Below are 56883 nucleotides of genomic sequence, written 5' to 3'. Positions count from 1 at the left end.
CCCAACCGTTGATATGGCCCTTGAGACGAATGTCTGCGACGAGCGCGGAGTACACTACGCCGCTGTTCAGAGATGTGAGCGCTTCCTCACCGGACGCGGCCGTCAGAAGGTCGAACCCGCCTTTTCGGGGCCTCGCGAAGGATTTCCTGGAGCGGTTCGTCGTCTTCCACTACCAGAACGAACGGTAAATCCGACACGAGCCGCGCTTCAAAATCGGGGAATACCCCATGTTCCCGCGCCTTAACGCAATGGCTGAGGAATTGTTCAAAATGCCATAGCTGTCCCGCTGAGCCCTACCGAGGGTGGCCACCACACGCTCGCGATCAAGCTCGATAACTGATTCGACAACACGACAACGGACTTCCCCTCTTGCTTGAGGCCGCCGGCCGTTGTCCTCCGGAAGATGTCGGCGGTGCGCCAGGCTATACCGAATACCTCGACGTCATCCGCAACCCCAACCGCGCCACGCGCTCAAAATAGACGTCAAGCGCCAATCAAATGGGCCTCAGGGCTACGCTCACCCTTGACCGGCGCGCCCGCCGCGTAGACCGACAGGAACGAGAGATCACCGGTATAGCGGATTTCGGGCGCATCGGCGTTGAGCGCTTCCAGGATCGGCGCCGCCGCGGGGAATTCCGACCACTCGATCTTGTAGGGCAGGTCTTTCGCGTAGCCGGAGATTTCGAGCAGCGACCGGTTGCCGCTCTTCTGGTCGCCGATGCGCAGCACGACGGTATCAGCCGCGAACGATGCGGCATCCGTCGAGAAGATAACAGCGGCCGCAAGCAGCGGGTCAGCGATACGGCGGGTGATGGAACGATGATGCGAGTGGATGCGCATGTTGCCTCGCTTGTTGCTTTGCTCACGACGCGCGAGCGAACAATACAGCGAGACGATGAAGTCTATGAGCGCGCGATACGCAGTCAATGAAATGGCCAACCGTATTGCGTGCGCGACCGGCAAGGACGTTTCAATGAAACGAGGCTTTCGAGAATGCACGGCTTGCGCAGCAGAAGATGCACACGGATGGAGCAAACGACGGAGTCGCGGCGCGCTCTGCATGACGACGCAGCAGCGAAAATCCTTTCTTCGTTCCCGCACTCGCCGATGGAGAGAATGACTTCGCCTCGTGTCACATTCGAAATTCCATTTCATTGACGATGTGGCGGACGCGCCGCATGATTTGCCCATCGCATCAACGCGGCGCGAGAAGCGCCGACGGGAAAACTTTCTCTCAACGCAGCTCCGCACGGAACATGCGCAACGTCAGCCGTTGCGCAAATGGCGGAGCCATGCCAGCGCAGGAGCCAGGGGCCGATGAACAACGACAACAAGCGCAGCGGATCGAAAATCGACCGGCGCCGTTTGCTTCAGGCGGGGCTTGCCGCCGCCTTCGCCGCGCCGCTCGGCGCCTTTGGTGCAGCACAGGCCTTTGCACCGCAGGCGATCGCGCCCGGTGTCGATTTCTCGGAGTTTCCGCTATGCCGCACGGCCTCCGATGCGCCTGCGCTCACCGGCGCGCCGCGCAAGCTGAAACTGTCGTGGAATGCCGGCGCGGTCTGCCTCGCGCCGGTGCCGGTCGCGATCGAGCACGGCTTCTTCCGGAAGCACAATCTCGACGTCGAGCTCGTCAACTATTCCGGTTCGACCGACCAGTTGCTCGAGGCGATCGCGACGGGCAAGAGCGACGCGGGCCTCGGCATGGCGCTGCGCTGGCTGAAGCCACTGGAGCAGGGCTTTGACGTCAAGATCGCCGCCGGGACCCATGGCGGCTGCATGCGCGTGCTGTCGCGCACCGACTCCAGCGTCAGCAAGCTTGCCGATCTCAAGGGCAAGATCGTCGCAGTCGGCGATCTCGCCGGTCCCGACAAGAACTTCTTCTCGATCCAGCTCGCCAAGCTCGGCATCGATCCGGTCAAGGACGTCGACTGGCGCGCCTATCCCGGCAATCTGCTCAACGTTGCCGTGGAGAAAGGTGAGGTGCAGGCGTTCCTGTCCTCCGATCCGCTCGCCTATCTCTGGCTCAAGGACACCCAGTACAAGGAAGTCGCGTCCAATCTCGATGGCGAATACCGCGAGAAGAGCTGCTGCATTCTAGGCCTGCGCGGCAGCCTGGTGCGCGAGGAGCCGCAGGTCGCGCGTGCGATCACGCAGGCGTTGCTCGATGCCGCGATGTTCAGCTCGCAGAATGCGGCACTCGCCGCAAGATCGTTCCAGCCTTACGCGCCGAAGGCGGCGACGCTCGCCGACATCGAGGGCATGGTGCGCTACCACACCCACCATCATCATCCCGTCGGCGAGATCTTGAAGCGCGAGCTCAAGGCCTATGCCGACGATCTCAAGAGCGTGCAGGTGTTCAAGCAGAGCACCGACACGGCGAAATTTGCGGAGCGCATCTATGTCGACGTATTCGCTGTCTGACGGCCTCGCCTCCGGCGCGCCGCGTCTCTCCCGCGCGCCGCTGCTCGCGACCTGGATCCGGGAATCCGGCGTCGGCGTTCTCGCCAGCATCGCCTGGATCGCATTCGGCCTGTCCTGCCTGTGGTGGGACGATGTCGGCGACTGGTCGCGCACGCACTCGCTCGGCATCGCCGCCCTCGTCATCGCGGCCGTGGCGCTGTTCGGAACCGTCGGCGCTGATTATCTCGGCTCGGCCGGAAAGGCGTTGCACAAGCGGGCGCCATGGCTCGTCGCGCTCGGTGCTTTCCTGATGCTGTGGGAAGTCGCGACCGCAAAGTTCGCCTGGCTGCCGCTGCCGTTCTTTCCTCCGCCGCAGGCGATCATCGAGGTCTACACGGACGATCTGCCAAAGCTTCTCGATAGCGTCTTTGCATCGATCAAGCTGCAGCTTGGCGGTTATCTGATCGGCGCCACGGTCGGCTTTTTGACCGGCGTCTCGATTGGCTGGTCGCGCGCGGTCGGCTATTGGGTGCATCCGGTGCTGCGCTTCATCGGCCCGCTGCCGGCGACCGCCTGGCTGCCGATCGCCTTCTTCACCTTCCCGTCGAGCTGGAGCGCCTCGACCTTCCTGATCGCGCTGGCGACGGGCTTTCCCGTCACCGTGCTGAGCTGGTCGGGCGTTGCGAGCGTCAGCAACGCCTATTACGACGTCGCGCGCACGCTCGGTGCCAAGCCTTCTTTCCTGGTGTTGAAGGTCGCAATCCCCGCGGCATTGCCGCACGTCTTCGTCGGCCTGTTCATGGGGCTCGGCTCGTCCTTCGCCGTGCTCGTCGTCGCCGAGATGATCGGGGTCAAGGCCGGGCTCGGCTGGTACCTGCAATGGGCGCAGGGCTGGGCGGCCTACGCCAATATGTATGCGGCTCTGATCGTGATGTCGCTGCTCTGCTCCGGCGCGATCACGCTCCTGTTTTCGATCCGCGATCGCCTCTTGGTCTGGCAGAAGGGGACCGTCAAATGGTAGCCGCAGCTCTCGCCGAAGCGATCACGCATCCGGCCGCCGGTGCCGCGCTCGACATTGAGCAAGTCAGCCACGCCTTCGACATCGACGGCGCCGAACTGCCTGTTCTCAGCGACGTCAGCATCTCTGTCGAGCCCGGCGAATTCGTCGCGCTGCTCGGTCCGTCCGGCTGCGGCAAGTCGACCTTGCTGCGGCTCGTTGCCGGCCTCGACAAGCCCAAGGCAGGAACGCTGCGGGAGGACGAGGAGCGCATCCGAAGGCCGCATCCTTCGCGCGTGGTCGTGTTCCAGGATCCGACCCTGTTTCCCTGGCGGTCGGTCTGGGACAACGTCGCCCTGGGCCTGGAGGCCCAGGGCATTCTTAGGAGCCAGCGGCAGCGGGTCGATGACGCGCTCGATCTCGTTGGCCTTGCCTCCTTCCGCAATGCCTATCCGCATCAGCTCTCCGGCGGCATGGCGCAGCGCGTCGCGCTGGCGCGGGCGCTGGTCAACGATCCCAAGATCCTGATCCTGGACGAGCCGCTGGGAAAACTGGACTCGCTGACTCGCATCACCATGCAGGCCGAGCTCGTCTCGTTGTGGCAACGCAAGGGGTTTACCACGCTGCTGGTGACACATGATGCGGAGGAAGCCCTGGTGCTCGCCAACCGCGTCATCGTGTTCAGCGAGCGTCCCGCGCGGGTGAAGGCCGACATTCGTGTCGATCGTCCGTATCCGCGCCATCGCGGCGATCCGTATCTGGCTGACCTGCGTCGTCAGATCCTCGGCCTGTTGGGGCTGGACGCCACATGGTAACGTCTGTGGCCAAGAGCCGTACGACCCATAGCGAACCCGGCTACATCGCCCTTGCCGAGACGCTTGCGGCAGACTTTGCTGCGCGCGCGGCCGAGCACGACCGCACCGGCAGCTTTCCGTTCGAGAATTTCCGCGAGCTGTTCGAGGCGGGCCTGCTGTCGCTGACGGTGCCGGCGGCCCACGGCGGCGGCGGAGCGGGCGCGCGATACGCCGCGCGCGTCCTCGGCATCATCGGCAAGGCCGATCCGTCGACCGCGCTGGTGCTATCGATGCACTACATCAATCATCTCGTCATGGCGCGCAGTCAGACCTGGCCGGCGCGGCTGTCGCGCAAGCTCGCGCGCGAAAGCGTCGAAGGCCTTGCGCTCGTCAACGCGCTGCGCGTCGAGTCCGAGCTCGGCTCACCGGCGCGCGGCGGCCTGCCGGCGACGATCGCGCGGCGCACCGAAACCGGCTGGCGGCTCTCCGGCCACAAAATCTATTCGACGGGCTCGCCGATCCTGAAATGGTACCTGGTCTGGGCGCGAACCGACGAGGCCGAGCCGCGCGTCGGCCAGTTCCTGGTGCCGGCAGGCCTGCCGGGCACCCGCATCGTCGAGACCTGGGACCATCACGGCCTGCGCGCCAGCGGCAGCCACGACGTCATCTTCGACGACGTCGTGATCCCACTCGATGCCGAAGTCGACCTGCGCAAGCCGGCGGACTGGCGTGCGCCCGAGGTCACGCAGGCGACCATCCACACGGTGTTCGTCGCCGCGATCTATGACGGCGTTGCCCGCGCGGCGCGCGACTGGCTGGTCACGTTCCTGAAGCAGCGCGTGCCCGCAAGCCTCGGTGCGCCGCTCGCGACTTTGGCTCGCGCGCAGGAGATCCTCGGCGCCATCGAGGCGCGGCTCGCGGTCAATGCGCGGTTGATTGAGACGTTCGCCCGCGACTTCGATGATGGGGTCCAGCTGTCGGCCGGCGAATCCAACGTGATCAAACTGACCGTGACCAACAATGCCGCCGCCGTGGTCGAGGACGCGCTGTCACTGACCGGCAATCACGGCCTGTCACGTACCAATCCGCTGGAGCGGCACTATCGCGACGTCCTGTGCGGGCGCGTGCACACGCCGCAGGACGATTCTACGCGCCTCGCGCTTGGCCGCGCCGCACTCGGCCTCTAGAGATCAACAGGGAGACGATCATGTCGATCGAGTTCATCGGCTTCATCAGCAACAACAATTCGTCCGAGAGCATCGTCCGCGAGGGGCCGGTGCTCAATCCCACCCACATCGAGACGGTGGCGAAAGCGCATGAGAATGCCGGCTTCGATCGTGCGCTTCTGGCGTTCCATTCGACGTCGCCTGATGCGCTCCAGGTCGCGCAGCACGTGCTCAACCACACTGAGAGGCTCAACGTGCTGATCGCGCAGCGGCCCGGCTTCACCGCGCCGACATTGCTGGCGCGGCAGTTCGCAGTGCTCGACCAGTTGTCCCGCGGCCGCGTCGCGCTTCATGTCATCACCGGCGGCAATGCCACCGAGCTCCGGCAGGACGGCAACACGCTCGATGACAAGGACGAGCGCTATGCCCGCACCTCCGAGTTTCTCGATGTGCTCAAGCTGGAATGGACCAGCGACAAGCCGTTCTCCTACAAGGGCAAATACTACCAGGTCGAGAACGCCTTCTCGCAGGTGAAGCCGTATCGTCCCGAAGGCATTCGCGTCTATTTCGGCGGCGCCTCCGACGCGGCGATCGACGTCGCCGGCAAGCACGCCGACACCTTTGCACTGTGGGGCGAGTCCTATGCGCAGGTGCGCGATGTTACCTCGCGCGTCCACAATGCAGCGGTGAGGCAGGACCGGCCGACGCCGCGCTTCAGCCTGTCGGTGCGGCCGATCATTGCCCCGACCGAAAAGCAGGCTTGGGAAAAGGCGGAGGAAATTCTGGCGCGCGCCACCGCGCTTCAGGACAAGACCGGCTATCGCAAGCCGGCCGACGGCCATGCCACCGCTGGCGCGCGGCGTCTGCTCGCGCTCGCCGACCAGGGCAGCCGGATCGACAAGCGGCTCTGGACCGAGATCGCAAAGCTCACCGGCGCCAACAGCAACACGACGGCGCTGGTCGGAACGCCCGAGCAGGTGGCGGAGGTCTTCGGCGATTACTACGACCTCGGCATCAGCCATTTCCTGATCCGTGGCTTCGATCCGCTGATTGACACCATCGAGTACGGCCGCGAGCTGATCCCGCTGACACGCAAGCTGATCGCCGAACGTCGGGCCGTTCGTGGCGAGGCCGCGGAATGATCCGCCTCATGTTGGCCGGCGCGCTGCTGTTCGGCTCGTTCGAGCTGGCGACGGCGCAAACCACCTTGCGTGTCGGCGACCAGAAGGGCAATGCGCAGGCCGTGATGGAAGCGGCTGGCGTGCTCAAGGATGTCCCGTACAAGATCGAGTGGAAGGAGTTTCCCGCGGCCGCGCCGCTGCTGGAAGCGCTCAGCGCCGGTGCGATCGAGACCGGTCTGGTCGGGGATGCGCCCTTCACCTTCGCCGCAGCCTCCGGCGCGCCGGTGAAGGCGATTGCCGCCATCCGCCAGACGCGCGAGGGGCTTGCGATCCTGGTGCCGGAGGCTTCGCCGATCAAGAGCTTTGCCGATCTTCGGGCTAAGAAGATCGCAACCGGCCGCGGCTCGATCGGCCATCAATTGATCCTTGCCGCGCTCGAGAAGTACGGCTGGAGTGCGAGCGACGTGCAGATCGCGTTCCTTGCGCCTTCAGATGCCAAGATCGCCTACACGCAAGGCTCGGTCGATGCGTGGTCGACCTGGGAGCCTTATGTGAGCCAGGAGGAGGTGTTGTTCAAGTCGCGCCGTATCATCACCGCGGAAGGCCTGACACCGGGGCTGAGCTTCCAGGTGGCGCGGCCCGATGCGATCCGCAACAAGCGCGCGGAGCTGACCGACTTCATCCGGCGCCTCGCCGCGGCGCGCGTGTGGTCGCTGAACAACATCGACAGCTATGCCGCGACCTGGGGCAGGTTGATGAACATCCCGACCGACGTGCCGCAGAACTGGCTGTCGCGGGCAAAGATCCGGATCGCGCCGATCGACGACGGCGTGGTGGCGGATGAGCAGAGCACGATCGACCTCTATTTCCGCTGGGGTCTGATCAAGCAGAAGCTTGATGCAGCCGAGATCGTCGATCGATCGTTTGCGGACGCGATCCTGAAAGCGGGGCTGTGATGCTTCTGCAGAAGATGAGAGAGGACGTAGCACTATTGGCCGCTCGCCTAGATATGAAGCTGCCGCGATTATAGCGCCCGAAGGGGCTGCTGTTCCGAAGCGCGGCCGACCCAGTATTTTGCGATCGGCCAACTAATCGCCGCCAGCGATCCTCGCGATTCTTCCAGTGAGGACAAATGCGAGACACTGGGCTCACCTGTGGCACTGGCGCTCATTACCCGGCACCAGCAGACATCGACGACTCACCTGCTGCATGCATTGGCTGTTGGGCAAACCCTGACTTTTTCTCAATCATTGCTCCGCGAGTAAAGAGTTCAGGACAGCACGTAGCCCCCTCAATGCGCGTACGGAAAAATTAAACCTCGCTTCCTTCGCCGACTGAAACAGAAATCATGCGAGCCGCCGCCATCGTAGTGCTCGCATCGCTATTTTTCCGGCCGTCTCGACAGTTTTCGCAACGCGCCCCATCATCCCGAAGGCGAATGGATCGCCGCCACGCGCGGTCGGGAGTGTTGAATGCAGCGTCGGGACTTTCTGAAGCTTTCGGTTGGAACTGCGGCCGCAGCGGCGTTCGCGTCCCGCGCCAACGCGCAAGGCGCGGTGAAGGAAATTCGTATCGGCTATCAGAAGACCGGCGTACTGGTCATCACGCGTCAGCAGGCTGCCTTGGAAAAGCATTTCGCTCCCTTAGGCATCAAAGTGAAATGGGTCGAGTTTTCGTCGGGGCCGCCGATGATGGAGGCGATGAATGTCGGCAGCGTCGATCTCGGCGCGGTCGGCGATTCCCCGCCGGTGTTCGCCCAGGCGGGCGGAGCGGCGATCGTCTATGCTGCGGGCCAGCCCATCACCAACGGCCAGGGCATCCTGGTGCCGAAGGATTCGCCGATCCGCACGATCGCCGAATTGAAAGACAAGCGTATCGGCTTCACCAAGGGCTCCAGCGCCCACAACATCGTGGTGCAGACGCTGGAGAAGGCGGGCCTCACCTACGCCGACATCACGCCGGTCCATCTGACGCCGCCGGATGCTGGGCCTGCTTTTGCCAATGGCAGCATCGAGGCCTGGGCGATCTGGGATCCTTACTTTGCGATCGGCGAGACCAAGCAGGGTGGCCGCATCCTGATCAATGCGCGCGACGTCACCAGGACCAATTCCTTCTACATCGCCAATCGCGAGTTCGCGAAGAACCATGGCGCCATCCTGCAACAGATCGTCGATGTGACGACTGCGGCGGGCAAATGGGCCGAACAGCACCGCGACGAGGTCGCCAAATCGCTCGCCGCAATCACCGGCGTCCCGCTGGGCATTCAGACCATCGCGGCCAATCGCGCGAACTTCGTGGGCGGCCCGGTCACCGACGACATCGTCGCGACCCAGCAGGGCGTCGCCGACCGCTTCTACAAGCTCGGCCTGATCCCGCAGCCGATCGTCATCCGCGACATCGTCTGGCGCAACCCGGCAGCCCGATCGTGCCGACCAGCCTTCCCATCCAAAAGGGTTTGAACATGAGGCCTATCGTTCGGCGTCTGATCGCAGCCATCGTGCTGTCGATCGGCATCGTCGCCGCCGCGGTCGGCACCTCCTCCGGACAGGACAAGGTCGTCCGCATCGGCTACCAGAAGTATGGCAAGCTGGTGCTGCTCAAGAGCAAGGGCACGCTGGAGCCGAAGCTCGCCGCCGACGGCTACAAGGTGGTGTGGACCGAATTCCCCTCCGGCCCGCCGTTGCTCGAAGCGCTCAATGTCGGCGCGATTGATTTCGGCAACACCGGCGAAGCCCCGCCGATCTTTGCGCAGGCCGCCGGCGCGCCGATCCAATATGTCGCCTATGAGCCGCCGGCGCCGAAGGGCTGACCTGCCCCTGCGTATTTCCTCCAGATGGAGTTAGAGTCCGGCCCGAAGAAGGACGGACAGATGAAGCGAGCAAGGTTCACGGAAGAGCAGATTATCGCAGTGTTGAAGGAGCATGAGGCTGGGGCAAAGACGGCCGACCTGGCTCGCAAGCACGGGGTCTCGGAAGCAACGATCTACAATTGGAAGGCCAAATTCGGCGGCATGGACGTTTCAGAGGCGAAGCAGCTGAGGGCGCTGGAGGACGAGAACGCGAAGCTGAAGAAGCTTCTAGCCGAGCAGATGCTCGACGCCGCCGCCCTTCGCGAGCTTCTTTCAAAAAAATGGTAGGGCCCGCCGCCAAGCGCGCTGCGGTCCGCGCATCTGCAGGCCGTCATGAGCCTGTCGGAGCGGCGGGCCTGTTCGATTGTCGGAGCGGATCGGAAGATGATCCGCTATCGCTCCAGCCGTCCTCCGGACGCGACTCTCCGTGGCCGGCTGCGTGACCTTGCCAACGAGCGGCGGCGTTTCGGCTACCGCCGGCTGTTCGTGCTGCTGCGGCGGGAGGGTGAGCCATCGGGGATCAACCGGATCTACCGGCTTTATCGCGAAGAAGGGCTCACCGTCCGCAAAGCGGCGGGCTCGCCGCAAGGCCGTGGGGACCCGAGCCCCAATCCTAGTCGAGGCGATGCCCAACGCGCGCTGGTCGCTGGATTTCGTCCACGACCAATTCGCCAACGGGCGGCGCTTCCGCATCCTCAACATCGTCGACGACGTCACCAAGGAATGTCTGGGCGCCATTCCGGATACGTCGATCTCAGGACGACGCGTCGCTCGCGAACTGACGGCCGTCGTCGAACGACGCGGCAAGCCAGGAATGATCGTATCCGACCACGGCACCGAGTTCACCTGCAATGCCATGCTCGCCTGGTGCAGGGACGCAGCCATCGACTGGCACTTCATTGCACCGGGAAAGCCGATGCAGAACGGCTTCGTCGAGAGTTTCAACGGCCGGATGCGTGACGAGCTGCTCAACGAGACTCTCTTCTTTGATCTCGACGACGCCCGCGCCAAGATCGCCAATTGGGTTGCCGACTACAATCTTCAGCGGCCTCACTCGTCGCTGAAATACATGACCCCCGCGGCTTATGCCGCCCACCTCACCGCAACGGACGATCGGCTACGCAACCCCGACCAGCTCCGCCGATCGTCCGTTGCTCCAACCGCGCCACTTGGCGTACAAAACCCCGAGGCTCTAACCGCGGCCGGATGAAAGTTCGGTGGCAGGTCAGGGCGAGGCGATCCTGGTGCCGAAGGACAGCCCGCTGAAATCGGTTACTGAGCTCAAGGGCAAGAAGATCGCGCTGAACAAGGGCTCCAACGTTCACTACCTCCTGGTCAAGGCGCTGGAGAAGGCGGGCGTGAAGTATTCCGAAATCGCGCCGGTGTTCCTGGCGCCGGCCGATGCGCGCGCCGCCTTCGAGCGCGGTGCCGTCGATGCCTGGGTGATCTGGGATCCGTTCCAGGCCGCCGCCGGTGGTTCTCAACGAAGGCGGAAGAAGCAGGCCAACGAGAGAACGTAGTGGCCGCCGTCGTGGGACACAGCAAGGATGGCTTGACGTTCGGCCTGTACTCGAAGGCTCAACTGGTGGAGCTGAAGCGGGAATGCGTAGAGGCCGTTAAGCTGCCGCATTAATTCTTCTTCTGCGATTTGAGCAACTTCAGAATCAAATCAAAATTTGTGAGCGGCTTATCCTTCAAAGCATCGTCATTGGCGAAAAGCTCAGCTTCTATTGGAAAAAATTGGGCCGATTGTTCGCGTGTCCTCAGAGACAGCTTGTCGCCCGCCCTCTGAATGTCGAAGACAGCATAAACAACTTCCTTTCCACCGATGTAGTCGAAAGCATAGGCATCCAGCTTGCCATGGCGCAGGTCGCCGCCCAGAGAATGGTGGGATGGATCGTGGCGCTCAAACCGTTAGACCATATTTCTCCATCCGCCTTCCCACTGTAAACGCGCATTTTCAGCGCAACCGGCATGGCATCGCTGGTTGAGGTTATATCGCCCTCGTTGGTCCATGAGCCGGTGAACTCGGTATTAAGATTCCACCACGTTGCAATATCCTGTTTGGCGGCGGGTAATGTGGGAGAACGAATGGATTTTCTGCGGCAGATCGAGAACTCCGACAAATAGCGTCGCCGCCCAACCGGACACAAGGATGAGAGCCTGTCCTGCTTTCGAGAAATTCATTACAAAATGTCCACCCCCTAGAATTGGGCCCAAACTTTACACACCGCGAAAGGAGGTGGGGAGGAAGCGCATCAACCTGTACACAATTTTGGAGTTTCTCACGCGAGGCGGATGGTGCGGGAGCTGCAACACAACTTTCCCCACACGACCACTATCAGGCAGCGCGGCTAGTCCGCAGCACCGCTACCAGTGACCCAACGCGTTGCGAAACCAAGGGTGGAGCCACTCCTTCTCTTCGATAGGCACTTTTGCAAACTGAGGCCCCGACGCATATGCGGCCACGCTATATGGCGCGAACGACAGTGACAATGCGTCGTCCTCAAAGACAAATGCGTTGAAGCATTCCCAATCATTGGTCCCGGAGAGAACCGTCCCCTCCTGATCCTTCAATGATTGCTCGGGGTCATCTGGGCAGAGGAGCTGCTTTCTTACAGAGGCCTGGATCGCGGCAAACGCTGCTGCTTCATCCAAAAAGAGAGCACGCAGGCTTGGAAGTTGTAGAAGCGGATCGAGCAGGAAACAAAACGAGCGAAATCCCATGTGGGGATGGGCGCTCCCGCACCAGTACCAGCTGTAAACATACTGGAGAGAGAGGACCTTACCAGAGACCTTCGGTTCTGCTGGAAAGGCTTCCCAAGTATTAGTGCGTGAGAAACGCTCTTGGCCGAAATTGTATAAAGAAGAGTCTTGTTGAAGTTTCACTTCACGTTGTTCAGCGACATCCGAAAGCAGCCCGCCCCGGATGATGTCTGTGACCTCGCCAATCTGGTTAAACTTTTCAGACCTGAAGTGTAACAGTTTGAATTTCGCGTCATAGCCGGGCAGCCCGTCCCATTTGTCGCGATAGGTAGAAGTTGACCACGCTATGTTCAATTGGGCTTGGGTGTCAGACGTATTCTTTCCAAGCTGCTCCAGCTGATGCCGGACTCGTCAAGTTTCTCGAAACAGTCTCTATCCTCTGCATGAACGAAATGAATATGCTTAAGTTCGTCAGGAACGAGTGCGTCTGCATCCAGCATAACGGGAATGAGATAGATGTCGCCCGCAAGCTTTTCGGTCGCCCGGTCCAAGGCCATCTTGATCTCGCGCTGCACGTAGCCACGCCGATCAATGGAATTGTTTGAGACGAAGACTACGATCAGAGTGGCTCTGTTTAAAGCTCGCTGAATTTCAAAGTCCCAGTTTTGACCTGCCTTCAATCGCGCCGAATCCATCCACACATCGTACCCCTGGCGACGGTGGCTTCGGTCGGAAGTCCGCCCTCGATCAACCGGGTCGCGGCCGGCGCCTGCATGACACCGTCCTCGCAAGCACGGCAGGCGTATTTGGGACGCCGGGTCACGAGGATCTGGAACTGCGCCGGGACCAGGTCCAGCCGCTCGCTTCTATCCTCGCCGATCCGATGTAACTCGCCTTGGCAGCAGGGACAGATCTTATGGTCGATGTCGATAACGACCTCGATCCGCGGCAGATGCGGCGGCAAGGCGCCACGGTTACCGCGGCGCTTGTGAGCCCGCGCATCACGGCCTTCAGGTGCGCTGACGTCCTGCGCTGTCTCGCCGTACGCTGCCACCTGCTCGACGTCTTCGAGACCCAGCAGCATCTGATCTTCAGGCAGCGTCTCCGCCCGCCGGCCAAAACGATGTCGCTGCAATTCCTTGATGATCTGACGCAGCCGTTCGCTTTCGCACCGCTCGGCAAGCAGCATCGCTTTCAGCGTCTCAGGATCGTCAGGCAGGGCGTCGCTCACACCCAATTCAGAGCATATTCGCCGCCATCTGGCGACGGGTCCGACGCTCCTGATTCACTTCGCCGCAGCGCCGCCAACAACTATCCCGCTTGTGTTGGCGCCGGCGTCGCCCGTGCTTCATGCACAAGCCGCCAGTCGAGCCCCTCCAGCAGCGCCGACAATTGCGCCGCCGACAGACGCATCACGCCGTCCTCGATCTTCGGCCAGCGGAAGATCCCATCCTCGAGCCTTTTGGCGAATAGACACAAACCCGTTCCGTCCCAGAACACCAGCTTGATCCGATCTGCCCGCTTGGCCCTGAACACATAGACAGCTCCCGAGAATGGGTCAGCCCCCATGCTCTCGCGCACCAGGGTCGCAAGCCCTTCCATGCCCTTGCGGAAGTCTACCGGTTTGGTCGCCACCATCACCCGGACCGCGCCCGACGGACCGATCACCGGCTCGCCTTCAGCGCCTGGACGATTGACGCAATCATCGTTGGGTCCGCACCACGACCGGCCCGGATCGTGATGCCGTCGACTTCGATCTCAATGATCCCGGCATCCGGCTTGGGCTTGCAACGCACCGGTTTGCGCTCACGGCCAAGAGCGGCCGCCGGCACTACGGCATCCACCACCGCCGGCACAAACTGTACTTCTTCTGCTTCGGAATGACCGTCCGCTGCTTCTCGCAACTGACGGCGCCAGCCAAACAACTGCTGCGGCGACAATCCATGCCGTCGCGCTACCGAACAGACCGAGTCGCCGCTCGCCACGGTCTCCGCAACAATCCGCGCCTTGTCCTCGTCGCTCCACTTCCGCCGACGGCCGGCTCCGGTGAAGACCTCAAGCCGACGCACCGGCTCCGCGATAGCATTTCGCACTGTGTCCATTCTAAGCCTAACGGTTCAAACAACCGCAGACTCGCAGATCACCCCGTCATCCGGTAGGTGGCCGCTGAACAGCGCTTACGAAATGTCGGCTGCGGGCCACGCCTCATTCGGGAACGCTGATGGGTGGCCTGGGGAGATAAGAAGGCGTGCCGGGCTGGGCGCGGGAAGCCGACCGTCGAAACAGCTCAAAGCTGCCGGGAGAAAAGTGCGTCAGAAATTATTCGAGCATCGACGGTACGATTGGACTTTAGAGTGAAAGACGAGAGCGGATAACGTAGCCGTCTGGAACCTTGACGCCGAACTTCATTAGCAATGGCTCGAAATCTAAAAGCTTGGTGGCTTTAATGCATACACCAAGGTTGTTGGGGACAAGTGATTGCACCATCGGAGTTAGCTGAGTAGGTGCTGGCCGCATAACAATCTGACCGTCAGTTGCGTGATTATACACACCGAACACGACTCCAATCAGGGCGGCGCGGCTTCCAAACTGAAGATGCCCAGCCCGATCTGCCCAGGCCCCTTGATTGTACAGAAACACAGGTGACCCGCTTGAGCCCGGGAATATTGCTGAATCGAGCAGGAAAAATGGATCGCCCCGGAAATCAAGGTACACGGGCGTTGCCGTAATACCGCGCCTCAAAACTGGAACGTTGTTTATCGTATCGGAAATTCCATCCGGGTAGCCCACGACCAGTATTTCCTCCAACGGCGTGAGCTCTTTGAGCTGATCATCACTCGGTATCAAGGATTGATCGCACGTCGCGACCATGTAACGCTCGCCTGCATCGGCTAGCTTCTTAAACCCGGGGCCGGTAATGGCCGCGATAAGATCGGTTTTTGGATCGGGATGAGGAAGCCATGCAGCGACTAACTCTGAGAGCTTTATACGTTTCGTCTTTCCAAAATCAGGATTTCCGTCGGACTTCTGAGCTGTGAGAGTTATGAATGCATCGGCCGCCTTGTCGATAACGTGTTTGTTCGTGATGATTGCTTGAACCGCGGTGCCGCTATGATTGAGAAATGAGAAGAAGAATCCGGTGCCAGTTGAAAAGACTTTTCCCTCGGCATTTGTGCACTCAATCAAGGCCGTCGCATGTAATAGCTGCTCGGTTACCGTCAACTTAGGAACCGGGACCGGCGGTACTTCAGTTAGAGGCTTATCGGTTTGTGCGAAGGCCGATGATGAGGATAGCGCCAAAAGGGAGCCGACACTCCCTGCAATCAGACTTCGGCGGCTTATTTCCATAGGAGTAACCATGCCCTCTTACGGCTATCCCGAGTAAGTATCGAACCGGCCATGCTTTACGCCGCGAATGTACCCGCGCGACACGCGCTCTTCCATCTCGCGCTCTAAAAACTCGTTCGCAATCAACAGGGCCTTCACAGCTTCGCGTGCGTCACCGCCGCAAGCTGCGATTGCCTGATCGGCAGCGGCTTCTAACTCTTGTGCGTCCGACTGGAGTGTTGGGGTGGCAGCGGCAGGCATTCCTCTATCTCCCGCAAAACTCTTTGCAAAGTTCTCATTTCGTTCTAAACAAGTCAAGGTAAGGAGAAAGCAAAAATGCGCGTGTGGGCGGTCGTCTTTTTCGGATCGGTGCTGGGCATTGCTTCGTCTGCCAATGCAGGCGCTCTCGATGACGCTGCAGCAGCTGAGCGTCGGGACGATTGTCAGACAGCAGTTAGGATGTATCGGGAGTTAGCGGCACAGAGCGTTGCACGGGCGTTCTCCAGGTTAGGCTACTTTAGCAGTATTGGTTATTGTGCAAAGCGAGACTGGCTTGAGGCTGCAAATTGGTACAGCCAAGCCGCCGATGCCGGAGATCAAGAGGCGGTTGCTTCGTTGAGTCATATCGGGCGCAATTGGCGCTTCATGTATCGGGGACAGCCCCTACCATCCACTGTGTACGCCGCGATTGAGAAAGCAGCGAAGAAAGGGAGCGCCGTCGCTCAATATAGTCTCGGAGTGATGAACTATCCGATTGGCGATGCAGCCTTTGACGCGACGAGACCTCCTCCAGGTGTCACAGGTAATTTGCCTGAAGCTATTGCGTGGTTCCAACGGGCGGCGGTTCAAGGTGATTTCGATTCATTAGTATCGCTCGCCACCGCGTATACGGAGGGGATCGGCGTTCCGCAAGACTACGTTGAAGCGCATAAGCTGCTGAATGTCGCGGCTCTCAGAGTCAAATACGCCGACATGCGCACCGATATCATCAAGCGACGAGACGAATTGGCGACCAGGATGACGGCGGCTCAGATCGGCGAGGCTCAGAAGCTCGCCCGAGAATGGAAGCCGATCCGTTGAAAGCAGTGGTTCTCGCAACCTTGCTGGCTCTGGTCCTGTTCTCTCATGACGTGAGCGCCACAGGCCTCATCGAGGGACAGGCCAGTATCATTGACGGCGACACGCTCGAAATCCACGGCACGCGCATTCGACTGTGGGGCATTGATGCACCTGAAAGCTCGCAGCTCTGCCGCGGCAATAACAGCTTGCTTTATCGTTGCGGAGCGAAGACGGCGAATGAGCTGGACGCGTTTATAGCGACAAGGCCGATTAGCTGTGAGCCGGTGAGCCGTGATGTCTACGGTCGTACAGTCGCAACGTGCTCAGTGGGCGGCGTTGACCTGGGGGATTGGCTTGTGCGCGGCGGACTCGCGTTTGATTGGCCGCGCTACTCGAAAGGCAAGTATGACGCCGCGCAACGCGAGGCCGATCACGCGGGCCGGGGAGTATGGGCGGGCAGCTATGTTGTGCCTTGGGCGTATCGAGCTTGCATAAACCAGGGCGGTAGGCCGGAAGGCTGTTCGGATCACTCCGGTACGAAGCCGTAGAAGTCAGTTCTCCCGTGGTAGCTTCGCGATAGTTCGCCGCAGCATGATTTCAATGCACCGAGCGCAGATCAGTTCGCCGTGACCTGAGGGTGGGTCGAGCACAACCAGCGCTTCTGGTGCGTACTCTTCTTCACAGTAATCGCAGCGGAGCGTTTCCGGCATAGCGTCCCTTGTCACTTGCAGGCGAATTCCAGATCGTCCAGATCGCGCGGTTCTTCTTTGCTACTTTCCTTCGCGCTCACGAATTTCATATGCACCCGAGGCGGAACCGCGAAGTCAACGTCGAGAAATGCTATTTCCAATTTCATGCTGCTCTGGATTCGCTTAGCGGTCACAGCGCTAAAAATTAGAGCTGAGACCAACACCCCGCTGCTCGGGGCTTTTGTGGCGATGGCGCTTACCTTCTGTGGGTCGGCATTGCCGTTGGACTTCAACCGCAGTCGCGCCTTTGGCGGGAGGCCACACGTGACTTTGAACGTGGTGACCTCATAGCCCATCTGCTCAAGCAAGGGCAAAGCGTCGCCGACCTGTTGAGTGTTTTCCGCTCGGATCGGATAGGTCGGGAAGCGATAGGTTCGGCATTGACGGCAAAGAGACCGATGATCGAAGGCATCATCTCACGGGCGGACTTGGTGATGCTGTCCAGTCTGCTCGGAGCGACGTCTTCGGCCTGAACAGGCATGGCGGCAAACACCAAATTGGCAACAAGCAACGCAAAGACTGTGGAAACCGTGCGCACTGAAAGACCCCTAGCCCATTTGACTCGATACAATATCAACCAGGAGGTGCGCGCAATGGGGCGTGCGCCTAAAGTCTAGGGTCGGGGACAATGTCGGTTTGGGTGCAATATTCTCGGGGTGATGGGCGGTGGAAGGAAGCTAGATCGCAATACCGGGCAGCTCAATACCTCCATGCCGCTAATACTCCTCCTCACCGCCTATCAGCACCACGAGGAGCGCGAAACGGGCCTGGGCTGCCCAAACGAGAGTACTAAGCTCATCAGCGTGTGCCGGTAGATTGTCGTTGTGCAATTTTGCTCGCAACAGTACCCTAACTGTCCTTGCAGCCAGTTTGTAGGGCATCATGGATTAGCCGGGACAAGCGGGAGTGTATCTTGGTCAGCAGTGATCACATTCGGCCGGTGCCCGAGCCAGCTGAAGAGTTGGCCGTTTCCGGGACGGACATTGGGAAAGCCAGTGAGACGGAACGGATCGCACTAGCGGAGGCCATACCTCTGATCCGATTTGCCGCCGAGCACAAGAAGCTTGCCCCGGAGTTGACTTCCGCTCTGACGACAGCCCGATTAGCTGCCGAGCGAGATACTTGGTCTCCCGAAGTCGCGACAAAGTTTTGGGATGCTTTTTCGCGATTGTGTCTGCTCATACAGCCAACTACGATGGATTCGCTGGCCGCCTCCAATCGGACGATTGCGATCCGACATTGGGTAGGATTCCGCACCACAAGAACATCGTTGGCTGAACGTACCTCAAAGCGCTATTTATTTTCGCTTGGTGTTCTCATTCTGATTATCGTTCTGTTGCAACTCCATGTTTGGATGTGCACGAGCCTATCGAAACGAATAGACGAGATAGTCACATCTAATAAGTCGCGGCTTGTTACCCTCTCCGAACAATTCATTTCACTGAGCGCAGATACCACAGCGCCTAATCATCAATGGACGGCCGACGAAGGCGCTAAGGGCAACAGAATTACCAGTGAATCATTGGCGCTGAACGCTGATGTAGATCGAATAGTTTTTGAAGCCCAGATGCTGGATCGGATTGCAATCCCGCTCGGCGCCAATCTTCAACCGGTCCCGCTAGCTGTGGCGCTCGATCCTCTCGATACAGGACTATGGTACAAATCATTCCGAAGCACCGTAGACCGATTCAACCGTGTTATGCCGATTGTAACAAGGACCCAAGAACGCGCCAGCTTGGTTATCGGCGTTACAAACTCCTACATTCTCCCGGTACTCTTCGGTGCCCTAGGCGCGGTAGCGTACGTCGTCAGAACAATCTCCGACCAAATAAGATCGACAACCTTTTCACTAAGCTCGCCGATCCGCCACTTTATGCGGGTAGCATTGGGTGTTGTCGTTGGAGCGGTAATCGGGCTATTTAACGGCCTTTCGAGCCAGCTAACCTTGTCGCCCCTAGCTCTCGCCTTTTTGGCGGGCTACGGCGTTGAAGCCGTTTTTTCGATGTTTGACGGACTGCTCGCCAAAATCAAGGACAAGTAATCCAGACCGTTTTCACGCGGGGTCAACGTAAGGATCGGCTGCAAGGCCTAGGTAGTCGAATGCTCATCGACCACCATCACTGATGGGATGCGGTGAGAGCAGCTTCATGGTGCGTCTGCTCATAGTCCTCAAAGTGACCCAGAGGCTATCACCTCCACACGCCGGACCAACTCAAGGGGGCGTAAGCTTGAGCCCAAAAGGGCCGGAGCCCAATGCACCCAACCCAATGCCTCACCTCAATGCCTCTCAATGTGGTGAGGGAGAGATTGACCACCAGGGGAGCACAAGACCAAGGCTCCTGGGCCACACTTCAGGGTCTCCATATCCCAATTCCATGCTCATCCATTACCGCCATCATACCGTGAGGGTCACCTGACGGGTGCTCGAAACTGAGGACTCAAGGTGGTTACCTCAAGGCCATAGGCTCGGCGCCGGCTCAACGCCATCCACCAAGCTGTGCATGATGTTGGTGGTCGACACACTAATCGTGCGACCGAACGCTTGGACTGGAGCGTACCCATAAGGTTCTGTAAGACTAGAATTCAGAATCGAAGAGGATGAATGGTGCAGGACTCGCTTCAACTTTTGACTGATCTGGATCAAATCCGTGAAGCCTTTTCCGTTTGGCGCAACGCGATGGAGCAGCAAGGGCACAGGGTCGGTAGCATATCCGAAGGGAAGATTTACTTTCGCAGAAAGGGAAGCGATTTCAAACTCGGCTTGGACCCTGCTGGTGATAACTGGACTGTTGAGTTGAATGAGCCTGAGCAAGGAACGGAGAACCCGCTATCTGGCCTCGCGCGAAATTCAACTGGGCAACGCTATCTGCTTAGGCAAGGCACGCTGCACAAAAATGCGCAATCTGCTCGCGTAGAGAGCCATGATTTTGAAGAACGAACCGGGCTTAAGCCTGCTGCCGTAACGATAGACGGCAAGCCAGCAAAACGGACGTGGTTCATAGTGACGGCGCTTGACCGCCCCGCAGCGGAAATCTGTCAGAACACGGCGGCCTTTGTAGATCGGTGCGGTCTCGCCAGGAACCCAGATGCTGCGGCGGCGGCAAAACAGGACGATGAGCGCCTCGTCGAACTATTCGGTCCGCCCGAGAAAGGTGGCGAGATCGCGGGGCAAGCTACGGTTAGTCGCAATGAGCGATGGCGCATCCATGGTGAAGTCTGGCAAAAGCTCAAGGCCCTCCTCGAAGCGGATGGGCGTAAACTCGTTAAACCCCTGCACGTTTACGGCTACGAGGTTGATGGTGTAGTCGAAGCCCAAGCTGGGAAGCTGCTGCTTGAGATTAAGACGTGTGTCGCGGCGGCGGACGTTTACGAGGGCATAGGTCAGCTAGCCCTTTATCCGAGGTTGTTGCCGCGGCTTTCCGGTCACCGTCGAATTCTGCTTCTTCCAGGCTCACCCAGCGACCCGCTCATTGCAGCGGTCGGTGAATGCGGGGTTGAGCTTCATTGCTACAAGTTTCAGAAGAACGGCGAGAAGGTGGATGTCTGCTTCTCTCCGCAGTTTCTCAAGGCGTGTGATCTCGATCCCTAGCGGTATGTCCACCCGTTGCGAGCTAAGGCATGCGCCAAGCCAACCTGACAAATCCAGCGGGGCTTCTATCTGTTCCGTCGCTCTCGCCAGCGGCCTTTATCGAGCCCCTTGCCGAAGCCGCGCCCAAGGCTGCCCTTGGTGACATGCCCCGTCATTGCGTCGTGAATCTCTCATAGAAGCCAGCATGTCCGGCAGGTGGTGGTCATGACAAAGTATCCGTTTGTGCCGCAGTTGAGCCGGCAGGAAGCGCACTATCTTTGCGAACGATATGATTCAGACTCTGACTTCTGGTTCGATGTAGCTGGGCGGAGCATTCAAAAGGGGGATTACTCGCGGCGGCATTTCGACGTGATTTTTAAATGGAAGACCAGAAATAGGGGCAAGTCTCGGCCGAAAAAGAACAAGACCGTCAAGATTGAGCAAGCGTTGCGGCGGGCCGTAGAGCAGGCGGACAAGCCCATGATAGCCATTAGCGAATTGATCAGCTTGGCGGGCGTGGGAATTCCGGTCGCGTCCGCAATTATGGCGGCAACGCTTCCCGAGCGGTTCACGGTCATCGATTTTAGGGCGCTGGAGGCGCTGGGCGCGAAGGGATATTCAACCGTCTCCATCGGGAAGTATCTGAAATACGTCAGCTACTGTCTGGACCTTTCGGCCGAATGGGGCATGAGCCTTCGCGAGCTAGATAGGGCTCTTTGGAAATGGTCCGAGAAACAAAGTGCCGACCTGCTGCGATCCACACGAACCCAGTCGTCATCCTGGCGTTAGGGGCAGGCGTTGGGTGCAACGTTAGGGTACATCAGTTACCCAGCGCAATAGAATCTAATAATTTCAATCACTTGGTTGCGCCGCTGGAGGCTGGCTGGGGAACGGCAGTCCTACGGCATCAAACCGATTACCGATGCCGTCATCGGCGACCAGCAACAGGTCGCCTACGCGTTTTTCGCGCTGGGCCTCATCCCCAAATCCATCAAGATTTCCGACGTAGCGCGCAAACCAGGAACATGAGCAGCACGATGAGTAAGCAAGCGAGTGCCAACATCGGTTCCTGCCGACCCACGGTGACGGCCGCTATCTCGGCACCGGCATTGGCGGCTGCGAGGTCAACTTCAACTATCTGCGCCAGATCGCGCAGGCCGCTGACCAGCTCGGCTATTTCGGCGTGCTGCTGCCGACAGGGCGGTCTTGCGAGGATTCCTGGATCGTGGCCTCGAGCGTGGCGCCATTCACCGAGCGCCTGCACTATCTCGTGGCTGTCCGCCCCGGCCGGCAATCGCCGAGCGTAGCGGCGCGCATGACGGCGACGCTCGATCGCATCTCCAACGGCAGGCTCCTAACGGTTTGTCGGTAAGGCGGGCTGGGCGCCGACCGCTTTGCAGGCAACCACTGGGTGACATTCGTCTCTGGCGTTCCGCTGCTGGTCGGCGCCTTGTCGGCTTCGATTGCGAGGTCGAGGAGATCGTTGGGCGGCATTCGCTCGGCCTCGTCATCGGCAATGTCAGGGAGATCAGAAGCTCGAGCCGTACCGCCGCGCTGGCCTACTTATTTGCGGTGCGGGAGAGCCTTATGTCGCGGCGCCCTGGCTCTGGTCGGACCAGTTTGAGCTAAAACTTCAGATCGCCGGGCTCAATGCGAATCATGACCGTGCCATCGTCCGCTGTGACGGCCGGCCCCTCAATAAGCAGTCGACGGGTGCGCCGCCCTTGTTAGCATCCGCCCAGGCGGAGCGCACGCTGCGGCGACGAAATTGGTCCGGAATGGCCGAGAACAGCCGCGTCGGGACGAGCTTTGGTGGATGCGCCAGATACGTCATGGTGCGACATCCAGATGGCGACGCTGCCGGCCTTCATAATTGTAACCGAACAGCTTGGGCATCGGCCCCTTGTTGCGGTCCTTGCGGCCAGTCTGCTCCCAGGCGTGGGACAAGATGCCGACCGCGCGCGACAGGCAGAAGATGCCGCGGGCCAGCGGCGCGGCGAAGCCAAGCTCGCCATAGATCACGGCGGTGGCGCCGTCGATATTCATCGGAATGAGTCTGCCCTTGCGTTGCTGCAAGAGGCCTTCGATTGCGCGCGCCGCCTTGGCATACTGGCCGCCGATGCTGCCGTCTGCGACGGCTGCATCCACCAGTTCCAGGAGCGGTGCCGCGCGCGGATCGACCGGATGAAAGCGATGACCGAAGCCAGGCACGTATTTGCCGCGCGTCGCGGTGAAGTGGTCAATGCCTGCTGCCGCGGCTGCGCCGATCTCCTGTCCGCGGCTGCGGCGGAGTACGTCGTCATAGAGCTCGATCGCCTGCTCACCGGCGCCGCCATGTACGTCATCGAGGGTGTTGATCGCCGATGCCATCGCACCGTTAAGCGGTAGGCCACAGCTCACTGCCATCTGCGCAATTGCGATTGACGGAGCATGCGGTCCATGGTCTACGGACGCGACGAGTGCAGCCTGCAGCAGCTTTTCCTGCTGCGGCGTCGGCAGCTCGCCGCGCAGCATCAGCCAGATCATCGCCGGAAAGGAGATGCGGCCGATCAATTCCTCGATCGGATATCCGCGATAGGCGATGCGTCCTGGAGAGATATCGCAGATCGAGGTCCGCCACCATTGCGCAGCGGCCTGTTCCAGCGTGGATGCATCGGTCATCGTCGATCCTTTTTTTCAGTGACTTGCCGGTCCGTTCAGCGAGCAGGCGCCAACCCTGTTAGGCGCTTCTTGTCGAGATTGTCTCCACGGAGGGCGGCAGGCCGATGGCCCCGTTCGCCACGAGTCGCTCGGTGTCCTCCTGCGAATAGCCGAGCCGTGTCATCCAGTGCGCGGTATCGGCACCGAGTCCGGGCGGCGCAGTCGGCGACGGAAAGTCGTCTTCCAGGCGAAAGCCCGGCCGCGCCACGCGCAACGCCTCGCCATCGCCGCGTGCGGCCGGCAGCGTTTCGATGAAACGGCGTCCGACAACCTGCGCTTTGGCGAGGACGTCGGCGACCTTGAGCACACATCCGGCCGGCACGCCGGCCGCGTTGAACTCTGCCTCCCACTCCTCGGCCGGGCGCGCCGCAAGCGCGCGGTTCAACTCATCGCTGAGTGCACCCCGATTGGTCTTGCGGGCCTGACGGTCGGCGAAGCGTGGATCGGATTTCAGTTCCGGCCGGCCGATCAGGTCGCAGAGCGCCTCATAATGCTTCTGCTCATTGGCGGCAATGTTGAGCGGGCCGGTCGCGGTCCTGAAGGTGCCCGATGGCGCGGCGGTAAAGTTTTCGTTTCCCATAGGCTGCGGATCGATGCCAGCATTGAGATGGTTCGACACCACCCATCCCATGGCCGCGATCGTGGCTTCCAGCAGCGAGACGTCGATGAAGCGGCCTCGCCGGGTCTGGCGCTGCTCGACCAGTGCCGCAGCGATGGCGAAAGCCGCAGTCAGGCCCGCGATAGTATCTGAGATCGGAAAGCCGGTGCGCAGCGGCGCCGAGCGCGAATCGCCCGTCACGCTCATCGCACCCGACAGGCCCTGCACGATCTGATCGTACGCGGGGCGTCCCGCCCAAGGGCCGGTCTGGCCGAAGCCGGAAATTGCGCAATAGATCAGGCGTGGATTGCGGTTCGCCAATGTCACAAAATCGAGCCCGAGCCGCTCCATCACCTTGGGCCGGAAATTCTCCAGCACGACGTCGGCAGTGGCGACGAGGCGCAGGAAAACCTCCTTGCCGTCCTTCGATTTCAGGTCGATCGCCACCGACTGCTTGCCGGCATTGACGGCGACGAAGGACAGACCCTGTAGGCGCTCCGACATCTTGGGATCGGCGCCGAGCCGGCGTGCAAGATCGCCGCCCTTGGGATTCTCGATCTTGATCACTTCGGCGCCGAGGCGGGCGAGGTGATAACCGCAGAACGGGCCGGCCAGCACGTTTGACAGGTCGAGGACACGAGTACCGGACAGCGGCAGGGACATCTGATCAACTCCGGAAGACATTGCGAGCGCGGCGCGGCGTCACTTCGATTGCCGTGCCGCCTGCTCGACGAACTTGTTGGTGAAGGTCTTGCTGAGGTCGATCTTCGCGGCAGCGATCTTCGGATCGGAATCGCTGAGGACTGCGAGCGGCACTTTCGCGGACTCCAGGTCCTTCAAACCAGTCTGCGAGAACAGATCCTTCGACGCCTTGAGAATCTCGATTTTGATCTCGGTATTGTCGGTCTTGTAGCTGGCGGGATCGCCTCGACCAATTGTTCGGTCGGCACCGAATTGATCCCGCGATGGGTTTTCAGCAAGGCCTTGACGAGCCGTTGTACCGTCTCTGGATTTTTGTCGATGAACGATTGCTGCAGGTAAAGACAGGCGGTCGGAAAATACCGCCGAACGCCTGCTTAGAGCCTTCGTGGGTGCGCGCGTCGAACAGCGGCACGGCGGCCTTCTTGCGCGCAGAGCATCGTGGCGATGGGATCGAAGTAGACCAGCGCGTCGATGTTCTTCGCCTCCAGTGCAACCATGCCCGGCGCACCGCTGCCGACCGGGACAATGTTGATGTCGCGCGGACCGAGCCCGGCCTTCTTGATGTAGTAGCGCGCCATGGTGTCGGTCGAGGAGCCCGGTGCTGTGATGCCGAGTTTCAGCCCCTTGAGGTCGTCGCCGGTCTTGACCTTTGTCCGCGAGGCCGCTGCGTACCCCGATCAACACGCCCGGGATATCGTTGAGCAGGAACACGCAGCAGATCTGCTTCCCAATGCGGACGTCGCCGACCATGCGGTTCGCAGGCCTTGTATGGACTTCGAGCGCCGAGAACGGTTCGTCCATCAGTACGATCCGCGGCGCCATGATCAGGGTCTGCGCCATGGCCACGCGCTTGCGCTGACCACCGGAGAGTTGATGCGGATAGCGTTCCTCGATTCCCTTTAGCCCAACCTTGGCAAGCCACGGCCGGGCGCGCTCGTGCGCCTGCTCGACCGACTGTCCCTGAAACACGAGCCCGAGGCCGACATTGTCCTGCGCGGTCTTCCGGGGCAGGAATCCTTCCTGTTGCAGCATGCAGCCGGATTGACCGCTCAGCCCGGCGAGCGGCTTGCCGAAGATGCGCACCTCGCCGGTGGCCGGCTTCAGCAGTCCGGTGACGGTGTTAAGGATGGTGGACTTGCCGCAGCCGGTCGGGCCGATCACTGCGACGAATTCGGCGTCGCCGATCGAAAGGTTCATGCTTTGGACGGCAGTGAAATCGCCGAAGCGGATCATCACGTCCCGCACATCAACGGCCGCTGCGTGCCTTTCCATTTATTCCGCTCCGTAGAACTTATTTTAGTGTGAAATCCTCAAGTCATTTAGGCCGCGGAGTCTCAAGGTAGTTCTATGACAAAGAACGTGTAGAGGTAATTCACTATTGTATTAATCCGCCGTCCTGGAATAGTTGTTCTGTAGAATAGAACAGAATCGCAGATGACCAAGACTGGTGTGGATGCCGTGGCGCGCGCGCTCGCCATTCTCAAGACGTTCGGGCCTGAGCGCCGCGAAATGAGGCTGACCGACCTCGCGACGGCCACCGATCTCTACAAGAGCACGGTGCTCCGGCTCGCAGCGACGCTGGAAGAAGGCGGCTTCCTGACTCGCGGCAGTGACCGGCTGTACCGACCGGGGCCGGAGCTCTGGCGCCTCGGATCCCTATATCGCCAGAGCCTGGATCTCGGCGATCTCGTTCGGCCGACTTTGCGCCGGCTGGTCGGGGCCACCGGAGAAACGGCGTCGTTCTATATTCGTGACGGCAGTCAGCGCATCTGCTTGTACCGTGTGAACTCGCCGCGCGCCGTCAGGCATCATCTCGACGAGGGGCAACGGCTGCCGCTCGATCGTGGCGCGGCCGGGCATGTGCTCACGGCCTACGGCGAGAGCACGGCGGCCAGCCGTAAGAAAGTTCTCGCGCAGGGATATTACGTCTCGCTCGGCGAGCGCGATCCGGAGGTCGCCGCCGCAGCGGTGCCCGTCATTGACGGCCACGGCAAATTGCGGGGCGCGCTGTCGGTCTCAGCCATCCGTACGCGCTTCGACGCACAGGCACAGAAGACCGCGTTGAAAGCCCTCAAGTTGGAAGCGCGGACGCTTGCCGGATTGTTGCCAGCAAGCGAGGCCTAGAATCCACAAGCGACGAACGACCTCAACGGATCGGCCGCGAAGCTCTTTCCGATGTGCCGACAATGGTGGCGCTAGTAGCACGCTCCCAGTAGGTTCGCATGGATAAAGGCTCGTGGTTGGCGATCGGAACGAACGTCCGGATTGAGCTGCATCGATTTCCAACCATGCTCGATTAGCGTTCCGCTGTATCCTTTGATTTCAGTTTCTCGCCAATTGAGAGCGATCGTCCCAAAGTTTCGGCGACATTTCGTAGTGCTGCCAAACGCTCCGGTAGTTGCTCGTTCATGATCCGCTGCAGAGGCCCGGTGATTCCAAGAGCGTAAAACACACGCCGATCGGATAAGAAAACGGGCACACCAATGGCGGCCAATCCTTCGTCGATCTCTCCGATGCACGTAGCATAGCCTCGGGTCCTGACGGCAGCGAGCTCCTGCTCGACCCACGCTCGGTCATTGCGTGTATTCGCTGTGAGCAGAGGAAGATCGCTCGACATTGCGTCTGCCAATACGGCTTCACCTTGATAAGCCATGATCGCCTTGGCCGTTGCAGCTGCATGCACCGGCATCTCGATCCCTGGCTGAACGTAACCTCGCCAGCGTACATCTGGTGAAACTGAAATCGCCACGACGACGCGCGCGCCGATCAGCCGCGTGAGATAGCAGGTCTCGGACGTCGTGTCGGTCAGCTGCTGCAGATGTCCGCGTGCAAGGGCGGCAATCCATCCGTCGTCCGCAGTTGCGTGCAAGAGCCGTAACAGGCGATCGCCGAGCCGATAAGCGCGTCCGCCGACATTGTCCTTCGCAAGTCCGGCCCGCACCAGGCCCTTCAACAGCCGGTGTGCAGATGTCTTCGGAAGATCGAGCAGCGAGGACACGTCTGCCAGCGTCAGCGCGCCGGGAAACGTTGCGACGAGTTCGAGGACTTGCATGTAGCGGTCGAGAGGACCCGCGGTCTCATCGGCGGTTGTCATTCAGTATGCCTCACAAAGGGAAATTTCATGCGTGCGCGTCCCGTCCAGCCGCTTGACTCCGAGAGCCCGACCAATTTAGGGTTACGCAATATCGGAATACTGTTCCGGAAAACGGAACGAATGTCAATAGCGATTTTGCAGGCAGCACACTTTGTGCTGCCGCAACGGGGAAGCGCCACGAGGCAATTATGAAGATGACGAGGCAGGAGTTTCTGAAAGCATTGTTTGCGGCGACCGCAATGCCGTGGATGGCAGCCGCGCGGGCCGAGCAGGGAGGCCCCATCCTGGTTGGCGCCACCGTGCCAATGACCGGACCGTTGTCGCTCACTGGCAAGCAGTATCACAACTCTCTGATTATGGCCGAGGAGGACATCAACAAGGCCGGCGGCATCAACGGACGCGACCTCAAGATCGTCTTCGAGGATACTCAGGCCTCCAACAGCACGGCGGTGAACGCGTTCATCAAGCTGGCACAGGAAACCAAGCCGTCGCTGTTCTTCCTGTCGAGCTATTCGACACAGAACCTGGCCGTGTCACCGGAGCTGAAGAAGGTGCAGGTGCCCGCCTTCTATGCTGGCGGCGCCGATGTCGTCGCCGAGGGTGGCAACGAATGGATGTTCCGCGTGCGGCCGGCCGACAGCGTGTCAGCCGAGGGCATGGTGCAGTGCGCCCTTAATGTGCTGAAGGCCAAAAAGCCTGGCATTCTCTATATCCAGAACGATTTCGGACAAGGCGGCGCCCAGACTGCGGCCGCCCGTTTCGAGGCCGCCGGCGTGCCCGTGGTCGGCACCGGGGCCTATGGTCAGAACGATAAGGATTTTTCGGCTCAACTTCTCGGTCTGCGCAGCAAGGGCATCGATGTCCTTCTGATCTTCAACTACCCACAGGACGGTGCGCTGGTGCTGCGTCAAGCCAAGATGCTCGGCCTTAAGATGCCGCTGGTGACCTCTTCGGCGGCACTGGTACCGGCGGCGCTGCAGCTGCTGTCTGCAGCCGATCTCGACGGCGTGTGGGGTGTTGTCGACACTTTCATCGATGCATCGGCCGGTGGGCGCATGCAGGATTTCGTCGAACGCTTCAAGGCGAAGTTCGGCACCGATCCGGATCCCTACGGGCTCGCCTATTATGATGGCGCGATGCTGGCCGCGAAGGGCCTGCGCAAGGTTGGTACCGATCCCAAAGCGCTGCGGGATTGGTTTGCCTCCGTAAAGGGATGGCAGGGCATTGGCCATCTCTATTCCTATGATAGCAAGGGCAACGGCGTATTCGATCTGGCGGTCGTGAAGTCCAAGACTGGGACCAAATCGCTGGAATTGGTTCAGACCATCAAGTTGAACTGACCCTTGGGTGCAGCCCGCGCGGATGCGTTCCGCGCGCGGACCACTGCAATTAACCAGCCCGCCCGCAGGATCTTCTTCCGAGGACGGCCGGGCGCTGAAAGACCGGTTTGCAAAAGACCAGGACGACATGACGGATCTCATCCAGCTGCTCATCAACGGACTAGCAATCGGTAGCGTCTATGCGCTCGCCGCGATCGGATTCGTCATCGTCTACTCTGCAACCGGCGTCGTGAATTTCGCTGCCGGGCAATTCGTGATGTTCGGCACCTTCGCGGGTGTGGCTACACTGCTCAACGCGCAACTGCCGTGGCCTCTCGGCTACGGCGCGGCGCTGTTGGCGATGGCGCTGTTCGGAGTCTTGTTTTTCGCGGTGCTGTACCTGCCGCTGCGCGCAAGCCCGGTCGTGACAATCATCATTGGCACGGTCGCGATCGGCATCACCATGCAGAATGCCGCGCTGCTGGCGTTCGGCTCCTGGCCTTTCCGCCTGCCCTCGCCGCTCGAGGGGGTGAATCTCACAATTGCAGGCGCCACGATTTCTGCCCATGCGGTCGCCGTGGTGATTGTCACGGCGTTGATGGTAGCACTGCTATGGCTTTTGTTCTTCCGCACCTCACTCGGCATCGGGATGCGCGCCGTGGCGCAGGATATCAAGGCGGCCCGGCTGATGGGTCTTAAGGTCAATCGTCTGCTTGCACTATCTTGGATCCTCGCGGCAACACTCGCAGGCGTTGCCGGATTGATGCTCGGACCGATGTGGTTCGCCGATACCAGCATGGGCGATCCCATCGCGCTCAAAGCGTTCGCGGCAACCATTATCGGCGGTTTCGGCAGTCTGCCGGGAGCTATTGTCGGCGGCCTCTTTGTTGGTCTTAGCGAAGTGCTCGGCGCATCCTACGTCTCGTCCGCCTACAAAGACCTGATCTCGTTCGGGATCATGATCTTGTTCCTGCTGGTGTGCCCGCAGGGTGTGTTCGGCGAACGTGTTCAGGACCGGGGTTGATCGATGCCGGTACGCTTCTCGCTCCTGCTAGGCGCCGTCATTTTGATCGCAGGCGTTAGCCTGTCGATGCTGCTCACCGACTACCATCTTCGGCTGGTCAACCTTGCCGTGATATCGGCAATCGCAGTGATCGGGCTTAACTTCGCTTTCGGTTACGCCGGCCTTATCTCGCTCGGTCATGCCGCGTTTGTCGGGACGGGTGCCTATGGCGTTGCGCTGCTGAGCACGCTCGTTGGGTGGTCATCTTGGCTGGCACTCCCCGTCGCGATTGCTGGCACCGCGGTCTTGGCTATCTTGATTGGCGTTCCGCTTCTGCGGTTGAAAGGCCACTATCTCGCGCTGGCCACGCTCGGCTTCAACGTCTCCTTCTCCATTGTCGCTGCCAACTGGATCGAGCTCACCGGCGGCACCAACGGCATCTCTCGTATTCCCGAGCTCCAAATCGGCAGCCATGCCCTGGCCGATGAGCGTAGCTACCTCTGGTTCGCTCTGGTCGTGCTCGCAGCTTTCGCCGTCGCCGCCGCGCTCATTCATGCTTCGCGCCATGGGCGGGCGATGATCGCGGTTCGCGATGACGAGACTGCCTCGTCGATGACGGGCATTGACGTTGCCAGGGTCAAGCTCGCGGCCTTCGTCCTCTCGTCCGTCTATGCCGCCGCCGCCGGAGGCTTGTTCGCCTGTCACATGCGCTTCATTTCGCCTGAGGACTTTGGCTATGCGCACTCCATCACTTACCTCGCGATGCTGGTCGTCGGCGGCGAGGGATCGATCGTGGGTGCCATTCTGGGAGCAATGCTCGTCACCTTCCTGCCAGAATGGTTGCGCTTCCTTGGGGCGGCCTACCTCGCATTCTTTGGTCTTTTTGTCCTAGCCATCCTCATCTTCCTGCCTTCAGGCCTTGCCGGGATTCGCTGGCCGAGCAGGCTCCGCGGCAGTAGCCGTATGAAAATGCAAGGCTTGGTCGCTGCTTCAGAGGAGGCGCGCCCATGACTCTGTTGCAGGCAACAGCAATCGCCAAGCGCTACGGCGGGCTAGCCGCACTCTCCGGCGTCGATCTTTCAGTCGGGGAGGGCGAATTTGTCGCTGTGATCGGGCCGAATGGCGCCGGCAAATCGACCCTGCTCAACGTCCTTACCGGGCTTGTCGTGCCCGACGAGGGCAGAGTGTTTCTCGACCGATGGGACATGACGCGCGCTGCTACGCATAAGCGGGTCCGCGGGGGGCTCGGGCGCACCTTTCAGCACGGCCGTCTGTTCGAAAGGTTGAGCGTACTCGAGAACGTCATGACCGGCGAGGCCATCCAGAGCGGCCGAAGCGAGTTGGAGCTGCGCGAACGTGCCATGGCCGTGCTCGACCAGATGGGGCTCGCGGCGGACGCGCAAGCGCCTATCGGATCCCTGTCCTATGGTCATCGGCGCATGATCGAGATGTGCCGGGCGCTCGCCTGCCAACCCCGCGTGCTGCTGCTCGACGAACCGGCCGCCGGACTGAATTCTGCCGAGGTTGATCGGCTGATCGACCGGCTCACGGATTTGAGGGCAAAACATCGGATCGCCATCGTTCTGATCGAGCACAACATGGGCATGGTGATGCGCCTGGCGGAGCGGATCATTGTGCTGAACTTCGGCTGCAAGATCGCCGAGGGCTCGCCATCCAAGATCCAGAGCGATCCCGCAGTGCTGTCGGCCTATCTCGGCGAGGGTTATCGTCATGCTGGCGTGTAACGATCTGACGGTCGCCTATGGCGACATCGTCGCGCTGCAGGGCGTCACACTGGAGGTTGGCCCGGGCGAGACAGTCGCCCTCATCGGCGCCAATGGCGCCGGCAAGACCACGCTCTTGCACGCAATCTCCGGCCTTAATCCGGTCAGGTCGGGGGATATCGCATTCGAAGGCACATCACTGGCCCGGCTCGGCAGCGACCGGCGCGTAGCGCTCGGCATCTCCCAGGCGCCGGAAGGACGGCGGATCTTCCCTGGCCTAACGGTCGAGGAAAACCTCACGCTCGCCACCGTGAACTGGAGGCGCTGGCGCCAGCCGATCGCCGACGATCTTGCACGAGCCTTCGACCTTTTTCCACGCCTGAAGGAGCGTCGCAAGCAGCTCGGCTGGTCTCTGTCCGGAGGTGAGCAGCAGATGCTGGCCATCGGACGGGCACTGATGGCCCGGCCGCGTTTGCTCCTGCTCGACGAGCCCTCCCTTGGGCTTGCACCGCGCCTGGCGGAGGAGGTCTATGAGCGCGTCAGGCAGATCGCTGACAGCGGGCTCACGATCCTGGTCGTCGAGCAGAATACGGTCCTGGCATTGTCGGTAGCCGACCGGGCCTATGTGCTGGAAACGGGCCGCATCGTTCTTCAGGGCACCGCCGATGACCTCAAGCAGAACACGCGCGTCCGCGAAGCTTATCTCGGACGCTAATCTCCGAAGGAAACAAGATGTATCCTGACATAAACTCAACGTCGAAAGCGCTCTACGATCGCGCCCTGACGAGCCTGCCGGGCGGCAACACTCGCACGACCGTGTTCATGAAGCCTTATCCGATCTACGCCGCGCGGGGGGAAGGGTGCCGGGTTTGGGACGTTGACGGCAATGAACTGATCGATTGCATCAACAATTTCACCTCGCTGATTCACGGTCATGCCCATCCGGCACTCATCGAGGCGGCGACGCGACAGCTCGCGCTCGGTTCTGCATTCGGCATGCCGACGGAATCGGAGATCGATCTGGCCGAGCTGCTTGCCGCGCGGCTGCCGTCAGTCGATCAGGTCCGGTTTGCCAACTCCGGAACCGAAGCCGTGATGATGGCACTGAAGGCGGCGCGTGCGTTTACCGGGCGGCCAAAAATTGCCAAGTGCGAGGGCGCCTACCATGGTTCCTACGATTATGCCGAGGTCAGTCTCGATCCGAAGCCGGCAGACTGGGGCGGCAACGCGCCAGTCTCAGTTGCCTATGCCAAAGGCACACCGGATAAGGTGCTCGCCGACGTCGTAACGATTCCTTTCAACGATATCGAGGGCGCCGTCAGCCTGATACGTGAACATGGCCGGGATCTTGCCTGTGTATTGGTCGATCCGATGCCAAACCGCGCGGGGCTCGTACCCGCCGATGGGGCCTATCTCGAAGCGCTGCGGCAGGCGACGCGCGAGGTCGGCGCGCTACTGATCTTCGATGAGGTGATATCTTTTCGTCTCGGTTATCACGGCGCCCAGGGGCTGTGGGGCATCGATCCTGATCTCACCACGCTTGGAAAGATTATCGGTGGTGGATTTCCGGTCGGTGCAATCGCCGGCAAGAAGGAGGTGATGGCCGTGTTCGATCCACGCCATGGCAAGCCGGCTTTGCCTCATGGCGGGACGTTCTCGGCCAACCCGGTCACGATGCGAGCGGGGCTCGCGGCTATGGAGCTCTTGGACCGGAGCGCGTTCACGCGGCTGGATGCGACCGGCGAGGCCGTACGAAAAGGCATCAACGACGCATTCCGCCGTCATGGCGTGCCGGGCACCGCGGTCGGTCTCGGCTCGCTCTTGAAATTGCACTTCGCCGACCGTCCGATCCGCGACTATCGCTCGGCTTACATGAGCGAAACCGACGTCAAACGACAAAGCGTATTCAACCTCGAGTTCCTCAATCGCGGCGTTCTCGCCGCTGGCTACGGGTTGATGGCGCTTTCGCTGCCGATGATGGACGCGGATGTCGAAAGCATCGTCCGCGCGGCCTCGGATGCGCTTGCACAGGTCGCGTCCAAGACCTGACGCGCCCTTGAGTTCTGAAAGTTGGTAAGTCTTGCGTGGGGCCATCGGGCTCATCACGCCAGGAAACACTATTGTCTGAAATAGGTGCGAGAATGGCCCTCAAGGTTGATCCGATTACGCGGTCCGTTGTTCAGCATCGGTTGAGCTCGATCGTTGCCGAAATGGGCGAAGCGATGCTTCGCACCTCCTACTCGCAGATCCTCAATTCGAGCCGCGACTTCTCATTGGCGATCTGCGACGTTCAGTCCCGCCTGATCGCCCAGGCCGACCACATCCCGGTCCATGTCGGCGCACTGCCCTGGGCGACGCGCGCGGTGGAGGAGCGCTTCAAGGATGTCGCGCCCGGTGACGTCATCCTGATGAATGATCCCTATCACGGTGGCAGCCATTTGCCCGACTTGACCGCGTTCGTACCGGTCTTCGACGGTGACCGGAGGCTGTTCTGGAGCATCGTGCGTGCACACCAGAGCGACATCGGCGGCGCAACGCATGGCGCCTATAACCCCGGCGCGACCGAAATCTGGCAGGAGGGGCTGCGCATTCCTCCGATCAAGCTCTACGAGGCCGGCCGGCAGCGCGAGGACATTCTCGATATGTTGGCACTGAATGTGCGCAACGCCCACGATTTCCGCGGTGATCTTGCCGCCATGATCGGAGCCGCGCACATGGGCGAGCGGCGAATGGGACGACTGTTCGCCGAATTCGGCGCGCCGGTAGTCGAGGCCGCGATCGAATCCATCCTTGATGCCGCCGAACAGCAGACGCGCGCCGTGGTCTCGACCTGGACCGATGGCGTGTTTTACGGCGAGGCCTTCCTCGATGACGACGGCCATGGCCGCTGCGATATCCGGATTGCTGCCAAGGTCACGAAAAGGGGTAGCGAGATCGAGGTCGACCTGTCGGAGTCAGACCCGCAGAGCACAAGCTTTGTCAATTCGTCGCACGCCAATATGCATGCGGCAGTCGTGATGGCCTTTGCCTATCTGATTGACGCCGAAATTCCCAAGAACGCCGGCGCGCTGCGGCCGCTCACGGTGCTCGCCAAGCAGGGCACGATTGTATGGGCGGATCCCGGCCGCCCGGTGACGCTCTGCACCAGCCATCCGTCCAACGAGATCGTGGAAGCGGTGATCAAGGCACTGTCAGGATCTTGCCCGGATCGAGCCATGGCAGGGTGGAGCCGGCGTTTCCGTATCGCTGTGCAGGGCGAGGATCCTCGCAGCGGGCGCAGCTTCATCTGGCATATGTTCCAGGCGCGCCCGGGCGGTGGCGCTTCTTCTCGCGGTGATGGCTGGTCTTCGATCGGTGAATGGCACACGGTCGGTGGCCTCAAGTTCGGCAGCATCGAGGTCGCGGAAGCACGCTTCCCTCTTCACTTCCGCCATCATGAGTATCGACCCAATTCGGGCGGTGACGGTCAATTCCGCGGCGGTCTCGGTGTCAACCTCGATCTCGTCTTCGAAACCGAGAAGCTGTCGCTTGGCAACACCGCAGGCGATGGAGCCCGGCATGGCGCGTGCGGCATGCTCGGCGGCAAGGACGGCGCTCCGCATCAATATCGCCTGCTATCGGCTGGCCGGCCGCCGCGTGTGCTGCGAACCAAAGAAGTCGGAATCGAAATTCACCCGGGAGATTGCCTCGAAGTGCGCTCGGCCGGCGGCGGAGGATGGGGGCCACCCGAGCGACGTACGCAGCAAGCACGCCAGCGCGATGAGGTACAGGGCCTCGTCAGTCCAGGCACAACGACAGAAGTGGTCAAGTAAAGATGTTGACGATTGGCATTGACGTTGGCGGCACGTTTACTGATCTGGTCGCGATCGACGCGACCGGGCGCACCGTGTTCGCGAAATCTCCTTCCACGCCGCAGGACCAGTCGATCGGCGTAATGACCGGCCTCAACGAGCTCGCGCGACGCCTCGATATGTCTCGTGCCGATATGTTGGCGGCAACGCAGCGGCTGGTGCATGGCACCACGGTCGCGACGAACGCGCTGCTCGAACGCAAGGGCGCAAAAGTCGCACTGCTGACCACGGAGGGCCACCGCGACATCATTGAGATGCGGGAGGGATTGAAGGGCAATCGCTATGATCTGCGGACCCCACCGCCGGAGCCGCTGGTGCCGCGCGAACTCCGCTTTGGCATTCGCGAGCGGCTGCGGCCGAATGGCGACGTGCTGCTGAAACTGGACGAGGGATCACTAAGTGAGGCCATCGCGGCCATCCGCGCCTCTGGCGCCACTTCGGTCGCGATCTGTTTCCTGCATGCCTATCGTAATCCCTCCCACGAGATCACGGCCGCAGAGCGGATTGCACGCGAACTGCCCGGAGTGAGCGTGTCGCGCTCCAGTGACGTGTTGCCACAGATCAAAGAGTACGAGCGCGTCTCCACCACGATCGTGAATGCCTATGTCGGTCCTGCCGTGCGGCACTATCTGACACGGCTTGAGCAACGCTTGTTCGAAGCGGCGTTCAAGGGGAGCTTGTTCATCATTCTCTCGAATGGCGGCATGGCGCCGATCGAGGAAGCCGGGCGTCTCGCGGCGGCGACCGTGCTGTCAGGTCCTGCAGGCGGAATCTCCGGTGCCCGGAGGTGTGCGGAGCTGCTGGGAATGCCGGATCTGGTGCCCTTCGATATGGGAGGCACGAGCACCGATATCTCCTTAATCGCGGACGGACGCGCGACGCTGTCGGCTGATGGCGGGCTGGCGGACCAGCGCATCGCGCTGCGCAGTCTGGATATCGCCAGCATTGCGGCGGGCGGGGGCTCGATCGCCAGTGTCGACGCCGGCGGCAATTTCCATGTCGGCCCCGAAAGTGCCGGCGCGATGCCCGGCCCAGCCTGTTATGGCAACGGTGGTACGCAGCCGACCGTGACCGATGCAAATATCTTGCTGGGTTATCTCGATGCGGCCGCCTTCATGGGGGGACGGCGTCCGCTCGATCGTGCGGCGGCGGAAGCAGCAATCGATCGCCTTGCAGCTTCGCTTGGGGTGACGCGCATCGAGGCGGCTGCCGGCATCTATCGGCTCGTCAATCTGAAAATGGCGGACGGTATCCGACTGATGACCTTGCGGCGCGGTGTCGATCCGCGCAAGTTCGCGCTCCTCAGCTTCGGCGGGGCTGCAGGCCTGCACGCAGCCGAGGTCGCGCGCGAGCTCGAGATGACGCGCATCATAGTGCCTACCGCAGCCTCCGTACTCTCGGCGTGGGGGATGCTTACCAGCGACTTGCGGTATGAGGTCAGCCGCACTCACCTTGAGACAGGCGCCCGGACGACCGCCTCTGAGATTCGAAACATCTTTGCCGATCTGGACGTGCAGGCAACCGAACGGCTCCGCAGCTGGTTCGACGGGCCCATTATGACCGAGCGGTCCGCCGAGATGCGCTATGGCGAGCAGGTGTTCGAGGTCGATGTACCGCTCAGCGATTTCGACCTTAACGCGCCATCCTTGATCGCCGAGCTCGAAGAGCGCTTTCATCGTCGTCATGAGGAACTTTATACTTACGCCTCCCGCGATCAGGAGGTCGTATTCGTCAACGCACGGCTTGCCGCTGTTGGGGCCGTTCCTCGAATTGAACGATCCAATAAGCCAATGCCCATGTCCGAACCAATCCTATCGCCTGCAGGCAAACGTCAGGTCTTCTTCGGTGCTTGGCGCGAAGTGCCGGTCTATGCACTGGAGAAATTGCGTTTCGGGCACGTGCTGGAAGGCCCCGCGATCATCGAAGCGGAGACGACGACAATTGTCATCAATGGTGGGGATCGTGCGACGGTTAACCCACTCGGATGGCTAGATATCGAACTTGGATCTGCGAAAGTGTAGGGCGGCCAGATGCCGATCTGGCAGCATTGGTAGCTACCTGGTTGAGGCGAGACCCGGTGGTCTGCCCAGCTGACCTGAAGCCCAGTGCATCGCTCGAGACGAGGCATTTAGGGCTGAGTCCGTTGGTCAACCAGATAGCAACGAAGCTCCGCCAGCCTTCTATGTGGACGCAGAAACAAGCAGCATCATGGGGCGCTCCAATTCCTCCGCTAGTTCCGGCATCTGCTGGATCTGCTTGGACGTTGGAGCAAACTCTTTGATCCGAAGAATTTGAAAGCCTCCATCAATCAACGTATTCAGCGTCGTGCCAAGCGTCCTGTGGTACTTCAGAACACCCTTGGCGAACCAATCCGTTCGACGTTCACCCTCAAGGGAGTATTGGTTGACGGGCCACGTCTTACGACCCTCCTCATCACTGATCCAGTGCGGATTTGCCGCTGCCATGAAGATCGGATGCTCGATTGTGAAGATCAAATGTCCGCCAGAGATCAGGGCTTTGCGGATCACCTGCGTGAGACGGGAAAAATCCTGAACATAGTGAAAGGCGAGCGCGCTGTAGGCAAGGTCAAAAGACCCTGCGGGCAACTCCAAAGAGTCCAAATCGGCGATGCAATAGCTGATCCCCGCGTCCGCTGTATCTGCCTTGGCGCGCTCGATCATGTTCCGGGATAAGTCGAGACCAAGGACAGAGGCGGCGCCTTGCTTGCGCATCCAGCGTGAGGCCCAGCCGAAGCCACAACCGAGATCGACGACACGCTTACCAACAAGGTCGGGCAGCATGGCTCTGATTTCTGGCCACTCAGGCGCGTCGTCCAGCCCTCGCACCTGTCGGGGTAACTGGCTATAGCCAGCAAAAAAATCGGGATTGTCGTAGATGTTCTGCGCCACACCGCTCTCCAGTGATGAGAGACAAAGCGCATTCTAGCGCAAATCCCGCGGCCCTCGAGCCAACCTTCGGCTAGGGCACATTAACCGGTGGTATCGGCCCGGTCGCGCGCGGCACGAATCCTTCCTGATGGCGCCCGCGTGCCGCCAACACAATCGCAAAAGCCACAAGGATGATCAGAAGTCCGCGCATGCTCAAACGTACCCATAAACCTGTCGCCTATGACGCGGCTCGCACCTGGTGCGAGCGGGCTCAAGCGATGGGGGCCGAAGGTGAGCCTCCTCGTGCCTGAATTCTCAGAACTCTATAGTTTCTGTGTTCGTCGTGAGACCGCGAACGACGCGGTGATCACGCTGGAAAAATGCGTATTATCACTGCAACCGCAGGAATAACGCACTGAATTCCGAATAGTGATTGAAGTTGTCGCCGAGTGGAATCAGATGATTCGATTAAGCACGCCTACGCTGCATTGAGGATGATCATGCGCAAGACGCGAGCAGTCATGGAATTCGACCAGGCTCAGCTATGAGGCATATCAGGCATTCTGCAACGGAGCTGTCGAAGTCGAAGAAGATCCTGAGACAAGCCAGTTCCTGCAGATACTCAGGGCTGGCTTTTTCATCGTGGACGACGATTTCGACGAGCTCGGCTATCTCCGAGGTCGCGTGCAGGCCGCGCGCTTTGATCCCGAAGAGCTGGCGCTTGTCATAGCCCCCACAATGGGGTGGCAACTTCGGCTGCCACTACTGCTTCGAAGATCGTCCAGATCGTCCTCTGTCCAGTGAGGCAGAAGCCCAGCGCCTGGATTACGTCGCCAAGCGGCTCCCAGGAAGAAAATCCCTCGCAGTCCAATGGTTCGGTGGCGAACCACTAAAGGCGCTTGGCCAGCTCGATCGCATATCTCGGCGACTGATGGCGATCGCGCAGGAGCGAGGCATCCGGTACTCCGCCGCGATCGTGACGAACGGTTATCTGTTGAGTGGAGATACGCCAGCCCTCCTGAAGGACCTCGGGTGCACACCGCTCAGATCACTCTGGATGGTGACAAGCAACTCCACGACAGGACTCGTTCGGCAGGAAAGGGACTGAGCTCCTTTGAAGCTATTCTCTCCAACAGTGAACTGGCGGCAGCCTGCATCGAAATCAAGCTCCGCATTCGTGTCGCTCCCTTCAGTGTCGATCGCGTGAAGCGGCTCCTCACGGACGTGGCTGAGCGCGGTATCGGAAATCTGGTCAAGGAACTCTATTTCGCTCCTCTCTTCGACTACAATCCGGATCCGCTGGCGACACAGTTCAAGTCGGATACAAAGCGCTTCTTCGATTCGCGAAGCTTTGCTGCAGTCGAATTGGAGCTGTTCGGCGAGCTCAAGAGACTGAGATTTCCCATGCCGGACCTGTTGCGTGCCCCATTCAGCGTCTGCACCGCAGTCCAGGAAAATGCCGTTGTAATCGGGCCTAGCGGCAATCTCTATATATGCTATTTCGAATTGGACGATTCCGCCCGCTCAGGAGGTGACGTGCGTTCCGGCATCTCAGCCTCGGATCATCTTGCCGGCTGGCTGAATCATGAAATAGCTCGCGATGACGAATGCAGGTCGTGCAAGTTTTTTCCGATCTGCTTTGGCGGCTGTACTCACAAATGGCAGAAGGGGGCCGATAAGGGAAACATCTGTACCCGGCTCAAGTTAAATGCCGACGGTCTGCTGCCGCTCATGTACACTGGGACCGTCGCAGGGCCATAGGAGCTGCGTATTCGACAATTCTGGTCATCAGCCAGATGGGTAAGCTCCACAACGAGCCGCCTACTGGGCCTGCGTGCTTTCCCAGTCGTCCGGAGGTCGAACACCTTCCCTTGCGACGAAATTGAGAACCCCTGGTGCGGCGCCCGAAATTGATCGTTCCAGCGCTGCGATCGGCGCGGCAATGTCCCGCTCCGTTGGTGCCAGGGCATCCCTCGAAAAGCGACTGTCCATGAGTGAATGCGCTCCCGCAAGGTCAAGATGGTTCAGCCCGAAAGCGTGCCCCAATTCGTGAGTCATGATGGGCACCAGGTTGATACAGCCATCATCGAGCTCGAAAGCGAGCTGCTTGGTCGGACCGAATTTCAACTCCGCGCGGTAGCATTTGAATTGCTTCATATTCAGGGCAATAGTGCGCCCCTCAATTTTGGCTCGTGCCAGAACCAGCGGAAAACGCGGGAACAGCTCATCATCTTCGAAGCCCAGCTCGATTACGAAGGTGGTGTTCTGCGGGCACTGCAATCTGATAACCTGCGGCGGTATCACGAGCGAAATCCATTCGGGCTCGTGCTCGTCCTCTTCTTGAGAAATGCACTCACATTGCTGGGGATTTGCGCGGTGCGGTCGATCGATGTGACCCACAGGGACACCGTCTGAAAAGCCTGACGGACCTGCTCGCCGAAAGCATCGATATTGAAGCCGGCAGGCATTCCTCCCTTTGGCTGCAGAACAAAGGAAAAGCCGTTTGTAAGAATCCGGTTGCTGAAAGGCGTGCCGTAGTCGAACGCGACAGCCCATTGGCGAGGCTCTCTGCAGAACGAGAATGGGACCTCATAAGTCAGGGATTTCGTTTCGGGTCTTCCAGCCCAGCGCGGCATCCGCCACCTCGAGGTTACTGGCGAGAAAGTTTCGTGCATGGTTGCCATCTCTGGAGGTCAGTTTGCGCTGCAGGCCGGCACGTTGGGACTGCCGTACGCTGTTACGGCAGTATATCCGTTCGGCAACGAGCAGATCACGATTGACCGCAACACCATGAAGGTGATCGCAACGCAATTCACGTTCAGTGACGTCATAAAGAGAGCCGCAAAGTCCGAAGACCCCATTGGACGGCTGGCATTTCACAGCGACATCTACCGGGATATTTCCGGGATCATCTGGTTGCGCAGTTCGATCGGAAATGTTTCGACAATCCGGCACGATCTCGTCTATGTGCAGCGCGGCGCGCGCCCCCTACCCAGACGCAGGGCGCGGTGGTCTGAGGAATACTACCCGCTAGCCGATGCACTGCTTCGCGATCGGCGAGGATGATTGTCGCCTTCCGGCGAGGACAAGGGTCACAGTTGAGCTGGCCGTGCTTGCCAGCGAATGTTGGCCGCTGAAGACGTCCTGGAGGCTCATGAGCTCGACGCTTTCTGGAGCCGTTCAACGTTTCGCGCGGCCACTTGCGCTGGTGTTGCACCAACGAGCTCCTCGTACAGGCGAGGATCAGTCGCGCCTTCGGTGTTGATCAGAAGGACCCGTGCATCAGGCCCAAGATGAATCCTGGCGCGCAATGTCTGATCGGAAGCAACCTTCAGCAATCCTGCGAGGCCAACACCGCCACTTTCGCCTGCAACCATAGCCGGGTCGCCGCCCCTGGGGTTTGCCAGACGCTTCATGATGCTGATCGCGTCCTCGTCATCGACCGTCATGAAGGCGTCGGCAGCGCGCGAAAGGATGCGCCACGCGATGAGGGAGGGTTCATAGCATTCGAGCATCGCCATCACTGTTGACTGCCCATGATCCACCTTGATCGGATGGCCAGCTCGAGCGCTTTCAAACAGGCAGGCTGCGCGCGAGGGCTCGACAACCGTGAAGAACGGCCTCTTGTCACCAGAGAGAACCGAGAAATGTCCTGCAATGGAAGCGGCGACGCCACCTACGCCGGCCTGGACGAACATGTGCGTCGGGGGCTCGGACAGCTGATGCAGCGCTTCGCTCAGGAGGGCGGTGTATCCCTGCATCACCAGGCCCGGGATACGCTCGTAGCCGGGCCAGGACGTATCAGATACCGTGATCCACCCCTTATCTGCGGCAACTCGGGACGCTTCGGCGACCGAGTCATCGTAGTTGCCATTGACGCGGATCATCTGCGCGCCAAAACGGGCGATGGCGGCGACACGCTCGTCGCTGACGCCCGAGTGAACGAATATGGCGCACTTCGCGCCAACCAGCTGGGCACCTTGCGCGACTGACCTGCCGTGATTGCCATCGGTGGCGCAGGATACCGTCATCCCCCGTGCTATGGCCTTCACTTCAGGTGATTGGAGCTCGGACGCGTCAATGGCTCGGCCGAGCCTCCGACCTGTCTCCTCCAGCACCAGGCGGATCACGGCATAGGATCCGCCCAAAGCTTTGAAACTGCCAAGTCCGAGTCGGTGACCTTCGTCCTTCAGATGGATCGAGCCCACGTCGATCTCACGGGCAAGGCCCGGCAGCGAGACGAGCGGCGTTGCCTTGTAATCGTCGCGATGCGCAAGAAACCGCTCTATCTCGCGGGCGGCTTCCACACTGAGCATGTTCGCATCCGAAGCGTCCAGAAGCGCGCGGTGATCCGTGTTCCGGTTGAGAAGCAACATGGTTCGACTTTCCTGCGTCGCTGATGACGCGATATCAGATAGCTCATTGGCGACGATAAAAGCGCTGCATTTTGCGGCCGGTTATGCAAGATTGGCTCGCTGAGCCTTGGAACAGGGGCAGGAGAGCCAGAAGATGCTCTGACAAGGGGCTTGGCAAGGTCCCCGGCGTCCGGACGACCAGGGAGGGACGAGGTTGGCCGAGAAGAGTGAGCTGAGGACAGGTGGGCCTGATTGCTTTGATCTGGCAATTCTCGATATCCTGCAACGGGACAACAAGACTCCCCAGCGCGCAATAGCGGAAGCTGTCGGGCTTTCGGCGCCGGCTGTTCAGCGGCGGATCAGGCGGATGGAGGCAACTGGAACGATCGTTGCAAACGTTGCGATTGTTGATCCGTCCAGCGTGAGGCGCGAGATCACCGTGTTTGTCGAAGTCGAGATGGACAGCGAACTTGGTCACATGCACGACCAGGCAAAGCGTGCCTTCAGCGAAGCTCCTGAAGTCCAGCAATGCTACTATGTGACTGGCGAGGTCGACTTCATCCTGATCATCACTGTTGGCACAATGTCCGATTACGAAGCTCTCAGCAGACAGCTGTTCTTCGGGAATAACAATGTTAAACGGTTTCGAAGTTTCATCGCCATGGATCGCGTCAAGACAGGTCTTTCTGTTCCCGTGCTGGACGTCCCTGCCACGGACGGTGGTCCCGGCGACTAGCGCGTTCAACGCAGCCCTCAATCGGATTCGCATCACGCCTTCCGGCATGACGCGCCGGAAATCCTGAGCCCATCCTGAATGCCGTGCAGCGATGTCGGATGCGGCCGCAGGCTCACGACTGGGCACGGTACTGCCTGCGCAGGTCATTTTGATCTATCACATGGTGCGAGAACCGAAGTATATCCTGGAACCGGAGAATCGAGGGATGTTTGGAAGAAGGCGGCGAGCAAGAATCCTGCGCGAGAACGAGGCCAGGGAGGCCGAGGCGCGCTTCGAGCGGAGCAAACGTGCCGGAAGGGCCATTTACGCCCGGATCGCTGAACTGAAGAACCTGCCGCGTGAAAACCTGCCGGACGCGGTGTTTCTGCTTTTCATGGAGGCAAAGCAGCAGAGCGAGCTGATTCGGCGATCGATCAGGGACCGTACCCGCTATGACTTCAGTTTCGGGGGCATGATCGATGGCGATCTCGCGGCCTGCCTTGCGGAGGGCGCCGCCTGTGCGCTACGGGATCACGTCACCAGTCCGCAGACATTGTTCGAGGCGATATCTGAGCAATTGCCCGACGTACATTTCACGATCCACGAGCAGGACGCTGTTTCGATGGTTGCCGCGATGATCCGTGAGCAGCGGCTGGAAGGAATCCTGGAAGGCCTGCGCCTTGCCGGCCTGCTGAACAACACGCCTGATCGCCGTCATGCCGTCTCGGAGACCGGCCGTCAATGAAGCGGCCGGGGGCCCGCGACGCGCACGACTGGTCGAGCGTCCCTGCCTTGACGACTCACAGGACTCGGACCGTTACCTTGGCCTTGCCTCCATTGTTTGCATAGAAGCTGTCGTAGACCCATGGCAGGCCGATCACAGCGTCGTTCACGTAGAGGAAGAGTTCGCCGCTTCGCGCAGCCTTGAATGTTGCCTTATAGGCCTGCGGCGTCGTGTTCGGGAGCGGAAGGGGATCGAGGAAATATTCGTCGACGCCGGTTTCACCAACCCGCGCAATGATACGATACCAGGGTCTGAACAGAATGCGCCGCAGGAGAATGGCGGTCCGAAACTTCCATCGATTTGCAAGTTCGATGGTCGACGTGCGGAAACCTGCGGGCGTTGCCGGGCGTCCAGCGTCGTCCCACGGTTCGGTGACCGTGATCCTGATTTCGTAGGAACGGCCCGCAAAGACCTTCAACCCCGTGGGCGCGCAGATCGCTGAAGTCGAGAAGTCACTGCCGTCCTGATCGATCCCCTTGTTGACAGGGATCAGCCTGTCTTCGGGCGTACTCCTGCAGAAAGCTCCCATGGAATCGGCGGCATTAAAAAGGAAATGGCTGAGCAGGGTGGCTCCAACCCAGACTATCGCGATCGCCAGAAGGAGCGGCAGGACGTGTCTCTTTCCCGCTCTGACGAAGAACTGATAGATCGCATTGGTACGAAACCTGTAGATGGCGTCATGGATCAGTCCGGAAAGTGGCTGAGGGGATGCGCGATCGCGCCAGACGATGCGCATCCGATCGTTGATCCTGGCGCTGAGACTGCTGCCGACCGCCATCAGGACGATCACGGCGATGATCCCGCCGGCAAACCATTCGGGATTGCCAGCATACCAGTCCGTCCACCAGTGCAGCGATTTCGGGAGGAAGGACTCGATGAACCGCACCAGTTCAGAAACCATTCTGATCGGCGACTCGAATTCATGCTCCTTGTTGCGGTCGTGGAACAGCCAGAAGACGGCGAGATGCAGCGAGGCCGCCAGCGTCGCAAAATAGGTGATGCGACGCATCCACACGAAGTTCCAGAGCTTTTCCTGTGCGGCAAATCGTGCGGTGGCGCCAGCCCTTGTTTCGAATGTCGCCGGTCCGAGGGGCGTGAGCCTGCCGCTACGAGAAACGATCACGTACTCCGGGGGCAGCCCGATCGGGGCATATGCGTTGCAGCCGCTGTCGATTCGGTCGAAGACGCTTTCGTGGATTTTTGGCAGCTGTACCCTGACGCCCACGGCAGGATCATTGCAGAGGTCGGACACCTTGCGCGGGCCGTAACGGTAGTAGGAGCCGAGGCCGGATCTCGAGTCGTAGAGGCGGCCGTCCTTGTCCTGTGAGGAGTTGATCCACTTCATCGAGTCCGGGTCGGCGAAGGGCGCAGTCTTGAAGATCAGGCCACGTTTGACGGCCTCGTCAACCAGCCAGGAGAGCGGGACGAACGACACCGCGTCATCGGGGTAACCGCCACCCACGTTGGCATGCATGCCGACGAACCAGACCTGGACGAGGCGTTCATCATCGATGCTCGTGGGGATAGCCGGCTTGGTCTCGCCTTCTTCGGTCCACAGAACTGGATGGAAGGTGGTCCGCTCGTCATCCAGCGCAAGCGCATGACGGGCGCAGTTCACGCGCGGACTGAGTACACGGTTCGGGAGTTCGAGCGGCCAGACCCAGTTGCTGATACCTCGGGTCATTTCATCCATCGGCAGGCCATAGGCGGCAACCGTGTCCCAGACACCAATGAACTCAATGGCCGGGATCTGATGCCGAACGATCTTCGCGTAAGCCTTGTTGCCCAGGATGCGGTCGATGATGGGTACCAGGATGTAGTCGCGCAGTCCTCGAAACAGTTTCTCGATGCGCCATATCGAGTGATATCCCTTGGCGCGATAGGCTCTGTAGGCTTTGACCGCTCCGTCGTGCAGTTCCGATTCAGTGTCAGCAATCACGAGCCCCTGTTCGAGAATGAGTGCGGCGAGGACGCGGACGGTGAACGCGCCGCGGCTGAAGCCGAACAGGTAGATCTTCGAATGGTTCTCATGGTCGTAGTTGCGGCAGATGAACTTGTAGGCATCAAGAATATTTCGCTTGAGGCCGAAGCCGAATGCGCCGCCCAGAATGGCCAGCGGAATGAAAGAGGAGGTGCCGACGCCGTCGTCGTACTTCGCGGCCTGGCTGTTGCCTTGCAGGTCCAGCGCCTGAAACATCCGCCAGACGTTCGTGCGCCAGACGCTTGAAGCGGCATTACCGGTACCATCGGACAGGATGATAATCTTGGGGCTGGCCATTCAAAGGCCCTCCGATAATTAAAAAAACAAACGAGATCAGCGTAGCACGCCGGAAGAGGAGATCAACCTTGGATCGTCTAGCGAACAGAATGCATGCACCGCAGAATCGGAAGAGGACTCTTTCCAGGATCAGCGCGAGAGCGTGCAGACGGACGGTAGCAGACATCCAGACGGGCGATCGGATTTACGGCCAGCAGCGTTCCGACGATGTGTGGCCTTCGTATGTGAGGCTCGGTCCACCTCAGAGCTGCTGCTGCAAATAGCCCGATAGCCCATCGACGATGATGCCAAATCCAGAATGCATGTTCGTAACGAAGGACCGTGGCCCGCCGACTGTCGCGCGAGAGCGCGACAGTCGGCGGGCCCACTCAACTGCGCTTTCCGGTGCACCGGGCTAGCGCTGCCCATCCGTCAAGTACTTCGCCTGATCCGGATAACACTTCGAGAACTGGAGCCTAGTCAGCCTCGACGAAAAATGCGTCGCAACCTCGCACAGGTGCTGTGGTGAAATCCGTCGAAAACGACAGCTCTGATGCGGAATTCAAGCATAACGCCGTGCGTCTGCCGCTTATTGCAGCGCCCTGTCAGTGCCGAGACGGGGCGCGCGTCACAATCGATACCGATCCGGCGGAGACCTCGAATTTCGCTTTGCGCAAAGCGCACTTTCAGCCGGCTGGCGTAGTTGGTCTTCCTCATGACGACCCTGCGTAACCGAACTCTCGATTAAGAGTATGCTCACCCAGGTACTGCGATGCTACAGCGCGCAGCGCGCCGATTACGGAGAGAGAATGGCCCTGTCGTCAGAAGATATGAGGTTCGCGATCCTTGACGCGCGGGAGCGGCACAAGGCGCAGGTCGATCTGATGCATGCCAACGATCGTCAGGCACTCGGCATTCTCCAGCTCTATGTCGCATTGGCCGGAGCGTCTCTGTCAGGTGCAGCCGTGATCCTTCTCGCCGGCACGAATAGTCTGCCGCGGCCTGTCGGCTTCGGCTTGGCCGGCTTCAGCATAACGATCATTCTCGGCACTGTGCTGGCGCTGCTCACGATGTGGCCGGTGTGTGCAAAGAAAATGCGTTTTTGCAAAAGTAATGAAGAGAAACGGCGTCCCGGCACGGAAAAAGGCCTGCGCAGAACCTGCGCTGTGATGCAGAATTCGCCTGGGCCGCTGCCAGTTGGGGAGCCGGTCAATACATGAGTTGCAGGCTGCGGTGTCAAACTTCCTGAGGCGCCCGGCTGTACGGCATCAACTCCTCGCCAAATGTTGAGGTGTTCTGATTGCAGATGCCGAAGGCGCTGCCTGGCGGGAGCCGTCGGCGTTCCGCAGCACCTGCCGCTCATGTTGGATTTCAGTGGCGCGGTGAGTTTCAGGTGCCGATCAATAGGGATCCATCTCAATATTGCATCTCTTGGTTGAATGAGTAATTACCTGAGACAGAGAGCCGTCCCGAAGGCTCTTGGAGGAAATATATTGGCCGACTATTTCGAAATCGATTTTCTGGATGTTGAAGCGAAAAGCAGCGGCGACGCCATTTGCGTCCGCTATGAGTTGAACGGTCAGACCTTCATTCATGTCGTCGACGGGGGTTACCAGTCAACTGGCGAAAAGGTCGTCAACTTCTTGAACAAGTACTATGGGAATCCGAAGCGCATCGACCATGTTGTTGCCACTCACAACGACGGCGATCATGCCGGAGGCCTGCAGCGAGTCCTGGAAGACTTTGAGGTCGGCGCGCTCTGGATGTTGCGACCTTGGCTCTATGCCGCGGAGCTTCTCTCCCGGTTCAAACGCTTCACAACAGCGGAGGGACTGGAGAAAGCGCTGAGGGAAGCCTACTCCAATCTCGTCGCTCTCGAGGAGATCGCTGTTCAAAAGGGGATCCCGATTTATGAGCCATTTCAGGGCAGTACGATCGGTGCTTTTCGGGTGATGGCTCCGACCCGCTCGCGCTTCCTGGATCTGGTCGTATCCTCAGATAAAACCCCCGAGGAGAAAAGCCTGCTCGAGATCGCACGCGATGCTGTTGTTCGTGTAGCGAAGGAGGCGGCCGCGCTTGCAAAGGCCGCCTGGGGTGACGAATATTTCCCGGCGGGCGAGACAAGCAACGAAAACGAGATGAGCGTCGTTCAGTATGCCTATCTCAATGAATGCAAGATCCTGCTCACCGGCGATACGGGACGCACCGGACTCAAGGAGGTCATCGATTATGCACCCTTGGTCGGGTTGACGTTGCCTGGCATCGATCAGTTTCAAGTTCCTCACCATGGCGGACGCCACAACGTTACGACCGAATTGCTGGATCAGCTCCTGGGCGAAAGGAAGGCGGCGCAGGACGGCAAGACCACCTTCACCGCGGTGATCAGCTCGGCCGAGGCCGACGAGGATCATCCCCGCAAATCCGTTGTGCGGGCCATGCACCATCGTGGAGCGCATGTCATCTCGACCGAAGGCTCCAACAAGCAGACCTCAAGGAATGCCCCGGAGCGTGACGGCTACAGCCCCGCCGAGTGCCTGCCCTATCCAGACGAACAGGAAGACTGAGATCATTGTGCTCGCTTCACAGCGCGCCTCTACACGCAGCAAGCGGCTGCAACTGTGTGAAGCACGTCGCTCCTGTCGCGAACACGAAGCGGATGATGGCGATCGTGCCGCCACTGCGCCACTCTCTGGAGCATGCGAACATTCCACACCACGGCAAAGGTGGCGGTTGCCTGGATTGATTGCGGACGCTGATTGCTCAGGGTTCGTGAAACCCGGTCTTCTCGCAAGCAGGCAAATGTAAGGGTTTGCGCAAGAGGCCAGGATAAGCCCATCAGTGAGCAGGAACAATGAAATGGTCGAGAAGAAGTCGAACGAGAAATCGCTCAAGGATCAGAACACTTCATCCCTGATCACGATCCTGGTTGTCAACATTGCCATTTTTGCTGTTGCACTGAAGACTGATCAGCTTCTGGCGGCCGACTACGAAGAAATGCTCAAGCATTGGCAGGCGCTCATACCTGCAGGATTGTTGGCTGTGCTCATCGGTGTGATCAACGGTGTGCTGGATGTTCAGACCAAGGCCCGACTGGTGTTCTGGCGCTGGCACGATCCTCTGCCAGGATGTCGGGCGTTCTCCTACCATCTTCATCGCGATCCGCGGATCGATGTCGCCGCGCTGAAGTCGAAGGTGGGCCCGTTCCCGGCAACGCCGAGCGAGCAGAATGCTCTCTGGTACAAGATCTACAAATCGGTAGAAAACGATCCGCGCGTGCTGCATGTCCATCGCCTGTTCCTGCTGACGCGCGACTATGCCGGCATGGCGTTCATGCTGCTGATCGTCTTTGGCGGAATCGGCGTTGTTGCCATGCAGACGTACAGGACGGAGCTGCTGTATGCGGCAGCACTCCTCTCGCAGTTTGTAGTCAGCGCAATGGCTGCAAGGAATTATGCCGTTCGATTTGTGAATACCGTGCTCGCTCTGAAAGCAGCAACATGATTCGTTGAATTGGCAGGCCAGACGACATCCTTCCGCGAACGTCGACCCGATGTTTTGAAGCGGCCATGTCGACGAGTTTCACGTAGCCGCCTGGCAAGGAAGAACTTCCTTCGCTCCGGCATCCGGTCGACGCCGAAGACGGGATTCATCCTTCAGGCAGGCGCGGCCGGTGAAATGACGGTGGCGACAGCGGCTGAGCTGGACCGGCTGCTCTCTTCCGTAAAGGCGAGTCGGTGTGCCTTCATACTCGATTGCTGCTATGCGGAAGCTGTAATTGCGGGAATGCAGTTCTTCAAGGCTCTCGACGGCACCGAGGCGCGGCTCTTCATTGCTTCGTCGCGCGCGGATCAGCTCACCTGGGAGGATGATGAGGCGAAGCATGGCGTCTTCACGGCGCACCTCATCGACATGCTGAACGCTGGCGACGCGTTCCGCCCGACCATCGACCCTGACCGCGTCGAGGTTGATTCCGAATTGTTTCCCTTTCTGTGTGAACAGGTCCCGCTCTACGTTCTCGACCACAAGGGCGCCAGACAGGAGCCAATCAAGGGAGGCATCTCGAGTTCGGCGATGACCCTTCCGACGGCGCGCCTGGCGCGCCGCATCCGCCAACGCACTGGGCTCGGAACAGCGCTGCGGCGCTTGCGACAGATCGCGGCGACGGGAATAGCCTGCCTTCTGATCGGGCTCGGACTGACCTACGTTCTCTCCTACTATGCCGAGGTCGACCGGTCCGGCGAAATCGTATTGCGCAACGGTACGCGTTGGCTCGAGCCGCTATTCCGCTACGTCCCGACACTTCGCACTCGGACTGGGATTGATGTCTCGATGCTGTCCCCCGATACGCAATCGAGATATCCGGTCCAATCCGGAAGCCTGGGCGGTGTGTGGACCCATGTCTCCGAAGCAGGCTATAGGGCCTGGTTCGACCAGCTTCGAGGGCTTGTGGAGCCGAGGGCCAGAGAAAGCCTTGATGCTTACATCCTGAACACGGCAAACCAGCAGATCCGCGGCGATCCGAAGCACACCAGCGCACCCGACCCACCTAACCGAACATAGCATCTCGCAGCCGGCTTGCCGTTCTGGTAGCGCCGCGCGATTTACGCCAGCAACTCCCGCTGACGCGCGTCACGTCGCGCTTTGAAAGCAGCGACGAAGGCCTCAAGGCCAGCCGAGGTTAAACCGTTCTCAGTGACGAGACCCAGCCGCGTGAGGTTGACCGTCTCGATCAGGCTGTCGCCATGCGTGGAACCTCCGCCGAACAGCTTAATGACAATTCTCTGCTCCTTGCGAGTCAGCTTGTTCCAGAGCGTCAAGTCCGGCATCTCATGCCTCACGCGAATCGCTGCATGACACTGATGAATTAGCCGATCACCCAGAGGCGAAATCGTGACAGCGGCCTCAACGCTGTGAGTAGAGGCTATTTTTTGCAGATGCCCTGATGGTACCGAGCTCGCAACGCGGCGATGATCGTCGTGCACGGAGCCGACCCGCGCTAGAAAATGCGAGTTCGCTTGCGTATCTTACATCGCCCGACGCTCGATCGCCAACACCTTGCGCGCGAGCCGACTGGCGTAAGCGGGAAGTGGCGCGAATGCGCCGCGATTCTTGAAGATCGCCTGATGCACGCATCCCAGTGTCTTTGGTTCGTCCAACTCTGGTCTTGACGGCTATGCGGGGCTCAGGCGAGGACAGTACATACTCTACATTCACCCATAATTCATTTGGCAGGCCCGCAATTCTGATCCGCCCGCAAGTGCCCCTCGTTACCGCAAGCACTTCGATTTTGAGGCCGGATTTTGCTCGATGCTGTTGAATTGAGCTTTGCAAGAGATCCCGAACTGGCGGAGCTAATCAATGCTGTCAGCCCATCAACGAAGCTGTGCTTCCCGCAAGCTCATCGATCCCGGCAGCTTCGAATGAAACCCTAATATTCCGGGCTGCACTCACTGCGGCACTTCTTCGCGAGCTGGTGTATCAATCGCAAGGTCGATGGCCGCCTCGAATTGCCGCCGAAGCTGATTCAGGAGCGCCTTGGTCATTCGAGCATCGCGATGACCCTGGATATCTACGGTCACCCTGTTGCCGCGTCATGATGACAGCCGGAACTGGCCGCAGCGGAGCGGGTAATGCTAGGTTTATGTTTAAGCAGTTGAAAATGTTGATGCTTTTTCTTAGCTATGTCGTCGCTCGATGACATTTCGGAATGTCGCCGAACGATGACTTTTTCGGTTGTCAGCGAATGGTGACATACGCTAACGTAAGCGAACGCTGACATTTGGATTGCCCATGCTCATACGTACACCTGCCGAGCTCGGCGCCGTCATTCGCGACAAACGCAAACGCCTCAAGCTCGACCAGTCGACACTGGCCAAGCGCATCGGCGTCAGCCGTCAATGGGTGATCGAGGTCGAGCACGGACATCCGCGCGCAGAGCTGGCGCTTGTCCTCCGCGCTCTCGACGTCCTCGGCATCCCTGTGGACGCAAACAGTGAAACGCCCACCAGCCGCGGGTCAACCTCCGCGGTTGATATCAACGCCATCGTTACCAAAGCCAAGAAGGGCAAAGCATGACGAGTGAACTTGTCGCGCTCCTGGACGGCAATGAAGTTGGCCGGGTGCACAGCGATGCCCGCAGCCGGCTGACCTTCGTCTATAACGACGACTGGCGCGGATCAGCGGGAGCTTACCCTCTCTCGCTGTCCATGCCCCTCGCGGCACAGGAACACGGCCCTGCCGCCGTGCAGGCCTTTCTTTGGGGGCTTCTGCCGGACAATGAGCGCGTACTCGATCGTTGGGCAAAGAAGTTCCAAGTCTCAGCTCGCAACGTCTTTGCTCTCATTTCCAATGTCGGCGAGGATTGCGCCGGAGCCGTCCAGTTTGTAACGCCGGATCGGCTGGAAGATCTAAAGACAGGCAAAGACGACAAGATCGAATGGCTGGACGAGCCCGAACTAGCAAACCGGCTTCAGGCGTTGCGTGAGGATCATGCTGCCTGGCGTCTGCCCCGCGACACGGGCCAATTCAGTCTTGCGGGCGCCCAGCCGAAAACGGCTCTTACCCTGAAGAACAAGCGATGGGGCATTCCGTCCGGACGCATTCCGACCACCCACATCCTGAAACCGCCGACAGGCCACTTCGATGGTCACGCCGAGAATGAGCATATTTGCCTGCAACTGGCGCGCGAACTCGGGCTGCCGGCCGCTGAAACCAAGGTGATGTGGTTCGAAAAGGAAATCGCGATCGTGGTTGAACGCTACGATCGGCACGTCCGTGGGAACGACATCATCCGCGTGCATCAGGAGGACATCTGCCAAGCCATGGGCATCCTCCCGACCAAGAAATACCAGAACGAGGGCGGACCAACGCCCGCCGATGTGATCGAGCTCCTACGCACCTACTCGACAGACCGCGAGGCTGACCTTGAGACGTTCGTCAGCGCTTTGGGCTTCAACTGGCTCATTGGAGGCTCCGACGCTCACGCAAAGAACTATTCCTTGCTTCTGGCTAGCGGCCCGCACGTACGCCTCGCACCGCTCTACGACATAGCCAGCATTCTTCCTTACGATTACGTCGACCAGCGGAAGGTCAAACTCGCCATGAAGGTCGGAGGCGAATACAAGCTCGATCAAATTGGGCTGCGCCAATGGCAGAAGTTCGCGCGCGAAACGCGGGCTGACGCGGATGTGGTCGTTGGGGCCCTGATCTCCATGGCCGGGCAGATCCCCGACCTCGTGAACGACATCCGCGCGCGCGCGCAAAAGGAGGGGTTGGAGAATGCCGTTATCGAGCGATTGGCAACAGCTTTGACAAAACGAGCGCAGGACTGCGAACGCCTTCTAAAGGGGACCTAGCTTTTGGGGGCTGGCAAATAGACCAGCACCAGCACGCCCGCTCGAACGAGGCCGTGATGTCCGCAAACAACAATAGATCCAGCTTCGAGGGCGACTCGTGGACTACTCGCCCTTGTCTCGAGCCGGGAATCCGATGAAGGCCTGCCCCTTCGCCATCCGGAACTGATCAGGACCTGGTCGGCCTCGAACAAGAAGATGGTCCGCAACTCATCGAGCATTTGATCATTGGTGGGAGGTGAGGGATGCGCAAAGCAAAAATGCATAAATGTTTGCATCTATGCGTTTAATTGCTTCGCCGAATCTACGTATGTCGAGAAAGCAAAATGATTTCAACAGCTAGGCAGTAGTATCGCTGGCCGACACCCGTCGAACCTTCGGGAGCCTAGAGCCGCTGAAGCCAGCGGCGGTGGGATCCCTGCTGCGACTTTCGGAGACTCGACAACGCCGGGACTGGAAAGCGTATCAGGAACATAGTAAGAACTATTCCCCTGGTTGCACCCTATTGAAACGACCCTCAACCACAATATTCTGCCGCATATCATGAGTTTAGGGGCCGACTTGATGAGTCCTTCGGGATGAAGCCGGTCCAAGGAGCAGCGCCCATTGTCCTTGTTCCGCCATTTGCATGACGACGCGTTTCTGGCCTTTTCGCGCGATCACAAACACCTGTACGCAGCGTGTCTGCTCGACCTGCATGAGCGCTTCTTTTCGGGCGCGCCGGCGTTTCCGACGCCCCAACAGGTCGTCCACGCCATCTACGACGTCATGCGAGCGAATCCTGCGTTGTGGAACGAGGGCGATGATTTCGGCGCGCTGCCGGAAATGATCTCGGCGGGCCGCCGCCGCATCCGGAAGGCGGATGTCGCGCTCGCCTCCGAGAAGGGCGACAAAGCACTCGCCCTGGCACGGCAGCTCTACGCGCGGTTACTCGCCTGGGGATGGCTCGAGGAGGAGGAATACGGTCTGAGGGTCACCGTCGACATGGCGATGGGACCACTCCTCGTCATCCAGCGGTTGGCTAGTCTCAACAAGGATCTCTCGCAGCGGTTCGGCGGACTGATCGTGCAGATCCGTCTCAATCTCGAGGCAGTTGAAAAACTCACGCCCGAGATCACCGACCGTAAGCAGCGCGAAGCCGCACTAGCTGTCCGCGAGGCGCGCAACCAGGCCGACCAGTTCACCAAGAGCTTGCGGGCAATTCTCGCCGACCTGAAGCGCATCCGCCGGACGGTCATGGAGTCGAAGACCGTGGGCACTCGCCTGGAGGCCTTCTTCGAAGAGTTCGTCGACCAGCTCTTGTTGAAGGATTTCGAGTCCATCCTGACCGTCAACCATCCGTACCGGTTCCGCGACGCCATCGTCGACCTCGCCCGACGGGTCTCCTACACCCCCGAGACCATGCAGGTGCTCGCCGAGGAATACGTGGCAGCCAGTATGGCGTCCGATGTCGAGGACGGGCGAATGGCCGCCGCGGACGATCTGTTGGCGATCGAAAACATCTTCGAGCAGATCGGCGAGATGTTCGATCGGATCGAGACCTTCCGCAGGCAGCTCGAGGCCCGGGTCCGCAACACGATCAGATACGCCGAACGCGGAGCTCAGGGGCTCGTCGGACGGGCCGGCGACTTGGTACGTCGCTTGGACGCGCTGCTGCGCGACGGCCGGCACGACAAGGCGAGCGTCGAGTGGAGCGTCGAGCCGCTGCGGTCACCCTGGTCGGAGCATCATCAGGCGCCGACCAGGCAGCCGCGCCGTCCCGTCGAGGCGAGGGCGCTCGCCGGACCGCCATCGGATCCGCTGTACGAGCTGCGCAAGAAACTCCGTCTCGAATACATCGCGCGCATCGCGCCGAACCCCGAGGACGTAAGACGCTTTCTCGAAGGGCAAGTACCTCCCTTCGCGACCAAAGAAGCCCGCTTCATGGAGATCGACACCGTGGACGACTTTCTCGCATTCGATTGCGCCCGTCGTTATGCGCTGACCGGCGAAGTGCCGGTGCAGATCGCCGCCGGATTCGAACTCGAGCCGTGTCCAGACACGCCGCCGCACGACAGCGACTGGCTTCGGTGCGCCAACTTCGTGGTCCGGCGTTCGGGCCCGCTCCGGAAGGGCAGGACGGTCCATGCTTAGCGAATTCGAGAGCATCGAGAATTCCTCCGGCGCCGAGAAGGCGGCCGATCTCCGGAAGGCGCTGCACTTCCTGTTGCGCCGACAATTCGTGTTCGCGGGAGACCCAAGGACCGGTAGCGTCTTCAACACGATCATGGACGGCCGCTTCCGCGATGTGATCGACGGCTTCTTCGACAGTTGCGGCTATCGGGTACATCGCGATCCGGAGGCGCAGTGGGCAGGCATCGTCGCCATGGACGAGGACGTGCCACTGCCCCGGATGAAGCTCGACGAAACCATCGTGGTGTTGGTGCTGGCGGCATATTGGCAACAGGAGGTCAACATCGGCGCGGTCGAAGATCGCGCGGTCGTGGTGGCGACCTTGAACGACCTCTTCGACCGTTATCGGGAGATGGCCCAGCACAGTGGCGGAGGGGCAATCTCCGCAGCCCGTTTCCGCGACATCCTGCGCGAGGTCGCCCAGCGCAACCTGGTCGAGATCGGCGACTTCGACGACGAGCAGCAGGATTGGGAGGTCAGAATTCGTCCGATGATCAAGCTCATCAGCGGCGGTGACGCCCTTCAGCGCCTGGAGCGTTACGTCCGCAGCGAGGAGGCTCGTTTCCCGCAAAGGGCGGGAGGAGAGACATGATGGAGCTCCGCCATCTCACGATGGTGAACTGGCATCTGTTCG

Annotated in this window: 53 protein-coding genes and 10 pseudogenes (1 of these 63 running past the window's edge); 42 read left to right on the top strand and 21 right to left on the bottom strand. The window is 60.2% G+C overall.

What is annotated here, in order from left to right; all coding sequences use genetic code 11:
- The first annotated feature begins 369 nt into the window (after window positions 1-369).
- Complete coding sequence (locus P6U29_RS31985; protein WP_407114307.1) at window positions 370-480, top strand: IS1096 element passenger TnpR family protein; 111 nt, start codon at window positions 370-372, stop codon at window positions 478-480.
- A 42-nt stretch (window positions 481-522) separates the two neighbouring features.
- Here P6U29_RS31985 and P6U29_RS31980 read toward each other — a convergent pair.
- Window positions 523-840: pseudogene (locus P6U29_RS31980) on the bottom strand (aliphatic sulfonates ABC transporter substrate-binding protein); the annotation flags it as partial.
- A gap of 477 nt (window positions 841-1317) precedes the next feature.
- Here P6U29_RS31980 and P6U29_RS31975 point away from each other — a divergent pair.
- From P6U29_RS31975 to P6U29_RS31930, 10 genes and pseudogenes are all read left to right on the top strand, one after another.
- Window positions 1318-2421 (top strand): ABC transporter substrate-binding protein, encoded by a 1104-nt coding sequence (locus P6U29_RS31975; protein ID WP_407114306.1) that lies wholly within the window; start codon window positions 1318-1320, stop codon window positions 2419-2421.
- Window positions 2399-3421: an ABC transporter permease gene (locus P6U29_RS31970; protein ID WP_407114305.1), complete on the top strand. Its 1023-nt coding sequence runs from the start codon at window positions 2399-2401 to the stop codon at window positions 3419-3421. The genes P6U29_RS31975 and P6U29_RS31970 overlap by 23 nt, the downstream gene beginning before the upstream one ends.
- Entirely contained in the window at window positions 3415-4212 is a 798-nt protein-coding gene (locus P6U29_RS31965) for an ABC transporter ATP-binding protein (protein WP_407114304.1), read from the top strand. The genes P6U29_RS31970 and P6U29_RS31965 overlap by 7 nt, the downstream gene beginning before the upstream one ends.
- Window positions 4206-5378, top strand: coding sequence for an acyl-CoA dehydrogenase family protein (locus P6U29_RS31960; protein ID WP_407114303.1), 1173 nt, complete (start codon window positions 4206-4208; stop codon window positions 5376-5378). Before P6U29_RS31965 ends, P6U29_RS31960 begins: the two co-directional genes overlap by 7 nt.
- A 20-nt stretch (window positions 5379-5398) precedes the next feature.
- Window positions 5399-6499: an LLM class flavin-dependent oxidoreductase gene (locus P6U29_RS31955; protein WP_407114302.1), complete on the top strand. Its 1101-nt coding sequence runs from the start codon at window positions 5399-5401 to the stop codon at window positions 6497-6499.
- A complete protein-coding gene (locus P6U29_RS31950) occupies window positions 6496-7434 on the top strand; it encodes an ABC transporter substrate-binding protein (RefSeq protein WP_407114301.1) in 939 nt (312 codons plus the stop codon). The genes P6U29_RS31955 and P6U29_RS31950 overlap by 4 nt, the downstream gene beginning before the upstream one ends.
- Before the next feature lie 516 nt (window positions 7435-7950).
- Window positions 7951-8937, top strand: a complete 987-nt coding sequence (locus P6U29_RS31945; protein WP_407114300.1) for a sulfonate ABC transporter substrate-binding protein — start codon at window positions 7951-7953, stop codon at window positions 8935-8937.
- A gap of 2 nt (window positions 8938-8939) precedes the next feature.
- Window positions 8940-9284: pseudogene (locus P6U29_RS31940) on the top strand (sulfonate ABC transporter substrate-binding protein); the annotation flags it as partial.
- A 63-nt stretch (window positions 9285-9347) separates the two neighbouring features.
- A pseudogene (locus P6U29_RS31935) lies at window positions 9348-10536 on the top strand (IS3 family transposase).
- Between the two features lie 10 nt (window positions 10537-10546).
- Window positions 10547-10798, top strand: a pseudogene (locus tag P6U29_RS31930) (ABC transporter substrate-binding protein); the annotation flags it as partial.
- 291 nt (window positions 10799-11089) lie between these two features.
- On the opposite strand, the gene P6U29_RS31925 reads toward P6U29_RS31930, so the two are convergent.
- The 8 genes and pseudogenes from P6U29_RS31925 to P6U29_RS31890 all read right to left on the bottom strand — a co-directional run bounded on the left by P6U29_RS31925 (window position 11090) and on the right by P6U29_RS31890 (window position 15620).
- Window positions 11090-11452 (bottom strand): hypothetical protein, encoded by a 363-nt coding sequence (locus P6U29_RS31925; protein ID WP_407114299.1) that lies wholly within the window; start codon window positions 11450-11452, stop codon window positions 11090-11092.
- 244 nt (window positions 11453-11696) lie between these two features.
- Window positions 11697-12386, bottom strand: coding sequence for an RsiV family protein (locus P6U29_RS31920; protein ID WP_407114298.1), 690 nt, complete (start codon window positions 12384-12386; stop codon window positions 11697-11699).
- Complete coding sequence (locus P6U29_RS31915) at window positions 12383-12727, bottom strand: toll/interleukin-1 receptor domain-containing protein (RefSeq protein ID WP_407114297.1); 345 nt, start codon at window positions 12725-12727, stop codon at window positions 12383-12385. Before P6U29_RS31915 ends, P6U29_RS31920 begins: the two co-directional genes overlap by 4 nt.
- A 17-nt stretch (window positions 12728-12744) precedes the next feature.
- Window positions 12745-13221 (bottom strand): annotated as a pseudogene (locus P6U29_RS31910) (IS66 family transposase zinc-finger binding domain-containing protein); the annotation flags it as partial.
- A gap of 122 nt (window positions 13222-13343) precedes the next feature.
- Window positions 13344-13700, bottom strand: a complete 357-nt coding sequence (tnpB, locus tag P6U29_RS31905) for an IS66 family insertion sequence element accessory protein TnpB (protein ID WP_092304020.1) — start codon at window positions 13698-13700, stop codon at window positions 13344-13346.
- Window positions 13697-14134 (bottom strand): IS66-like element accessory protein TnpA, encoded by a 438-nt coding sequence (gene tnpA / locus P6U29_RS31900; RefSeq protein WP_407114296.1) that lies wholly within the window; start codon window positions 14132-14134, stop codon window positions 13697-13699. Before tnpA ends, tnpB begins: the two co-directional genes overlap by 4 nt.
- Before the next feature lie 247 nt (window positions 14135-14381).
- Window positions 14382-15392: a serine protease gene (locus P6U29_RS31895; RefSeq protein ID WP_407114295.1), complete on the bottom strand. Its 1011-nt coding sequence runs from the start codon at window positions 15390-15392 to the stop codon at window positions 14382-14384.
- A 12-nt stretch (window positions 15393-15404) separates the two neighbouring features.
- Window positions 15405-15620, bottom strand: coding sequence for a hypothetical protein (locus P6U29_RS31890; protein ID WP_407114294.1), 216 nt, complete (start codon window positions 15618-15620; stop codon window positions 15405-15407).
- 75 nt (window positions 15621-15695) lie between these two features.
- Between P6U29_RS31890 and P6U29_RS31885 the strand changes: the two genes are divergently transcribed.
- Window positions 15696-16439, top strand: coding sequence for a tetratricopeptide repeat protein (locus tag P6U29_RS31885; protein ID WP_407114293.1), 744 nt, complete (start codon window positions 15696-15698; stop codon window positions 16437-16439).
- On the top strand, window positions 16421-16966 hold the full coding sequence (locus P6U29_RS31880; RefSeq protein ID WP_407114292.1) for a thermonuclease family protein: 546 nt from the start codon (window positions 16421-16423) through the stop codon (window positions 16964-16966). The genes P6U29_RS31885 and P6U29_RS31880 overlap by 19 nt, the downstream gene beginning before the upstream one ends.
- A gap of 173 nt (window positions 16967-17139) precedes the next feature.
- Here the strand turns inward: P6U29_RS31880 and P6U29_RS31875 are convergent, their stop codons facing one another.
- A complete protein-coding gene (locus P6U29_RS31875; RefSeq protein ID WP_407114291.1) occupies window positions 17140-17475 on the bottom strand; it encodes a hypothetical protein in 336 nt (111 codons plus the stop codon).
- Window positions 17476-18080: 605 nt separating this feature from the next.
- Here P6U29_RS31875 and P6U29_RS31870 point away from each other — a divergent pair.
- The 6 genes and pseudogenes from P6U29_RS31870 to P6U29_RS31845 all read left to right on the top strand — a co-directional run.
- Entirely contained in the window at window positions 18081-19208 is a 1128-nt protein-coding gene (locus tag P6U29_RS31870; RefSeq protein WP_407114290.1) for a hypothetical protein, read from the top strand.
- 561 nt (window positions 19209-19769) lie between these two features.
- Window positions 19770-20756 carry a hypothetical protein gene (locus P6U29_RS31865; protein ID WP_407114289.1) on the top strand — a complete coding sequence of 329 codons (987 nt, stop codon included), beginning with the start codon at window positions 19770-19772 and terminating at the stop codon, window positions 20754-20756.
- Window positions 20757-20960: 204 nt separating this feature from the next.
- Complete coding sequence (locus tag P6U29_RS31860; RefSeq protein WP_407114288.1) at window positions 20961-21524, top strand: hypothetical protein; 564 nt, start codon at window positions 20961-20963, stop codon at window positions 21522-21524.
- A 280-nt stretch (window positions 21525-21804) separates the two neighbouring features.
- Window positions 21805-22092, top strand: a pseudogene (locus tag P6U29_RS31855) (LLM class flavin-dependent oxidoreductase); the annotation flags it as partial.
- A gap of 15 nt (window positions 22093-22107) precedes the next feature.
- Window positions 22108-22298 (top strand): annotated as a pseudogene (locus tag P6U29_RS31850) (flavin reductase family protein); the annotation flags it as partial.
- Window positions 22299-22300: 2 nt separating this feature from the next.
- A pseudogene (locus P6U29_RS31845) lies at window positions 22301-22381 on the top strand (hypothetical protein); the annotation flags it as partial.
- Between the two features lie 184 nt (window positions 22382-22565).
- On the opposite strand, the gene P6U29_RS31840 reads toward P6U29_RS31845, so the two are convergent.
- The 4 genes and pseudogenes from P6U29_RS31840 to P6U29_RS31825 all read right to left on the bottom strand — a co-directional run.
- Window positions 22566-23396 carry a citryl-CoA lyase gene (locus P6U29_RS31840; RefSeq protein WP_407114287.1) on the bottom strand — a complete coding sequence of 277 codons (831 nt, stop codon included), beginning with the start codon at window positions 23394-23396 and terminating at the stop codon, window positions 22566-22568.
- Between the two features lie 58 nt (window positions 23397-23454).
- Complete coding sequence (locus tag P6U29_RS31835) at window positions 23455-24696, bottom strand: CaiB/BaiF CoA transferase family protein (protein ID WP_407114286.1); 1242 nt, start codon at window positions 24694-24696, stop codon at window positions 23455-23457.
- A 413-nt stretch (window positions 24697-25109) separates the two neighbouring features.
- Window positions 25110-25343 carry an ABC transporter substrate-binding protein gene (locus P6U29_RS31830; RefSeq protein WP_407119464.1) on the bottom strand — a complete coding sequence of 78 codons (234 nt, stop codon included), beginning with the start codon at window positions 25341-25343 and terminating at the stop codon, window positions 25110-25112.
- A gap of 238 nt (window positions 25344-25581) precedes the next feature.
- A pseudogene (locus P6U29_RS31825) lies at window positions 25582-25932 on the bottom strand (ATP-binding cassette domain-containing protein); the annotation flags it as partial.
- Window positions 25933-26193: 261 nt separating this feature from the next.
- Between P6U29_RS31825 and P6U29_RS31820 the strand changes: the two are divergent.
- A complete protein-coding gene (locus tag P6U29_RS31820; protein ID WP_407114285.1) occupies window positions 26194-26859 on the top strand; it encodes an IclR family transcriptional regulator in 666 nt (221 codons plus the stop codon).
- A gap of 172 nt (window positions 26860-27031) precedes the next feature.
- On the opposite strand, the gene P6U29_RS31815 is transcribed toward P6U29_RS31820, so the two are convergent.
- On the bottom strand, window positions 27032-27829 hold the full coding sequence (locus P6U29_RS31815; protein ID WP_407114284.1) for an IclR family transcriptional regulator: 798 nt from the start codon (window positions 27827-27829) through the stop codon (window positions 27032-27034).
- A 188-nt stretch (window positions 27830-28017) separates the two neighbouring features.
- Between P6U29_RS31815 and P6U29_RS31810 the strand changes: the two genes are divergently transcribed.
- The 8 genes from P6U29_RS31810 to P6U29_RS31775 all read left to right on the top strand — a co-directional run bounded on the left by P6U29_RS31810 (window position 28018) and on the right by P6U29_RS31775 (window position 37747).
- Window positions 28018-29169, top strand: a complete 1152-nt coding sequence (locus tag P6U29_RS31810; RefSeq protein WP_407114283.1) for an ABC transporter substrate-binding protein — start codon at window positions 28018-28020, stop codon at window positions 29167-29169.
- Between the two features lie 22 nt (window positions 29170-29191).
- Window positions 29192-30172: a branched-chain amino acid ABC transporter permease gene (locus P6U29_RS31805; RefSeq protein WP_407114282.1), complete on the top strand. Its 981-nt coding sequence runs from the start codon at window positions 29192-29194 to the stop codon at window positions 30170-30172.
- 3 nt (window positions 30173-30175) lie between these two features.
- Entirely contained in the window at window positions 30176-31162 is a 987-nt protein-coding gene (locus P6U29_RS31800) for a branched-chain amino acid ABC transporter permease (RefSeq protein ID WP_407114281.1), read from the top strand.
- Window positions 31159-31896 (top strand): ABC transporter ATP-binding protein, encoded by a 738-nt coding sequence (locus tag P6U29_RS31795; protein WP_407114280.1) that lies wholly within the window; start codon window positions 31159-31161, stop codon window positions 31894-31896. The genes P6U29_RS31800 and P6U29_RS31795 overlap by 4 nt, the downstream gene beginning before the upstream one ends.
- Window positions 31883-32590 (top strand): ABC transporter ATP-binding protein, encoded by a 708-nt coding sequence (locus tag P6U29_RS31790; protein WP_407114279.1) that lies wholly within the window; start codon window positions 31883-31885, stop codon window positions 32588-32590. The genes P6U29_RS31795 and P6U29_RS31790 overlap by 14 nt, the downstream gene beginning before the upstream one ends.
- A 17-nt stretch (window positions 32591-32607) precedes the next feature.
- Window positions 32608-33924 (top strand): aspartate aminotransferase family protein, encoded by a 1317-nt coding sequence (locus tag P6U29_RS31785; protein WP_407114278.1) that lies wholly within the window; start codon window positions 32608-32610, stop codon window positions 33922-33924.
- A gap of 92 nt (window positions 33925-34016) precedes the next feature.
- The gene (locus P6U29_RS31780) at window positions 34017-35687 is read left to right on the top strand and encodes a hydantoinase B/oxoprolinase family protein (protein WP_407114277.1); all 1671 of its coding nucleotides are present in this window, start codon (window positions 34017-34019) and stop codon (window positions 35685-35687) included.
- 2 nt (window positions 35688-35689) lie between these two features.
- Window positions 35690-37747: a hydantoinase/oxoprolinase family protein gene (locus P6U29_RS31775; protein ID WP_407114276.1), complete on the top strand. Its 2058-nt coding sequence runs from the start codon at window positions 35690-35692 to the stop codon at window positions 37745-37747.
- A gap of 159 nt (window positions 37748-37906) precedes the next feature.
- On the opposite strand, the gene P6U29_RS31770 is transcribed toward P6U29_RS31775, so the two are convergent.
- Window positions 37907-38635, bottom strand: coding sequence for a class I SAM-dependent methyltransferase (locus P6U29_RS31770; protein WP_407114275.1), 729 nt, complete (start codon window positions 38633-38635; stop codon window positions 37907-37909).
- A gap of 1011 nt (window positions 38636-39646) precedes the next feature.
- On the opposite strand from P6U29_RS31770, the gene P6U29_RS31765 reads away from it, so the two are divergent.
- A complete protein-coding gene (locus P6U29_RS31765; protein ID WP_407114274.1) occupies window positions 39647-40375 on the top strand; it encodes an SPASM domain-containing protein in 729 nt (242 codons plus the stop codon).
- Between the two features lie 60 nt (window positions 40376-40435).
- On the opposite strand, the gene P6U29_RS31760 is transcribed toward P6U29_RS31765, so the two are convergent.
- The gene (locus P6U29_RS31760; protein ID WP_407114273.1) at window positions 40436-40918 is read right to left on the bottom strand and encodes a hypothetical protein; all 483 of its coding nucleotides are present in this window, start codon (window positions 40916-40918) and stop codon (window positions 40436-40438) included.
- Entirely contained in the window at window positions 40915-41250 is a 336-nt protein-coding gene (locus tag P6U29_RS31755) for a hypothetical protein (protein ID WP_407114272.1), read from the bottom strand. The genes P6U29_RS31760 and P6U29_RS31755 overlap by 4 nt, the downstream gene beginning before the upstream one ends.
- Window positions 41251-41287: 37 nt before the next feature.
- Here P6U29_RS31755 and P6U29_RS31750 point away from each other — a divergent pair, with 37 nt between their 5' ends.
- On the top strand, window positions 41288-41680 hold the full coding sequence (locus P6U29_RS31750; RefSeq protein ID WP_407114271.1) for a hypothetical protein: 393 nt from the start codon (window positions 41288-41290) through the stop codon (window positions 41678-41680).
- A gap of 86 nt (window positions 41681-41766) precedes the next feature.
- Here P6U29_RS31750 and P6U29_RS31745 read toward each other — a convergent pair whose 3' ends face one another.
- Window positions 41767-42990 carry a diaminopropionate ammonia-lyase gene (locus P6U29_RS31745; RefSeq protein WP_407114270.1) on the bottom strand — a complete coding sequence of 408 codons (1224 nt, stop codon included), beginning with the start codon at window positions 42988-42990 and terminating at the stop codon, window positions 41767-41769.
- Between the two features lie 193 nt (window positions 42991-43183).
- Here P6U29_RS31745 and P6U29_RS31740 point away from each other — a divergent pair, with 193 nt between their 5' ends.
- On the top strand, window positions 43184-43705 hold the full coding sequence (locus tag P6U29_RS31740) for an Lrp/AsnC family transcriptional regulator (protein ID WP_407114269.1): 522 nt from the start codon (window positions 43184-43186) through the stop codon (window positions 43703-43705).
- Window positions 43706-43796: 91 nt separating this feature from the next.
- Window positions 43797-44429, top strand: coding sequence for a hypothetical protein (locus P6U29_RS31735; RefSeq protein WP_407114268.1), 633 nt, complete (start codon window positions 43797-43799; stop codon window positions 44427-44429).
- Between the two features lie 55 nt (window positions 44430-44484).
- Here the strand turns inward: P6U29_RS31735 and P6U29_RS31730 are convergent, their stop codons facing one another.
- Complete coding sequence (locus tag P6U29_RS31730) at window positions 44485-46746, bottom strand: DUF2235 domain-containing protein (RefSeq protein ID WP_407114267.1); 2262 nt, start codon at window positions 46744-46746, stop codon at window positions 44485-44487.
- Window positions 46747-47477: 731 nt separating this feature from the next.
- On the opposite strand from P6U29_RS31730, the gene P6U29_RS31725 reads away from it, so the two are divergent.
- The 4 genes from P6U29_RS31725 (at window position 47478) to P6U29_RS31710 (ending at window position 51285) form a co-directional block, all read left to right on the top strand.
- Window positions 47478-47945 carry a hypothetical protein gene (locus P6U29_RS31725; protein ID WP_407114266.1) on the top strand — a complete coding sequence of 156 codons (468 nt, stop codon included), beginning with the start codon at window positions 47478-47480 and terminating at the stop codon, window positions 47943-47945.
- A gap of 273 nt (window positions 47946-48218) precedes the next feature.
- Window positions 48219-49289 (top strand): ComEC/Rec2 family competence protein, encoded by a 1071-nt coding sequence (locus tag P6U29_RS31720; RefSeq protein WP_407114265.1) that lies wholly within the window; start codon window positions 48219-48221, stop codon window positions 49287-49289.
- A gap of 292 nt (window positions 49290-49581) precedes the next feature.
- The gene (locus P6U29_RS31715) at window positions 49582-50226 is read left to right on the top strand and encodes a hypothetical protein (RefSeq protein ID WP_407114264.1); all 645 of its coding nucleotides are present in this window, start codon (window positions 49582-49584) and stop codon (window positions 50224-50226) included.
- A 9-nt stretch (window positions 50227-50235) separates the two neighbouring features.
- Window positions 50236-51285 (top strand): hypothetical protein, encoded by a 1050-nt coding sequence (locus P6U29_RS31710; RefSeq protein ID WP_407114263.1) that lies wholly within the window; start codon window positions 50236-50238, stop codon window positions 51283-51285.
- Between the two features lie 41 nt (window positions 51286-51326).
- Here the strand turns inward: P6U29_RS31710 and P6U29_RS31705 are convergent, their stop codons facing one another.
- On the bottom strand, window positions 51327-51551 hold the full coding sequence (locus tag P6U29_RS31705) for a hypothetical protein (RefSeq protein ID WP_407114262.1): 225 nt from the start codon (window positions 51549-51551) through the stop codon (window positions 51327-51329).
- Between the two features lie 606 nt (window positions 51552-52157).
- On the opposite strand from P6U29_RS31705, the pseudogene P6U29_RS31700 reads away from it, so the two are divergent.
- The 6 genes and pseudogenes from P6U29_RS31700 to P6U29_RS31675 form a co-directional block, all read left to right on the top strand.
- Window positions 52158-52382, top strand: a pseudogene (locus tag P6U29_RS31700) (tyrosine-type recombinase/integrase); the annotation flags it as partial.
- A gap of 133 nt (window positions 52383-52515) precedes the next feature.
- Window positions 52516-52800 (top strand): helix-turn-helix domain-containing protein, encoded by a 285-nt coding sequence (locus P6U29_RS31695; RefSeq protein ID WP_407114261.1) that lies wholly within the window; start codon window positions 52516-52518, stop codon window positions 52798-52800.
- Window positions 52797-54080: a type II toxin-antitoxin system HipA family toxin gene (locus P6U29_RS31690; protein WP_407114260.1), complete on the top strand. Its 1284-nt coding sequence runs from the start codon at window positions 52797-52799 to the stop codon at window positions 54078-54080. The genes P6U29_RS31695 and P6U29_RS31690 overlap by 4 nt, the downstream gene beginning before the upstream one ends.
- A gap of 603 nt (window positions 54081-54683) precedes the next feature.
- Complete coding sequence (locus P6U29_RS31685; RefSeq protein ID WP_407114259.1) at window positions 54684-56210, top strand: Wadjet anti-phage system protein JetA family protein; 1527 nt, start codon at window positions 54684-54686, stop codon at window positions 56208-56210.
- A complete protein-coding gene (locus P6U29_RS31680; protein ID WP_407114258.1) occupies window positions 56203-56841 on the top strand; it encodes a DUF4194 domain-containing protein in 639 nt (212 codons plus the stop codon). Before P6U29_RS31685 ends, P6U29_RS31680 begins: the two co-directional genes overlap by 8 nt.
- A protein-coding gene (locus tag P6U29_RS31675; RefSeq protein WP_407114257.1) for an SbcC/MukB-like Walker B domain-containing protein crosses the window boundary here: on the top strand, window positions 56838-56883 show its beginning. 3392 nt of this gene lie beyond the right edge of the window; the window shows 46 of its 3438 coding nt (coding positions 1-46); its start codon is at window positions 56838-56840; its stop codon lies off the right edge, out of view. The genes P6U29_RS31680 and P6U29_RS31675 overlap by 4 nt, the downstream gene beginning before the upstream one ends.

It is taken from the genome of Bradyrhizobium sp. LMG 9283 (assembly GCF_045571415.1).
Lineage (GTDB): Bacteria > Pseudomonadota > Alphaproteobacteria > Rhizobiales > Xanthobacteraceae > Bradyrhizobium.
The sequence above is the reverse complement of the archived record's forward strand: the minus strand, read 5'-3'. Positions and strand labels throughout refer to the sequence as shown.

Coding starts and splice junctions, on each gene's coding strand:
- P6U29_RS31975 (WP_407114306.1), top strand. CDS start 1,318: ATGAACAACGACAACAAGCGCAGCGGATCGAAAATCGACCGGCGCCGT.
- P6U29_RS31970 (WP_407114305.1), top strand. CDS start 2,399: ATGTCGACGTATTCGCTGTCTGACGGCCTCGCCTCCGGCGCGCCGCGT.
- P6U29_RS31965 (WP_407114304.1), top strand. CDS start 3,415: ATGGTAGCCGCAGCTCTCGCCGAAGCGATCACGCATCCGGCCGCCGGT.
- P6U29_RS31960 (WP_407114303.1), top strand. CDS start 4,206: ATGGTAACGTCTGTGGCCAAGAGCCGTACGACCCATAGCGAACCCGGC.
- P6U29_RS31955 (WP_407114302.1), top strand. CDS start 5,399: ATGTCGATCGAGTTCATCGGCTTCATCAGCAACAACAATTCGTCCGAG.
- P6U29_RS31950 (WP_407114301.1), top strand. CDS start 6,496: ATGATCCGCCTCATGTTGGCCGGCGCGCTGCTGTTCGGCTCGTTCGAG.
- P6U29_RS31945 (WP_407114300.1), top strand. CDS start 7,951: ATGCAGCGTCGGGACTTTCTGAAGCTTTCGGTTGGAACTGCGGCCGCA.
- P6U29_RS31915 (WP_407114297.1), bottom strand. CDS start 12,727: ATGGATTCGGCGCGATTGAAGGCAGGTCAAAACTGGGACTTTGAAATT.
- tnpA (WP_407114296.1), bottom strand. CDS start 14,134: ATGGACACAGTGCGAAATGCTATCGCGGAGCCGGTGCGTCGGCTTGAG.
- P6U29_RS31895 (WP_407114295.1), bottom strand. CDS start 15,392: ATGGTTACTCCTATGGAAATAAGCCGCCGAAGTCTGATTGCAGGGAGT.
- P6U29_RS31890 (WP_407114294.1), bottom strand. CDS start 15,620: ATGCCTGCCGCTGCCACCCCAACACTCCAGTCGGACGCACAAGAGTTA.
- P6U29_RS31885 (WP_407114293.1), top strand. CDS start 15,696: ATGCGCGTGTGGGCGGTCGTCTTTTTCGGATCGGTGCTGGGCATTGCT.
- P6U29_RS31880 (WP_407114292.1), top strand. CDS start 16,421: ATGGAAGCCGATCCGTTGAAAGCAGTGGTTCTCGCAACCTTGCTGGCT.
- P6U29_RS31865 (WP_407114289.1), top strand. CDS start 19,770: ATGGTGCAGGACTCGCTTCAACTTTTGACTGATCTGGATCAAATCCGT.
- P6U29_RS31860 (WP_407114288.1), top strand. CDS start 20,961: ATGACAAAGTATCCGTTTGTGCCGCAGTTGAGCCGGCAGGAAGCGCAC.
- P6U29_RS31840 (WP_407114287.1), bottom strand. CDS start 23,396: ATGACCGATGCATCCACGCTGGAACAGGCCGCTGCGCAATGGTGGCGG.
- P6U29_RS31835 (WP_407114286.1), bottom strand. CDS start 24,696: ATGTCCCTGCCGCTGTCCGGTACTCGTGTCCTCGACCTGTCAAACGTG.
- P6U29_RS31815 (WP_407114284.1), bottom strand. CDS start 27,829: ATGACAACCGCCGATGAGACCGCGGGTCCTCTCGACCGCTACATGCAA.
- P6U29_RS31810 (WP_407114283.1), top strand. CDS start 28,018: ATGAAGATGACGAGGCAGGAGTTTCTGAAAGCATTGTTTGCGGCGACC.
- P6U29_RS31805 (WP_407114282.1), top strand. CDS start 29,192: ATGCGTTCCGCGCGCGGACCACTGCAATTAACCAGCCCGCCCGCAGGA.
- P6U29_RS31800 (WP_407114281.1), top strand. CDS start 30,176: ATGCCGGTACGCTTCTCGCTCCTGCTAGGCGCCGTCATTTTGATCGCA.
- P6U29_RS31795 (WP_407114280.1), top strand. CDS start 31,159: ATGACTCTGTTGCAGGCAACAGCAATCGCCAAGCGCTACGGCGGGCTA.
- P6U29_RS31790 (WP_407114279.1), top strand. CDS start 31,883: ATGCTGGCGTGTAACGATCTGACGGTCGCCTATGGCGACATCGTCGCG.
- P6U29_RS31785 (WP_407114278.1), top strand. CDS start 32,608: ATGTATCCTGACATAAACTCAACGTCGAAAGCGCTCTACGATCGCGCC.
- P6U29_RS31780 (WP_407114277.1), top strand. CDS start 34,017: ATGGCCCTCAAGGTTGATCCGATTACGCGGTCCGTTGTTCAGCATCGG.
- P6U29_RS31775 (WP_407114276.1), top strand. CDS start 35,690: ATGTTGACGATTGGCATTGACGTTGGCGGCACGTTTACTGATCTGGTC.
- P6U29_RS31755 (WP_407114272.1), bottom strand. CDS start 41,250: ATGCCGCGCTGGGCTGGAAGACCCGAAACGAAATCCCTGACTTATGAG.
- P6U29_RS31750 (WP_407114271.1), top strand. CDS start 41,288: ATGGTTGCCATCTCTGGAGGTCAGTTTGCGCTGCAGGCCGGCACGTTG.
- P6U29_RS31745 (WP_407114270.1), bottom strand. CDS start 42,990: ATGTTGCTTCTCAACCGGAACACGGATCACCGCGCGCTTCTGGACGCT.
- P6U29_RS31735 (WP_407114268.1), top strand. CDS start 43,797: ATGTCGGATGCGGCCGCAGGCTCACGACTGGGCACGGTACTGCCTGCG.
- P6U29_RS31730 (WP_407114267.1), bottom strand. CDS start 46,746: ATGGCCAGCCCCAAGATTATCATCCTGTCCGATGGTACCGGTAATGCC.
- P6U29_RS31725 (WP_407114266.1), top strand. CDS start 47,478: ATGCTCACCCAGGTACTGCGATGCTACAGCGCGCAGCGCGCCGATTAC.
- P6U29_RS31715 (WP_407114264.1), top strand. CDS start 49,582: ATGGTCGAGAAGAAGTCGAACGAGAAATCGCTCAAGGATCAGAACACT.
- P6U29_RS31705 (WP_407114262.1), bottom strand. CDS start 51,551: ATGCCGGACTTGACGCTCTGGAACAAGCTGACTCGCAAGGAGCAGAGA.
- P6U29_RS31695 (WP_407114261.1), top strand. CDS start 52,516: ATGCTCATACGTACACCTGCCGAGCTCGGCGCCGTCATTCGCGACAAA.
- P6U29_RS31690 (WP_407114260.1), top strand. CDS start 52,797: ATGACGAGTGAACTTGTCGCGCTCCTGGACGGCAATGAAGTTGGCCGG.
- P6U29_RS31680 (WP_407114258.1), top strand. CDS start 56,203: ATGCTTAGCGAATTCGAGAGCATCGAGAATTCCTCCGGCGCCGAGAAG.